This is a genomic window from Sphingobium sp. TomTYG74, from assembly GCF_055393875.1.
In genome coordinates this window covers 2,483,862-2,540,239 of the sequence record NZ_AP027341.1, presented here as the reverse complement: position 1 = coordinate 2,540,239, position 56,378 = coordinate 2,483,862, and the positions used below count along the sequence as shown (strand labels likewise).

Here is a 56,378-nt window from a genome sequence, read left to right as displayed (position 1 = left end):
CCATGGGAGGCGGCGAAATCGCGCGATACCTGTCGCGCCATGGGTCGGCGAAGGTGGACAGGGTAGCGCTGATCAGCTCTGTCGTGCCGTATCTTCTGAAGGACGACAGCAATCCCGACGGTGTCGATGAATCGGCACTGGACCAGATGCAGGCGCAGGTGCGCGAAGACCGTTTCGCTTTTCTCCAGACCTTCGCCAAAACCTTCTACGGCATCGGCCTTGTTTCCAAGCCCGTCAGCAGCGCGCTGCTCGACTGGACGTTCATGCTGGCGATCATGGCAAGCCCCAAGGCAACGATCGATTGCATCCACGCCTTTGGCCGAACTGACTTCCGGCCCGACCTTGGCGCCTTCACTATCCCCACGCTCATCATCCACGGGACGAGCGATAAGACAGTGCCGATCGATTCGACCGGGCGCGCGGCGGCCGCTGCGATACCGGGGGCGCAGCTGATCGAATATGATGACGAACCGCATGGCCTGTTCGCGACCGCGCCGGATCGGTTGAACGCCGATCTGCTGAGCTTCCTCGCGCAATAAGTGCAGCGCGCCGTCATGCAGAAGACGAACCCGTTCAGCCTTTTCATGGACAGCTGGCAACTGGGACTGGAAGCCTGGACGGTGATCGGCCTCAGGATACCCAGGCTGCTGGCAGGCAACCCGGCCGCAGCGCGGGAAACGCATCTCATGATCGCCGAAAAGATCGAAGCGATAGGCGTGCTGCAATGGAGGGCGATGACCGGCGATCTGGGCACCAGCCCCGATGCCGCGATGCGCGGTTCGATCGCCCATTATCGTAAAGCCGTTGGCCGCAATCGGCGACGTCTCGCCCGGCGGAGAAAATGACGCAGCCCCCGACACCGGCTCGCAGCGTTTCCTATCGGCGAGATGTGCAGGAAGACCCCATATCGGCCCGCTCTCGTTCAAGTAATCACCCTAATACTGATCCCTGTTAGGCATTTTTGAGGGAACGCGGCGCTCTCCCCCGAATTGAACAGGGGTACAATCAGGAGAGTATTTTCCGTGGCTACCCGTTTCGTCGCACCCGCGTGCGCATCGCAATTTCTTCAACAAGGCTTTCAAGAACGCCTCAGTCATTGGAACCGGCAACGTCTCGCCCCATCCTATCCCGAGGATTGGGAAAGCCGGTTCCGCCAGGATGAAGCCATGCTGCGGCTGGAACATGGTTTCATGGAAGAACTACGCGCGATGGTGCGCGACCGCGCGGCGCAGGCGCCAACCGATCCCGAAGGCTTCATCCAATGGTTCGAAGCGCTGGAGCAGACCGGCCCCGGCCAGCATGACGCGCTGTTTCCCTGGCTCGCCGACCATGCGTCGCGGGACGAAATCCGCTGGTTCCTGACGCAGGAAGCGGCGGGCGAAGCTGGCTTTGACGATCTCGTCGCGCTGACACAGGTCAAGCTGCCCGATTCTGCGAAGCTGGAACTTGCCCGCAACTATTGGGACGAGATGGGGCGCGGCCAGGAAAAGGGCATGCATGGCCCCATGCTGGCGCAGTTGGTCACAACGCTGGAACTGAAGCCGACGATCGAGACCACAGTCTGGGAAAGCCTGGCGCTCGCCAACGCCATGACTGCGATGGCGACGCAGCGCTGCTATGCCTGGCACAGCGTCGGCGCGTTGGGCGCGATCGAACTGACCGCGCCGGGCCGATCGGCGCACACCGCGCGAGCCTTGCGACACATCGGGCTCAGCCAGTCGGAGCGACGATATTTCGATCTGCATGCGGTGCTCGACGTCAAGCATAGTCGCGACTGGAATGAGCTGGCGATCAAGCCGCTGGTCGCCGAAGACCCGCGCCGGGCCACCGCGATCGCCGAAGGCGCGTTGATCCGCCTCAGTTGCGGCGAACGCTGCTTCAATCGCTACCGCAGCCATTTCGGGCTGGAGCAAGAGTGATGGCGCGATCCAATGGCCGCATCCTGATTGTCGAGGATGACCCGCTGCTGGCAGGCATGATGGTCAATCTGCTGCTGGCGGAGGATTATGAAGTCGATGGCCCCCACGCCAGCATCAGCGACGGCATGGCCGCGCTAGCCATCCATATGCCCGATGGCGCGGTGGTTGATCTGCATCATCCCAGCCGGAGCGTAAGCCTCTTGAAGGACGATCTTGAGACCTATGCCATCCCTTTGCTGGAAGGAGAGGATAGCGACGTGCGGGACCTTCAGCGACGCTTGCTACCTTGGCTTCGACACATGCGGCATTGAGGACGCGAGGGATAAGCAACTCTTGTCCCGCGCCATATCGCGGCTATGACCCTGCATCGTGATCGAAGCAGGAGACGGCATGGGCCGCATCATCGGGAAAGTCTTTCGCGGAGCGGGCATCGGGCTGCTGTTCCTGATAATCGCGCTGTGCCTTGCGATCACGATCATCCCCCCCTTTCTCGACCGCGTCTATTATGACGGGCCGGTCAGCCGCCATTATGACGGCGAGCACTTTTTCAATCCCGATGGCGAAATCGAGTTTTCAAGTCCCCCAGGAACAAGCCGCCGGGGCTTTCTCCTTCGCTGGCTGATGGGGCAGGATGAGCGCCCTGCATGGCCCACAACAGTCGCAGTGAAGCCCACCCGCCCGCCAGCCTTCGCAGCGCCGAAAGGCATGGTAGCGACATGGGTCGGTCATGCCACGGTGCTGGTGCAGGCCGCGGGGATCAACATCCTGACCGACCCCATCTGGTCCGACTATGCGAGCCCCCTGCCACCGCTGGGTCCCAAACGGGTAGCCGAGCCTGGCATCCGGTTCGACGACTTGCCGAAGATCGACCTCATCATCGTCAGCCACAATCATTATGACCATATGGATATCCCCACGCTCAAGAAACTGTGGGAGCGGGATCGGCCCAAGATCATCGTCAGCCTGGGCAATGAGCGCATCCTGAAGGACAAGGGCATTCCGGCGATCGCGCTGGATTGGGGCCAGTCGGTGACGGGCGCCGCCCTCAATAATCTGGGGACTCAAACGGTCATCCAGTGCGAAAATTACGAACATTGCCCCGACTATCGCGTCCATGTGGTGCGCAATCATCATTGGAGCAGCCGTTGGGGCACTGACCGCAACCGCGCATTATGGTCGAGCTTCCTGATCGAAACGCGCGCGGGCAACATCTTCTTCGCGGGCGACACGGGGGCTGGCGACATGGCATGGCCCACGGAAGCCGCACGGCTCGGTCCGGTCCGCCTCGCCATCATCCCGATTGGCGCCTTCCGCTTCTGGCCGGGGCAGATGGAGGCGGACTCCCACATCGGGCCGCAGCGCGCCGTCGAGGTGTTCGACAAGCTCAAGGCATCGACCGCGATCCCGATCCATTGGGGCACGTTCCGGCTGTCCTATGAAAAATGGAGCACCCCGCCGCGCATGCTGGAGCTTTTCCTGAAATGCGAAGGCATAGAGCGGCAGCGCTTTGCGCCATTGCGCGTCGGCCAGTCCATTCAGGTTCCCGCCTATTCCGCCGTGCCGCGTGGCCCAAGACGCTGCGACCAACGCGCCATCCGGGCATTGCAATAGGTCAGGCGGGAGGGCCTGCTTCCAGCATCGCGCGCCAATTGTCTGTCGTCATCGCCGTCAGATATTCTGCCTGCATCTCGGCGGTCAGCATCTCCACCATCTGCCGCCCTTCGATCCACAATTCGATCACGCCGAACACGCCGCCACGCTTGCGATATTTGGCGGGCCAGCCTTCGCGCTGCGCGATTGCCATGATCTCTGCGCGGGACAGGGGCGTGGCCAGCGCGGCATGTGTCGCGGTATAGCGGGTTTCGCCAGTCCGCTCCCCGAAGCTATCGGCGTCGCCTTCCTCCTCGCGCAAGACGGTGTCGATCGGATAGACCTCTACGGCGGTGCCCCGGTCATCGCCAGCCAGGGCGATCCAGCTGCCCGGCGTCACGGGCGGGAAATAGAGCGCCTCGCCGCGCCACATTTCAGCGATAACCTCCGCAACATGCTTTGGATCATGCGCGGCAATCGAAAGATGAAAGAGCATGTCTCGACTCTCCGACATTCTGATGGATGCCGAGCGCGACAATGGCACAGAATCCCGCCACCAGCATTGGAGATTCCGGACAGGAAGCCCTCCGCTGGCAGGCAGCGGAGGGTTTCTTAAGACAGGCCGTTCAGGCCTTGCTGCACTCTCCGGTGCGTCTACCAGTCACGTCATGGGTGGTGCGCAATACGGGGCTACCTGCGGCGGTCTTCGTCATGGTGCTACCCAGCGTCAGCGTATCGGCGGTGTAATTGCCCTCCAGCACGATTTCCGATGTCGCTCCACCGGACTTGCAGGACAGGGTCGCGATCAACCGCCCCTTGCGCAGCAGCTTGTCCTTATAGGTGCAATCCTTGCCCTCATCCCCTGCCAGAGCATCGGCATCGGGTGTCCCCTTGGCATCGACGGCAACGCACAGCTTTTCCTCGTCAACCTGTTTCAGCGCGGCCTGATATTGTTCGGGCGTGACAGTCGGCGTGTTGTAGCCGGTAGTCTTGCGGGTGATCGTCCATTCGCCCCCCTTCATCACGATCGGCGCTTCAACGGCTTCGGGTGCAGGCGCCTCATTGCCGCATCCGGCCAAGCCAAGCGTCATCGCAAGCGGCAACGCCGCTATTATCGTCTTTCGCATATCCTCTTCCCCTGTTCTCTTACGGAACGGGCGGAGGCTCGCTTGCCAAGCGCCCAAGCGCAAGAGCAAAAGTGACGCTAGCGTTTCCTGTAGGTGGGCGCGTGAAAGTCGGGCGGCTTGGCCGCGACCCAGCCGAGAAAGCGGGCGATACCGGGATGCGTGCGGAGGGCAGCGGCATCACCCTGCGTGCGGGCAAGCTCGACATTGCTCATCTGCGCATGGATGGCCCGATGACAGATTGGATGGACGGGCACCGTTCCGCACCCGCCTCGGCTTTTCGGCACCGGATGATGCCATTCGACCCGTTTGCCTAAGGCGCGCGCACAGAGCCAGCAAAAGCCCCCCGCGCTCTCCATCATATCAGGATGCGACGCACTCCGCGCCGACCCATTTGCCCGTGGTCTTCGCCTTCATGCTCATGTTCATGCCATTGGGCGCGCCGCTCATCTTCATGTCCATGTGCATTTCATAGCTTTCCGGCCCGTAGTCGCCAGACATGACGGCATTCATCGTTCCCTGTTCCGACTTGCAGGCGATCTCGCCCTTTACCGATCCGCTGCTGACGTCGAAGCCCTTGTAGATGCAATCCTTGTTTTCCTGACCCGAGAACATCTTGCCGCTGGGGTTCGCCGCTTCTTCGGGAGAGACGCAATATTTGATCGAAGTGCGGCTCATCATCTTCTTCATCTGCTCTTTCATCTGATCGCCACCGCCGGGCATGTTCGGCATGTCGATATCCTCGAGCGTATAGGCGCCTTCCCACTGGCCGGGCTTCAGCTGCACCTTCTGAACTTGGGCTTTCACTTCCTCGCGCGTCTGCGGTTCGCCGGAAGGCTTGTCGCCGCAGCTGGCGAGCAACAGCGTGGCAGGAATAATGACGGCCAAGGCTTTAAGCATGATCTTCCCCCGTTGATGCCGGAATGACCCGGCCTGTCTAACCATCAGCATATCAGGACAGGCATAGAATGAAAAATGATCCTGCGCGCTATTGGGCCAGCGCCGCAGCTTCCTGCGCGCAATCAGGTGCGGTTTCGGCGGGTTTGCTGCGCAACGCAGCGACTTCCTTGCGCGCAGCGGCAAGATCGGCAGCGAAGGCGGGATCGGCATTGAGGCGCATCACGGTGGCGGAGGCAATGACCCGTCCTTCCTCGATATCGCTCAGCCAGTGCACATTGCAGATGCGGCGGCTGTCGCCGAAGGCACGGCCGCGCGCCACCAGCCTTGCCGCGCGGTCAGGCATTAATTCCGCAAGGATGAGGCCATAGCCATAACCGATGGCGCTGTGGCCCGAGGGATAGGAGCCGTCGCGGCGCAGGAACTTCTCCCAATCCGGCGTGCAGCTGGGCTTGCCATTTTCCATGAACGGACGCTGCCGCATATAGCGTTTCTTTACGTCGGCCGTTGATAGGCCGAGATCTCCCATCGTGCGGGTCAGAAGGCGGGTCAGCGCGGGCGCATGGGCCTGATCGATCGGGAAGCCCGCCGTGCAAGAGAACGCGGCGGCAGCCTGGGCGGGGCGTAGGTCGGCATCGGCCTTGGCGAGATCCCAGCGTGCGCTACCCTGCATCGCGACGGCGGCGACCGCCCCTTCCCTGTCGCGCGCCTCGGCCACCGATCCTGCCGCCGGGGGCGGCGGAGAGAGCAACAGGCTGTCAGGAAGCGCACCGCCGCCAAGATAACCGCCGCCCAGCGGGTTCTTTCCCTGCATGGCCGATGGCGGCATCTGCGCCGATCGGGTTTCTGCCGTCGTCGTGGCGCATGCCTGCAACATGGCCAAGGACGCGAGCAGAAAAATAGCTTTGCGCATACAGTCCCTTCCTCCCGTTCGTGGGATATTCGCTCCCACATTGCTGTGGTGCGGGACCATGCCCATATTGGCCCGCATGTCCATTCAGATTCGCACCACGCTGGACGAGCCCCAGACCGGCGAAGGCTTCGTCCCCCACCGTCCCGCGCGCCCGGAAAAGAGCGAGGGCGGCAGGCCGTTCAAGCTGGTTTCCGACTATGAGCCCTCGGGCGACCAGCCCACCGCCATCGCCGAACTGGTGGAACAGGCAAGGGCGGGTGAGAAGGATCAGGTGCTGCTAGGCGTCACCGGCTCCGGCAAGACCTTCACGATGGCGAAGGTGATCGAGGCGATGCAACGGCCCGCGCTGATCCTTGCTCCCAACAAGATTCTCGCAGCGCAGCTTTACGGAGAGTTCAAGAGCTTCTTCCCGGAGAACGCCGTCGAATATTTCGTCAGCTATTATGACTATTACCAGCCCGAAGCCTATGTGGCGCGATCCGACACCTATATCGAGAAGGAGTCGAGCGTGAACGAGGCGATCGACCGGATGCGCCACTCCGCCACCCGTGCGCTGCTGGAGCGGGACGATGTGATCATTGTCGCGTCGGTGTCCTGTCTTTATGGCATCGGCTCGGTCGAGACCTATTCGGCCATGACCTTTTCGATGAAGAAGGGCGGGATCGAGGATCAGCGGGAGATCATCCGCAAGCTGGTGGCGCTACAGTACAAGCGCAACGATGCCGCCTTCGCGCGCGGCAATTTCCGGGTGAAGGGGGACAATCTGGAGATTTTCCCGTCCCACTATGAGGACACCGCCTGGCGCGTTTCCTTCTTCGGCAACGAGATCGAGGAGATTGTCGAATTCGATCCGCTGACGGGAAAGAAGATCGCGACCCTCGAATATGTGAAGGTCTTTCCCAACAGCCACCACGTCACGCCGGGACCAACGCTCAAGCAGGCGATGGAGGCGATCCGCTTTGAACTGACCGAACGGCTGAAAGAGTTGCAGGCCGAGGGCAAGCTGCTGGAGGCGCAGCGGCTGGAGCAGCGCACGAACTTCGACCTCGAAATGATCGCGGCGACCGGCAGCTGCGCGGGGATCGAGAATTACTCCCGCTTCCTGACCGGCCGCCTGCCCGGCGAGCCGCCGCCCACCCTGTTCGAATATCTCCCCGAAAACGCCCTGCTGTTCGTGGACGAAAGCCACCAGACCGTGCCGCAAATCGGCGCGATGGCGCGGGGCGACCATCGGCGCAAGATCACGCTCGCCGAATATGGCTTCCGCCTGCCGAGCTGCATCGACAACCGGCCGCTGCGCTTCAACGAGTGGGACGCGATGCGGCCGCAGACGGTCAGCGTGTCCGCCACGCCGGGGCCGTGGGAAATGGAGCAGACCGGCGGCGCCTTCTCCGAACAGGTCATTCGCCCCACCGGCCTCATCGACCCGCCGGTCGAGATCAAGCCGGTGGAGGATCAGGTGGACGACCTGATCAACGAATGCCGCAAGGTCGCGGCGCAGGGCTATCGCACCCTCGTCACCACGCTGACCAAGCGCATGGCGGAGGATTTGACCGAATTCATGCATGAAGCGGGGATCAAGGTCCGCTACATGCACAGCGACGTCGAGACGCTGGAACGTATCGAATTGATCCGCGACCTGCGGCTGGGTGTCTATGACGTGCTGATCGGCATCAACCTGCTGCGCGAGGGTCTCGACATTCCGGAATGTGGCTTGGTCGCGATCCTCGACGCGGACAAGGAAGGCTTCCTGCGATCGGAAACATCGCTGATCCAGACCATCGGCCGCGCCGCGCGCAACGTGGAAGGACGGGTCATCCTCTATGCCGATCGCATCACCGGCAGCATGGAGCGGGCGCTTAACGAAACCAGCCGCCGCCGCGAGAAGCAGCAGGCCTATAATCTGGAGCATGGCATCACGCCGACCACGATCAAGCGTAACATCGGCGACATCATCGCCCATGTCGCGAGCAAGGATCAGGTCACGGTCGATACCGGGCTGGACGACCGCCCGCACCTCGTCGGCCATAACCTCCGCGCCTATATCGAGGATCTGGAAAAGAAGATGCGCGCCGCCGCCGCCGACCTGGAATTCGAGGAAGCAGGCCGCATCCGCGACGAAATCCGCAAGCTGGAGGCGGAGGAGCTGGGCCTGCCCGCCAACGAGCAGGTCGCCGCGCCGCGCGGGCGGGCGACCGAAGGCAAGCCGGGCACGCGCAAGCTGCGCTACGGCAAGACCCAGCGGAAGTTCGGGCGTTGACGCAAGTTCAGCATGACGAAAGGTTCGGGGCCGTTTAAGCGAGCATCATGAAGAACTTGCCTCTCGCCCGCGCTATCGCTCTTGCAGTGCCATTGCTGCTGCTGGGCGGTGCTTACGCTTCGCAATATGTGGGCGGTTTGCATCCGTGCGAGATGTGCTGGTGGCAACGCTATCCGCATATGGCGGCGATTCCGCTCGCGCTGATCGCCTATGCGGCGAAAAAGCGGCCCTGCATCAGTGCGCTGTTCGCGGGATTGGCGGGCTTGGCGATTGGCATCAGCGGCGCGATCGGCCTGTTCCATGCAGGCGTCGAATATGGCTGGTGGCAGGGACTGACGGCCTGCTCCACCTCTACGGCAGGGGGCAACCCGGCCGACATATTGAACCAGATCATGGCGACCCCGATCACCCGCTGCGATGTCGCGCCCTGGACGCTGCTCGGCATTTCGCTCGCAGGCTTCAACGGGCTCTTGTCCGGAGCGAGCGCGCTCGCCATCTTGGCCTTGCTGATCAAGTCGAGGAAACAGGCATGAACGCGCCCAGGGAGTTCCCCCGCCCCGGCCGGAAGGTGACGGCCGATGATCGCGCGGCGATGCTGCGCGTGGATCAGGCGGGCGAATTCGGCGCGACGCGCATCTATGCCGGGCAGCTTGCCGTGCTTGGCGATCGCCACCCCGACGCCCGCGTCATCGCAGGCATGGCGGCGCAGGAAGAGCGGCACCGCAAGATATTCGACGCGATGATCACCCGGCGCGGTGTAAGACCGACCGCGCTTCGGCCGATCTGGAACGTCGCGGGCTTTGCGCTGGGCGCAGTAACCGCCGCGATCGGCCCGCGCGCCGCCATGGCCTGCACCGCCGCGATCGAGACGGAGATCGACCGTCATTATGGCCAGCAGTTGGCGGAATTGGCAGGCGACGACCCGGAACTCGCCGCCACCATCACGGATTTTCAGGCGGAAGAAGTTGAACATCGCGAAACCGCGATCGCCCGTGGAGCGGAACAGGCGCCCGCCTATCCACTGCTGTCGGGCGTCATTCGTTTAGGATGCCGGGCTGCAATCGCGCTGTCGAAGCGGATCTGAGGAGATAAGGACGATGATGAAGACCGCGACAGCCGCCATGCTGCTGATGGCTGCGAGCACCCTGCCCGCCATGGCGCAGCAGCAGAGCGGGCCCGTGCAGGAGCAGGCCCCCACCGCCGCTGCCGGTACAACGGGATCGGAGCGCGTCAATCTTGTCATCGTCTATGGCGATGACGCCTGCCCGCAAAGCGCTGGCACCGACATCGTCGTTTGCGCGCGCAAGGGTGAGGAAGAACGCTTCCGCATCCCTGAACCGCTGCGTGGCGATCCCAACAAGCCGAGCAATCAGGCATGGGGCGAGCGCGTGCGGTCGATGGAATATGTCGGCCGTACCGGCACGGAAAGCTGCTCAGCCACTGGCCCCGGCGGCTTCACGGGCTGCTTCAACCAGTTGGCAAGGCTTGCCAAGGCGGAACGGCAGGCGGCGGACAATGCCAGCTGGAAGGATCTGGTCGAAGCCGAACGAGCACGGCGGCTTTCCACCATCGACGCGGATAGCAAGGCGATCGAGGCACGAGCCGTGGCGGAGGAGAAGGCGCAGGCCAGCCAACCGCAGCAGACTGCACCCACGCAGCCCTGACGGTTGCTCCGGGCGCTTGGCGTCTGGGTAAGGCTGGCGGAATGGGGCACTCCGCCGGTGGACAGGGGCGAAAAGAGGATAAAACCTATGCGCTTCCCGGTTCATGCCTTCCTTGCAGTGGCGGCGCTTGTTCCCATCGCCTTACTCGCCCCAGCCAAGGCCGAGCCGCCACAGCGCGTGTTCAACCTGATCGTCTATGGGAACGACCCCTGTCCCAAGGGCGAAGGCGACGAAATCGTCGTTTGCGCGCGCAAGCCCGAGTCCGAACGCTACCGCATCCCCAAGAAATTGCGCGAAAAGCCCGCCCCGTCCGGCGGGCCGGGTTGGGGGAGTCAGGTGGCGACGATGGAAGAGGTACAGCGCCAGAATCTCCCCGGCAGCTGCTCGGCAATCGGCAGCAACGGCTTCACCGGCTGCACCGCCAAGATGCTGGAACAATGGTTTGCCGAACGGCGGATGCAGGAGTCCAAGGGAGAGCCTTGAGCTTTTGATGCTCGACGGTCGCCCATCCCCCTTCACCATCTGAATTTCAGATTGCGAAACTATCCGTGGCGCGGATCAGGGCGTCGAGGATGCCGGGTTCATTATAGGCGTGCCCAGCGCCCTCGATCATCTCGAACCGCGCTTCAGGCCATGCCTTGTGCAGCGCCCAGGCGGTCTCGGCGGGACAGGCCATGTCGTAGCGACCCTGAACGATCACGCCGGGAATGTCGCGGAGCTTGCCCGCATCGTGGATGAGCTGGCCTTCCTCCAGCCAGCCGCGATGCACGAAATAATGATTTTCGATCCGCGCGAAGGCGAGTGCGAACGCATCATCCTCATGCGTGGCTGACAGTGCAGCGTCTGGCAGCAGACGGATGGTTTCACCTTCCCAAACGCTCCACGCCTTGGCCGCCGCGACCTGCGCCAAGCGATCTTCGCTCGTCAGGATGCGGTGATAGGCATGAAGCAAGTCGCCGCGATCCTTCTCCGCTATGGGAGCAAGGAAGCGTTCCCACTTATCTGGATAGATGCGGCTGGCACCTTCCTGATAATACCAGTCGACCTCCTGCTGGCGGAGCGTGAAGATGCCGCGCAGGATCAATTCGCTGACATTGGCGGGATGGCTCTGTGCATAGGCAAGCGCCAGCGCCGATCCCCAGCTGCCGCCGAACACAAGCCATTGATCAACACCCATCAATTCCCGCAACCGCTCTATGTCCGCCACGAGATGCCAGGTCGTGTTCGCTTCCAGCGAAGCATGCGGCGTCGAACGGCCGCAACCGCGCTGGTCGAAGAGTAAAAGATCGTAGCGAGTCGGATCGAACAGGCGACGGTGATCGGGCGAGATGCCGCCGCCCGGCCCGCCGTGGAGGAAGACCGCAGGCTTTGCCCCCGGCGTGCCGACGCGCTCCCAATAGACGGAATGGCCGTCACACACATCAAGATGGCCGACAGCATAGGGATCGATTGCAGGGTATGGGGTGCGCATACCGGAAGTCTAAGCGAGCCAATGGGCAAAGGGAACCAGCGACAAGATCAGCCTATCCACAGATTGGATGACAGTATCCGCAGTGCGTGAGGGCATCTGCTACAATTTGCGACAAATTCGCCTTGGCCTTGCCAAGATTTTGAGACAGTTCGCCCCTAGTGACGTACCATCAAAGGTTCGCTTTTTCCAAAAGGGGTATGTTCGTGCGCCGACCGGCTTCGCTGATGCTGTTTTTCATGATGGGCGCATCGCCCGCTGCGCTGATGGCGCAGACCTCAGCCCAGGAGCCGCCTGCGCAGATGGACGAAGGCGACGAAATCATCGTCACGGGCCAGCCGCAGCGGGGCGCTGTGCTGGGCAATATCAAGCCCGAACAACAGCTTTCCTCCGCCGATATTCGGGCCTTGGGTGTCACTTCCATTTCGGAAATGATCACCGAATTGTCCGCGCAGACGAACGGCACCCCGGTCGTGCTGCTGAACGGCAAGCGCATTTCCAGCTTTTCCGAAATCCAGGACATCCCGTCCGAGGCCGTGGCACGTGTCGACATCCTGCCGGAACAGGTCGCCCTATCCTATGGCTATGCACCAACGCAGAAGGTGGCGAACATCGTCCTGCGCCAGCGTTTCCGGGCGGAGCTGGCCGATCTACGGGCGGCCACGACGACCGATGGCGGACGGGAAAGCGGGTCGGCCGAGGCAGGCCTGCTGCGCATCCGGGGTGACAATCGCTTTACGTTGAACGTCAAATATAATGCCGCTGCTGCCCTGCTGGAAAGCGAACGCGGGATCGATCGGACGGCGATCAGTCCGGCGTTGATCGACATCACCCGTTTCCGCACGTTGAGCCCGGCGACCGAGAGCGTGTCCGCGAACGCCACCTATGCGCGCGCGCTGGGCGGCGTATCGATGACCGTCAACGGCCGGGTGGAGCTGTCGGACAATGACTCGCTTCAGGGGCTGTCTGCCGCCGCACTTGCCGCGCCGGTCGGCAACGGGCCGCTCTATGCCGAATTTCTGCGCGACAACCGGCTTGACCAGCAGATTCGCGGAACGACCGGCCATCTCGGCCTGACCTTTAACGGGCTGCTCGGCAAGGGGTGGCAATGGTCCTTCACCGGCAATGGCGACCTGTCGGACACCCGCACGCGAACCGACCGATCGGCATCGACCGACCGGGCGAGCGCGCGGTCGCAGGCCGTGACGGGCGACCTGCTGCTGTCAGGCCCTGTGTTCGAGTTGCCTGCGGGCTCCGTCACAAGCTCCGTCCGGGTGGGGGCGTCGACCAATGGATTTGAGGGCTGGTCGATCCGCAACGGGTTCGAGCAGGACATCGACTATGACCGGCAGATCGCCAGCGGGCAGGTCACTCTGGACTTGCCAATCACCAGCAAGACAAGAGGCGTGCTGGGCGCGGTTGGCGACATCGGCATCAATGTGAATGCGGCGGCGCAGGAGCTTTCGGACTTCGGCACGCTCTCCACCCTTGGTTATGGCCTGCGCTGGCGGCCGATCCCTGCGGTGCAACTGCTGGTGTCCGCGAACCAGGACCGGGCCGCGCCGACGGGAAACCAATTAAGCGATCCCGAAGTCAGGACGGAGAATGTACCCGTCTTTGATTATCAAAGCGGCCAGACCGTCTTCGTCACGCGGGTGACGGGGGGCAACGCGCAGTTGAAGGAAAGCGTGCGCGACCAGTTCCGGCTGAGCGCAACGGTGAAGGCTTTCGACAAGCCCAACCTGACCCTGACCGCGACCTACCTCAACAGCCGGACAAGCAATCCGATCGCGGCATTCCCCGAGCCGACTCCTGCAATTGAGGATGCCTTCGGTGGCCGCTTCACCCGCGTTGGCGGCTTGCTGACCGAAATCGATGCGACGCCGATCAATTATCTGCGCTCGCAAAGCGAACAGCTGCGTTGGGGCTTCGACCTCTCCTTCCCGCTAAAATCGCGCATCCAGAAGTTGGCAGAGGCTTGGCGCGCCGCCGGTGCAAAGCCGGAAGATCGTCCCCAGGAGCTGCAGGATATGCGCGCGCTCTTCGGCAATCGCGGCGGACGGGGCGGACAGCGTGGCGCGCAAGGAGGCCAGGATGGCACGCCGCCGCCCCACGGACAGGAGGGCGGCGATCGACCGCACGGCGAAGGTGGCTTTGGCGGCCCCGGAGGCGGCGGACGGCCGGGCGGCGGTTTTGGCGGGCCGGGCGGCATGGGTGGCGGACGTGGAGGCGGAGGCGGGCGCCTCAGCTTCAGCCTCTACCACACATGGCATTTTACCGAGAGCATCCTGATCGCGCCGGGCGTGCCGGAACTCGATCTGTTGAATGGCGATGCGACGGGATCATCAGGCGGGCAGCCACGGCATGAGGTGGAGGCACGCGTCGGCTACACCAACAATGGCCTTGGCGCACGGCTCAGCGTCAATTGGGAAAGCGGCACCCATGTCGATGGAGCACTGGGCGGCACTTCGCGGCTCGATTTCGGAAGTCTGGCGACCGCTAACCTGCGACTGTTCGCCAATCTGGGGCAGATGCCTTCGCTTGTGAAGAATCATCCCTTTCTGCGGGGATCGCGGGTATCGATCGGGATCAACAACATCTTCAACACGCGACGCGATGTGACGGACGCGACCGGAGGAACCCCGCTGCGCTACCAGCAGGGCTATCTCGATCCGCTAGGCCGCACGATCAGCATTTCCTTCCGCAAGCTGTTCTTCTGACTCTTGCCTAAAACTCTCCATTTTCCATCCGTTATGACCTTTGAAAACAAGGGTCGGAGGAATGCATGGCAAAGCCGATACGGATCGTGGTGGTCGATGACTCGCTGACCATTCGCGCCATGATCGAAACGCTGCTGGAACGCGATTGCCGGTTCGATGTCGTGGGCATCGCCCGCAATGGCGAAGAAGCGATCGACCTCATCCGCATGGAAAAGCCCGATGTGGTGACGATGGACGTTGCCATGCCGGGGCGCGACGGTTTGAGCATCCTGGACGAGGTTATGGACATCGATCCCTGCCCGGTCATCATGCTGTCCAGCCTGATGCGCGACGGAGCGCCGATCATGGCCGAAGCGCTGGACCGGGGTGCTGCTGCCTGCTTCAACAAGGCGATGATCGCACGGGAAGCCGGACGTTTCATCGCATTGGTCAAGGATGTCGCGCGCGGACTTGTTCAGGCCGAACAGGTAGCGATCGCCGCCTGAAACATCCGGCACGTCCAACAAAAGGAGCTGTCATTGGCAGCTCCTTTTTTATGCGCTTGCGGGCGTCGCCGCGCAGACCTGCTCTGGTCAGGATGCCAATGAGCGAGGCAGGGCGCAGGCAGCGGCGATGTCGATGGGGCTGGTGAATTCCACACCCACCCGATCCTCGCGCGACCAACGAACCACAGCGCTCACATTCTGGCTGTCACTGAACTCGATCGACAATTGGGTGCCGGGGGGCACATGCCACAGCCCCTCGATCATCGCGCCGGTCGAGGAGATATTGCGGATGCGCCCCGTATAGGCATGGCCATCGGCATGCACCGCGATCGTCCGCAGCATCGTCTTGCGTTCCGGGCGGCTGGACTGGAAGCCCTCCACCAGCGCCACCGTGCCATGCGCGCGATGCCGGGCCAGCACGTCGCTGGCAACAAGCGGGCGCCCATAGACATAGCCCTGTATATGGCTGCACCCCAGGTCACGGATCAGCGCCAGTTCGTCCTGCGTCTCCGCACCTTCCGCCGTGGTGTCCATGCCCAGCGCCTCGGCCAGGCTGACGATCGCCTTGATGATCGCGCTGTTGCGGCTGCCGGTCATCACCGCGCCGCGCACGAAACTCTGGTCGATCTTGATCTTGTCGAATGGTGCCTTCTTCAAATAGCCGAGCGAGGAGTAGCCGGTGCCGAAATCGTCGAGCGCCAGACGGACGCCAATCCCTTTAAGCCGGGCGAACATCGCATCCGTTCCATCACTGTCATTCAGGAACACGCTTTCGGTGATCTCCAGCTCCAGCCGCTGGGGCGAGAGTTGGGAGGCGGCAAGCGCACTCATGACCGTGGCGGGCAATCCGGGGTTGGCGAACTGGATCGGCGAGACATTCACAGCGACGCGAATATCGTCGCCCCACTCCGAAGCATCGCGGCAGGCAGTCCGGAGTACCCAGTCACCTATCGGGCCGATAAGCCCTGTCTCCTCGGCGATGGGCACAAAAATGGATGGCGAAATCTCACCACGTACGGGATGGGTCCAGCGAAGCAGCGCCTCATAGCCAGTGACTCTCTCCGTCTTGGAAGACACGACCGGCTGATAGACAAGGTGCAGCCCGTCCGAAGCCAGCGCGTGGCGAAGATCCTCCTCCAACTGCCGACGCCCCTCTGCATCGGCGTGCATTTCGGACGAATAGAAACGATGGACGCCACGCCCGTCGCCCTTTGCAGCATAGAGCGCGAGATCAGCGTTGCGGATCAGCGCATCCGCCGTTTCGCCATCATGTGGGCAACAGGAAATCCCGATGGACACGCCGATGACGACCGCCTTCCCCTCGACCATGTACGGTTGCGAAAGCGTGTTGATGATCATCGTCGCCAGTTGGGACAGCAGCGCACGATCATGTCTGCCGGGCAGCAGCACCTTGAATTCGTCGCCGCCCTGCCGCCCTACAAGCCCGCGATCGCCCGCGACACGCTGAAGGCGCTGGCTCACCTGCCGCAGCAGCGCGTCCCCGGCCGGGTGGCCAAGTGTATCGTTGACGGTCTTGAAGCGATCCAGATCCAGCATCAGCAGAGCGCAATCGCCAGACTTTCCGGGCGCACCGGCCACAGCATCTTCCAGCGACCGCAGCATCTGTACGCGATTGGCGAGCCCGGTGAGCGAATCGAACTGGGCAAGGCGCTTTACCTCGGCCTGGCTCCGGCGCATTTCGGTAAGGTCGGTGCCACTCCCGCGAAAGCCGTGGAACTGGCCAAATTCGTTGAAAACCGGCTGGCCGGATATCGACCACCAGCGCTCGTCACGCGTTGCGGCCGCGCGAACATGAATGTCCGAAAAGCCGGTGCGCGTCGAGAAATGGAAGCCGAGGGTGCGCTCACCCCCGCCATTTTGATGATCACCCGCCGAGACAATGGCGGAGATAGGGCGCCCGACAAGTTCGTCCTCGGCAATATCCAGTGTTCGCGCGAGCGTTTCGGATAGGTAGGTGAGGCAGCCCTGGCGGTCGGTTTCCCAGAACCAGCCCTGCCCCGACTGCTCATATTCCTGCAACAGGCGGTCGGATCGTTGCGCGCGAAGGTCCTGTTGATGTTGCGCGATGGCCCGTTCGAAATCAGACGTTGCCTGGCGCACTGCGGCAATCATCATGACCGCGATGCAACTCACCAACAGACCCAGTTGCGCAACACCGGCTTCCTGAAACGCCGAAACGATCAACGTGCCCAGAAAATAGCTGACGCCCAGCAACCGCCGGTCGCCGAATATCGACACGGCGATCAACGCCATCGCGACTTCTGCCGCGAGAGAAATCGACAATGGCCCTGCAAATTGCGCCGGACCCAGCAACATGCTGAAACTCATGCTCGACAGCAGCGCCATCGGCAACATCAGCCATTTCTGCACATGCGGCCGTAGATTCTGAAATCGTTCCGCACGCGGAGCGGCGATCAGCATGCCATCTATCAGCAACATCGTCACGAATGTGATGAAGTGGAGAATGTTACCAAAGGTGAACAGCGGCACATGGAGCAGGGTGATGGTGCACAGCTTGCCCAGCAGCACCAGCGGCCAGAGGCGGGCGATATGGGCGAACGCTCCGGATATCCAGAAGGCTGACGCCTGCGTCCCACCCTCGGCCAGACCCAGCGCGACCGCGAGATCGGCAGGTCGATATGATGTATCGCTTAGCTTGGTGCGCGACGGGGCCATATGCCGTGCGTAACGCACAGATGTTGAAAGAAACTTACCCGACTGGCTGGCAAGGTATGACGGGAGAGGGAACGCCCCTCTCGCGACGCGAATAGTGCCTCAGCGTCCGCTCAACAGAGTCCAAAACCAACTGAGCAGGATGAGGCAAGCGGTCCCGCACGACCGCTTACCCCGTTTCCGACTATACGCGCATCGGCATCAGGACATAGAGCGCAGGGCTGCGATCATTTTCCCGAATGAGCGTCGGCGCTGCCGCGTCGGCGAGGTGCAGTTCGACCGTCTCACTGTCGATCTGACCCAGAATGTCGAGCAGATAGCGGGCGTTGAAGCCGATATCGAAGCCCTCGCCCTGAAACGCACCCGGCACTTCTTCGGCCGCCGTGCCGTTTTCAGGGCTGGTTACTGACAGGGTGATCTTGTCGCGATCGAGCGTCATCTTGACCGCCCGAGTCTTTTCCGTCGCGATCGTAGCAACACGGTCGACGCCTTCCTCGAAGCTGCGCGGGTCGATCTTGAGCAGCTTGTCGTTCGCGGTCGGGATGACGCGGCTGTAATCGGGGAAGGTCCCGTCGATCAGCTTGCTGGTCAAGATCGCGCTGCCGAGACCGAAGCGGATCTTGCTGGCCGACAAGGTGATCTGGACCGAACCTTCGACTTCGTCGAGCAGCTTGCGCAGTTCGCCGATGCACTTGCGCGGGATGATGATGCCCGGCATGCCCTCGGCGCCATCGGGGCGCGGCACGGTGACGCGAGCAAGGCGGTGCCCGTCGGTCGCCGCTGCCTTCAATACCGGCTGGCCATCATCCGACACGTGGAAATAAATGCCGTTCAGATAATAGCGCGTTTCTTCGGTCGAGATGGCGAAGCGCGTCTTGTCGATGATCTGCTTCAGCGTCTCTGCGGGCAGTTCGAAGCTGGTCGGCAGGTCGCCTTCCGCGATCACCGGGAAGTCATCGCGCGGGAGGGTCGACAGGTTGAAGCGGGCGCGGCCCGCCTGGATCAGCATCTTGCCTTCCGCCGCTTGCAGCGACACCTGCGACCCTTCGGGCAGCTTGCGAGCGATGTCGAACAGAGTGTGCGCCGAAATGGTCGTCGCGCCGGGCTGCTCCACCTGCGCGGAGATACTTTCGACAATCTGGAGGTCGAGGTCGGTCGCCATCAGCTTGATGGCGCCATCGGCTGACGCTTCGATCAGCACGTTGGACAGGATCGGAATCGTATTGCGCCGCTCGACCACCGACTGGACGTGGCTGAGGCTCTTGAGGAGCGTGGCGCGTTCGATGGTGGCCTTCATGTCCCTGTTTGTCCGTTTCTTTTCTGCGCAAAGCCCGGATGCGGTCGAATCCGGGCGACAATGATGGATGATCCTTCATAACCACTGTTGCGGCGGCGGCAAGCACCTGCTGATCGTTTCGTGAAGGCAAGGGTTGCAAAAGAGGACATGATGGGCTTTGCCAGCGTCATGAAGCGCGCCTGGTTCCTGCTCCTGCTGATCGCAACGCCAGCATTCGCACGTGATTCTCTGGGGATGTTCGAGGCTTGGGGGGCGTTCCGTGACCCGGCGGCACCGCGTTGCTATGCCATCTCCAAACCTGTGAGCCGCGCTGGCAATGGTTTCGCCGCCGTTGGGAACTGGCCGCGCCAGCGCGTACGCGGACAGGTGCATTTCCGGCTGAGCCGGGTGCGGGTGGATGGTTCTCCCGTTATCCTGAATGTTGGGGACAGGCGCTTCCCGCTGGTTGCGGGGCAGGTTGATGCCTGGGCGCCCGACCCGCGCGCGGACGCGGCCATCATTGCCGCCATGCGATCGGCAGGCAGCATGAGCGTGCAGACGCAGGGCGCAAACGGGCGCGGTTTCGCGGACACCTACACGCTGCGCGGCGCCGCAACAGCGATCGACGCGGCGGCTTTGGGCTGCGCACGGCTGCGGTAAATCTTGACTTTTTAGCTTGGGACAGCTATCTGCGCGCTATCCCGTCCCCGGTTTGCCGTCTTGAGGCGCTCGCAAGAGCAGATATCAACTCAAGGCCGCTCCCGGGGACAATTTTTTAGAGCTTCATTCATAATGGCTACCGCGATTCTGATCGATGGCGCTTTCTTTTTGCGCCGCTTCAAACACGCTTTCCCCGATCATGATCGCAAGGATCCGGCCAGTGTAGCCCATGGGCTTGGGATGCTTGCTTATTGGCATCTTGTCCAGAGAATCGGCCCCTTGAATGTCCAGGACCAGATTGCTCGCAATGAGCTTCTGGCCGAGTCACGCGAGTTTTACCGGCTCTTCTTTTATGATTGCCCGCCTCTGACCAAACGGATGCATACGCCTCTGGTCAAGAAGTCCGTGGATTTCAGCAAGTCCGAAGACGCAAAATTTCGCCTCGCCTTGCACCATGAGGTCGGGAAGTTGAGGAAAGTAGCGATCCGCTTAGGGCGACTGAATGACACTTCTCATTGGCGCCTTAGCGAAAAGGCAACCGTCCGCCTGATTGCTGACCCTAAAAATTTCGAGCCGACCGATGATGATTTCGAGATCGACACCAAGCAGAAGGGCGTTGACATGCGTCTGGGGCTCGACGTCGCATCCCTTGCCTTCAAGGGGCAGGTAGACCAGATCGTTATCGTAGCAGCGGATGCCGATTTCGTTCCCGCAGCGAAGCTAGCGCGGCGCGAAGGGATAGATGTCATCCTTGATCGCATGGGCGACCATCGCGCCGCTCAGGATTTGATCGCACATGTTGACGGCATTCGGGATTGCCACCTTCCCAAACCAAAAGGACCCGGCATATGACCATGCCTATCCCCGGCATCATTGACCCTGTGCCCGTGCCGCGCGCGGTGACGCCCCGTGAAGATGGGCGCACCGACCTGATGGGCCTGTCGCGCCCACAGATCAAAAGCGCGCTGGAGGAAGCAGGCCTCGACGCCAAGCAGGCAAAGCTGCGGTCGAAGCAGCTGTTCCATTGGCTCTATCATCGCGGCGAAACCGATTTCGATGCGATGACCGACCTTGCCAAGCCGATGCGCGGCTGGATGGCAGAGCGCTTCATCGTGGGGCGTCCCGAGGTCGTCGAAGCGCAGGTGTCGAACGATGGCACCCGCAAATGGCTGCTCCGGTCGGATGACGGGCAGGACTATGAGATGGTGTTCATCCCGGACGCCGATCGCGGAACGCTCTGCGTATCGAGCCAGGTCGGCTGCACGCTCAACTGCCGTTTCTGCCACACGGGCACGATGCGCCTCGTACGCAACCTGACGCCGGGCGAAATCGTCGGGCAGGTCATGCTGGCCCGCGACGCGCTAGGCGAATGGCCCAAGGGCAGCATGGCCTCCGCCAATGATGACGAGGCGGACGACAGCTCGCAATATAGCCCCGACGGCCGCATGCTGACCAACATCGTGATGATGGGCATGGGCGAGCCGCTCTATAATTTCGATCATGTGCGCGACGCGCTGAAGGTCGTCATGGACGGCGATGGCCTCGCTCTGTCGAAGCGTAGGATCACGCTCTCCACCTCCGGCGTGGTGCCGATGATGGCGCGCGCGGGGGAAGAGATCGGCGTCAATCTCGCCGTGTCGCTCCATGCCGTGACGAAGGACGTGCGCGACGAACTGGTGCCGCTCAATAAGAAATTCGGTATCGAACAGCTGCTGCAAGCTTGCGCCGACTATCCGAACGCGAATAATGCGCGCCGCATCACGTTCGAATATGTGATGATCAAGGACAAGAATGACAGCGACGAGGACGCGCGCGAACTGGTTCGCCTGCTGCGTCACTACAAGCTGCCTGCCAAGGTCAACCTGATCCCCTTCAACCCATGGCCGGGCACCGACTATGAATGTTCGACGCCCGAGCGGATCAAGCGCTTTTCCGAGATCGTGTTCGAAGGCGGCATCTCCGCCCCGGTGCGCACACCGCGCGGACGGGACATCATGGCCGCCTGCGGGCAACTAAAATCGGCGAGCGAGAAGAAGAGCCGGGCGGAGCTCGACCGGCTGGCGGCGGAAAAGCAGGCGGCGCTGGGGTAAGCCCCCGCCTCAGCGCGGCGAGCCGGGTTCGCTGATCTTCTCTTCCGCATCCCGCTCATTCTCCTCGGGCTTCAGCGGCGCCATGACCCAGAAAGTCAGCAGCGTGAAGCCGGTGAGAACCACCGCCACATCATATGTGCCAAGCCCCGCTGCAACGCCAATCGCCCCCGTGATCCACAGGCTCGCGGCGGTCGCGGTGCCCTTGACGGCATGTCTCTGTTGCAGGATCGCACCACCGCCCAGAAATCCGATGCCCGCGATCACGCCTTCCAGCACACGGGCAAGCGCTGACGGGTCCTGCGCCATCATACCTTCCACCGTCTGCACAAAGCCACAGCTGGCGACAGCGACCAGCGGAAAGGTGCGCAGGCCAGCACTGCGTTCCGCCCGCTCCCGGTTCCAGCCGATAGGCAGAGCCAGGCAATAGGCGATGACGATAGGGACCAGATGTGGCAGCACCGAAAAATTGTCGCTCATCCACCCGAAACGCACAAAGATGAATTCGGATGCGGAACGACGCAGTTAACTGTTACCGGGCTCTTCCAGCAGACCGGGAATCAGCGGCAGCAATTCGCGCGCCAGAAATCCGACAGGCCCCATGGCGCGGGCGAGTTCGCGCCCTGCCCGGCCGTGCAGCCAGCTGCCCCAGGCGGCCGCCCGCAACGGGTCCGCACCGCGCGCCGCCAAACCGCCGACGATCCCGGCCAGCACATCGCCCGAACCGCCGGTAGCCAGGCCGACGCAACCGCCCTCATGCAACAGGCAGGCGCCGTCCGGAGCCGCGACCACGCTGCGGTCGCCCTTCAGGATGACCACCGCCTGAAATTCCCGCGCCACTTGCAGCGCGATCTTCGTTGGATCGGCGGAAACGGCTTCGACGCTTTGCCGGGTCAGGATGGCCATTTCACCATGATGAGGTGTCAGGATGATATGCCCCTCATGCCCGGCGACGGCGGATCGCAACTCGCGCGCGGAGGTCAGCGCCGCAGCGTCGAGGACGATGGTGACCGGCGGATCTGTGGCGGCCAATATGGCAGCGACCAGTTCATCCGTCTGGGAACTCACGCTCATCCCCGGCCCCAGAACCAGCGCGTCACAGCGGGCGAGCTGCGGCGCCAGACGCTCAGCCGCTCCGGCGGCGATCTCGCCATTTTCTTCCGCAGGCAGCGCCGTCATCGCGGCCTCGGGAACCAACACGCCCAGCGACATGGCAGCCGAACGCACCGTCGCCATCTGCAATTTGCCGGCGCCCGCGCGCAATGCCGCCTCGCCCGTCAAGCGCAGCGCGCCCGGCACGAATTCCGCGCCGCCAACCACCAACACACGACCTCGCCCATTCTTGTCGGAGTCATGGTCGGGGATCGGCAGGGGGTGCGCGCGCAACCATTCTCTATCGAGAGACTCTGGCGTCATCCCCGCGCTCCGGCGATGGCATCGGGTTCGCGTGTGACAGGTGTCGCCTCCTCCTCCATCGGCGCGGTCACATTGTAACGGCGCAGCACCAATCCGCCATTGCGCCCGTGGGAAGGGTCATAAACATAGTCGCTGATCGCGCAGTTCGCGACATCGCCAGCCCGGTCGATCGCCAGTATTTCTGCTTCATTCAACCCTTCGATAATATAGCGAAGGCACAGCACCACGACCTGATGCGTGAAGATCATGACGCGCCGTCCGGCGTAATGCAGCGATATGGTGTCCATCACCGACCGGAGCCGCAGGATGATGTCGCACCAGCTCTCTCCGCCCGGCGGCCGGTGATAGAATTTTCCGAGCATCTGGCGAAATTCATACTGGTCGGCCTCCAGATTGCGGATGCCCGTCGTCGTCAGCCCGTCCAAAATGCCGAATTCCTTTTCGCGCAGCCGTTCATCGAAGCAGATCGGTTCCTCGGCGGCGGCTCCGCCCACCTCGCGGAAAATCTGCGCGGTTTGAAATGCGCGTAAATAGGGGGACGACAACAGGACCTCGGGCCTCTGATCTTCCGCCTCGCTGCCGAACCAATGGCCTAGTGCCTGCGCCTGCTCACGGCCCAATCCACTTAACGGAACGTCCGCATCACGCACGGACAAGGCTATGCGATCGGACTGGGCTTCAGTTGCGGCGTCGCGCGCCACATTTCCGGCGCTCTGGCCATGACGTACGATGATAAGCTGGCTCGGCCAATGAAGTGACGCCACGAGTCCTGCTGCCTTCCATGCCGGTTGCTAAGGCATGAAGAACGGCCGCGCTGCCGGTTCGATCCCGGCAGGAAACTGCTTATGATGAAGGCTACGCTTCGAAAATGGTGACCCCTACGGGAGCAATCCCGTAAGAAGCCCAAAAGGTAGAAAACCTAAGAAGGCTTGCGAATCCGCCGTTTCTGGGGCCTCTGGCTGTGAGATTTTTGTGTGACTCACGGTTTGGAGGAAGTGAACGGTGGCAGCGGTCGTCCGGTATGTCCGGGAACGCGATGGCGTATTTCAATATGAACGTAGGGTTCCGCTGGTGGTGCAGCGGAACGTGCATCGCTATGCGGCCTTGTTCGGATCACGGCCTCTGTTCCGGCGCTCTTTGAGGACGAAAGACCGGGGGACGATGCTTGCCGCCGCTGCCGCTATCCACGGTGAGTTTGAGGCCCGTCTGGCACAGGCTATGAACAGACCGGCACTTGCTCACGCTTCGCCGATGCCGGGCCACCAGCAGCTTACAGAGGCGGAACTGGACAGCATCGCCAGCCGCTATCGCAATCTTACCTCAGGACCGTTCGAAAGGCTGACCCTTTTAGCGGATACCAATGCCGGTGCCGCCGCCGAACTGGATCATGCCTGTTATGAACTCGATCTTCATGCTGAACAGATTTATAGCGCCGTACATGACAAGGGGCGCAAGGATGATGCCATTATCCTGACCCCCTTGGACGAAGCCCCGCATGTTATAAGAGAACGGGGGCTAAAAGTGGTTCCGGGCAGTCCTGAGTTCGGTTCGGTTGTCGGTGCCATCCGTGCGGGCATGGTGCAGGGTTATGACCGTATCCACGCTTTGAGGGCGGGCCTTGCTACCCCTAAACCTGCTCTGGCGAGAACGACAGCGAACGAAAAACCGGCAACCGAAACGGCGCGCATCAGGGCCGTGATGAACGACTATATCACGTTCAAGGAACTGCCGGTTAAACAGAAGACGGAAGCCGAACATGCGCTACGTCAGTTTGAAGAGGTCGCGGGAAACAAGCCTCTAGATCAGATTACCAAGCATGACATAATCGCCTTCATCGAACACCTGACCAAACAAACCGTAGGCGGAAAGTGGAAGGGCAGTATCGTTCGTCCCCTTGGTGGCGGTACGATCATCAAGCGCCTGCGCTACATCAAGGCAGCTATCCAGACGGCGAAGGATCGGGGCCGTTATGACGGTACCCATCCGGCAGAAGGCGTGAACGTCAATGCGTTCATCAAGAAGACTGACAAACGAATCATGCCCGATAAGAGGCGGTTCAGAGTTGAGGAACTCAACGCCATCTTTCGGCATCCTTGGTTTACAGGATGCGAAGGGCCGACCGCACGGTTCAAGCCCGGTCAGCATCGTCTTACGGGTAGCGAATATTGGGCCTTTGTAATGGCGCTTTACACTGGATGCCGTGCGGCTGAGTTGGGCGGGTTGAAGCTGGATGAGGTCGATCTGGACAGCCCTACGCCCTACATACGTATCCGTCCGAATGAATATCGTTCGGTGAAGAACAATGAGGCTCGTTGCGTACCCGTCCTCAACGCCCTGTTGGACTTAGGCTTCAAGGAATATGTGGAAAAGGTGAAGCGCAGCGGCGCGGACCGAGTCTTTCCAGACTGGAAGGCTACGAAGCCAAAGGGGGCTGGACCGAAGGACTATCCGGCATGGTCGAACTCGCGGCTGATCCGAACTTTCAATGAGTCAGTGGTGCCCGCTACGCTGGGCGACCGCATGCTTAAAGGCGCACGAAGAGAAGTAACCTTCCATGGATTCCGGGGTGCCTTTAAAGCAATGTTGATTTTAAATAAGGTGCCGTCGGCGGTATACAATGACGTTGTAGGACATTCTAAAGGTGAAATGGACGATATTTACATCTCGGACATGTCTATCGATGAGACCTATCCTAATGTTAGCTGCTGTGATTTTAAAGGATTGGTCATTCCTCGATTGTGTACTTCATCCAATCATTAGATATTTGCCTTCCAAGTGCCGCAGGAGGCGCGTAAAGGAATTTGGCTACTCAGGTAGCCTTGCCTCTTAAATCGCGCTCTACGGGGCCTCTGCGGGCAAAATAGAGCATGTTGGCTGTCGAGTTCGGCAATGATCAGCATGGCGACCAACATTCCTACCGGCAACCGCATGCTCATCACCGCGAACAGGCTGAATTGAGCCTGTTTTCGGGGCGGGCATGTATCTCGGTGACGCCACCTGCCGTTGTCAGCAAAACCGTGGAGCCGTATACCAACGGGCGGCTCGCGATCATCTGGTGGTGGGCGACGTTGGTGTGTTAAGATCAGAGGGATTATGAGCTTCAAAATGATAGGCGCGGCCCTGCTGATGGTGGTCGCCGTACCGGCTGCATCGCAGAGTGTGGACGCGAAGAAGTATGAAGTGCCGGTTTACAGCGGACAGCGTGCTCGACCGAACTTTGCCGGTGATGGTGAAAAGTATCTGCGTTTTAAAACGGCTATCACAAACGGCTTCCGATCCAACCCCATTGCGATGGGGCACTACACTATCATTACCGTTGGCTGCGGAACGTCATGCACATTTAGCTGGGTTGGCGATGTGCGGACGGGCAAGATCATAACCTTTCCCCTTGGTGGGGAGGATTACCCCGAACTCCAAATTCTAACTCGACCAAATAATAGGCTGATACTCACGCTGTGGGGCAGCTATTCGGGCGAAAGCTGTACTGGTCGCCTTTATGCGTTCGACGGCGATAAATTCGTTCCGGCAAGTGCAGAAAGAAAGAGTCCAAATAGCTGCTCGGATTTGATCGCTTCTAAGCGGTTTTAGCTGATGCACAGCTTCCGACAGTGAGTTTCGGTATTTTTACCGCGATCACTGATCCACCAGTCGTTCAAACCATCCAGATTGTATTTCAAGCCCAGCATTTCCGTCAGCGGCAAGTCATTGATGTGTTAATTTATTACTGCATCTTAACGTGCATCGAGCGGAATTTAATACAAAATCGCGTTATTCCATAAAGAACCCTGTAAGTTAAATAAACTTACGAATAAAGTAATCAATTTAAGCGCAGGTATAAAAACATCTAATAACCCAGTTAGGTCTTCATATAACAACAAAGTTACTAACGGTTGTGTCTCGATAAGATCGCCTTATCCCGGCGTTCGTACTCAGTATGAATGCGAGGAATACACATGGATTTTATACAACTGCGCTTCGATTTCATGGATGAGGGCGATCCTCTCCCTAAAGCCTCAAATGACAACCCGCCTGCCGATGTAGGGCCATCCGATGACCGGGAGGTGGAGTCTGCCGTCCTGATCCTTGATGCACCGGAGCAAGCGCCCTTTCGTGAAGAGGGACAACCTGTCCATCATAGTGCGACTGCGTCCATCGAAAGCGCTTCACGTTTGTATTATAAATTTAAACCGGTTTGAATATGTCTTCCATACAACCTAATTATACAAATTTCATCACCTATAAATCCTTCAAGAAATACATACATAAGGTTCTATCTATAGATGAATCTATGGATAAGGCTTCCCATCTATCTTTCCTATTGAAACCTATTTCTGTTGAAGCAAAAGCTCTTGTAGGAGTCCTTGTTGAATCCTGTAAGCCAGACATGGGAAGGCGGAAAAAGCTTCCTGATGAATTTATCAACGCCATGGAAATGACGATTCCCATGCTGATTAAGGCGGCAGGGGAGGAAGAAGGGGGCTTTCTGTACCGTTCTATGGCTACCGGGAGCTTCAAGGTAGGAGCATTTGGAAATGATACCGCGTCCGGCACATCCGTAGGTCATCGTGCCTTTACGAACGTGGTCGATGGTCTGCGGCGGGAAGGATTCTTGGAGGTCATCACCGGCTATATTGAATGTACGACATTGGCTTTGACGTGACCCCCGCCTTTCATCCAGCTGCAACCAGAGACCGACCGTTGTTGTCGCGCAGGAGCGCGGTTGAAGCAATGGGCGGGTTTAAACCCGCCCATTGCTTTTCGAGTTCGGCGGCGAACGCCGCCGGTGTGGCATAGCCGAGCGAAGAGTGCGGCCGCTCGGTGTTGTAGTCATCGACCCAGTTGGCGAGGATCGAGCGGGCCTGACGAACCGTGAAGAACAGCGTTTCGTTGAGAAGCTCGTCGCGCATGCGGCCATTGAAACTCTCGACGAACCCGTTCTGCGTCGGCTTGCCCGGCGCGATATAGTGCCACTCGATGCCGACATCGCCCGACCAGGCGAGCACCGCGTTCGATGTCAGTTCGGTCCCGTTGTCGCTGACGATCATCTTGGGCGCGCCGCGCTCGGCGATGAGATCGCCCAGTTCGCGCGCCACCCGCTTGCCCGAGATCGAAGTGTCGAGCACCGCCCGCAAGCATTCACGCGTCACATCATCGACGATGTTGAGGATACGGAACCGGCGGCCGGTGGCGAGTTGATCGTGAACGAAGTCCAGGCTCCAGCGCTGGTTGGGAAGCGCCAGCACCGGAGCCGGCACCCGCGCCCCAACGGCGCGCCTTCTGCCCCGCCGCCGCCGAACCGTCAGCCCCTCCTCGCGGTAGAGCCGCTGGGTCTTCTTGCGGTTGATCATAATGCCATCCCGGCGGAGCAGGATGTGCAAGCGCCGGTAGCCGAACCGCCGACGCTGCTGCGCCAACTCGCGCAACCGCGACCGCAAATCGGCATCATCGGGGCGGCACGAGCGATAGCGCATGCTCTTGCGATCCGCTGAAATCACCCGGCACGCGCGCCGCTCGCTCATCCCCAACGTGATCTGGAGATGCACAACCGCCTCGCGCTGTGCAGCGGGCGTCACCACTTTTTTGACAGCAGGTCTTTCAACCCCGCATTGTCCAGCATCGTGTCCGCGAGCAACCGTTTGAGCTTGGAGTTCTCCTCCTCCAGCGCCCGCAGTCGCTTCGCGTCCGACACCTCCAAACCGCCATACTTGGCCTTCCACGCATAATAGGTCGCGCTCGACATGCCGTGCTTGCGGCATAATTCCGTGACCACCGCACCCGCCTCGGCTTCCTTCAAAATGCCGATAATCTGCTCTTCCGAAAACTGCTTCCGCTTCATTCCGTCCGTCCCTTCGTTGGATCGGACTCTAGCGCTAACTGGAGGAAAAATCGGGGGTCACGTCAGCTTTCGGCAGAGGGGTGGCAACCCGGTTCCGGGCCACTGATAAGCTGATCGACCTTGCGAAAGAGCATCACATATTCCCGGAGCTATGGTCTGCTCATTTCGCGGCTGCACCAAGGCCGGTGAGGGTTGCCGATCCCATCATGCTGAAGGGAGCAAGCCGGAAGGATCAGAAAGGCAGGAAGCATAAGGGTGAAGCCCTGCCGGTCGATTATAGTCTGCCGCGTGTCGCGGCCTATGGTGAAGAGGTCAACGACCTAAACGCCTATTTCGTCGGACAGGATATTCAGCCCGCCCATCTCCATCATCGCTTCGTCCGCGTGTTCGGTGAGGGCGACAAGGATGGTGCCGATTTCAGCAAGGGAGGTCGCCTTTACAGCCATGGCATCGGTAAAGGGTATCAGAACGTCAGAAAGCATATCCGTAGGGCCATGATGATCAGCGGCGAAGCCATTGCGGAGGTCGATCTACGGGCCAGCTACTTAACAATATTGCATCAGCGTATGGGTGTGCCGCTACCTGCCGATGATCCCTATGACATGCCGGACGTACCGCGTGGCATCGTAAAAATGTGGGTGTCGATCACCCTTGGCAATGGCGGTTTTCATAAGAAGTGGCCCCCAGAGTCTAAGGACCGATACGCAGATGACGAGGAAACAAAGGGCCGCGATCTACAGGCGGATCACCCCTTCGGTAAGACCCAGCGGAAGATATTGGAACACCTGCCACTTTTGGAGGAATGGGCCAAGAACCCCATAGGCTGGGGCGAATTGCAGTTTATCGAAAGTACCGCTGTCATTGCCGCTGTGAAGACGCTGGCGCTCGACCATGATATTCCTGCCCTACCGCTTCATGACGCTTTGATGGTCCCGGAATCCAAGGCGGACATTGCGGCCCGATGCCTGTTCGAAAATTTTTTCAAGCATGTGGGTATCTGCCCTCATATCACGGTCAGTACCCATAGGAAGGTTGCTGAACATACGGTGCATTGAAGGGGTGTGAGCTTCCCTAATAATCGGGGTCTGCTGTGAATAGGGAATATCATGGCCAAAGCTGTAGCAGCTAAGAGGTATACCCCCTCCATGTTATGGAAGAAGCCCGCTACGGCGAAGATTATAATCCCGGTTAATAGCTTCTATTTCTCTTTTATTTTCTTGATCTATTTCCCATGCCCTAAATTCATAATCTTTGTATTCAGGGCTATCCCGATAGGTATTAGTTCTTGTAGTTTCCCTAGGCTTGTAAAGGCCATCACATGCTCTGCCTTTGCCTTGCGCAACGCATTGTGCCCAAGGCCAGTTAGGGTCACTACTATCTTGCGCCTGTGCTGTACCGGCAATCATCAACGAAGCGGCGACGAGCAGCATCGTGTTTCGCATAATTAGTTCCTTTCGGATCATAGCAGCGGCTGCGTTGCGGTGGCCGTGGAGCCATCCGAATAGGTGGTCAGAAGCTTGACCGAGCGTCCCGCTACCGTGAACGTCAGCACTTCATCGGCAGGGTCATTCCGCCATCGACCGGGACCGGAGCCGGGGCTAATATCGAAGCCGCGCCACATGATGCGGTTGCCTTGTACCTGGCAGTCGTTCCTGAACAGCTTACCGTCATAAGGACGTTTGTAAGATATACGAACGATGCCGCCCCCTTGCGGTGCGGCCTTCATAATCTTGGGCGAATGACCGAATAGTTCTGCGATCCCCGCCTTGCAGATGGACGCGACCTCACCGGCGGTAAGGGACTTTGACGGTTCTGTCTTGGTAGGGACACTCCCCATGTCGGCATCAGCTTTAGCAATGTCCGTAGCGGAAGGACGGGCATCTTCGGTGCGGGGCTGTGGCGCAGAACCCGAACATGCAGACAGCGTACAGGGTAGTGCAATCACCCCTATGGTGGAAACGATCCTGCTCATCATGGCCCGGCCTCACTGATGAAGGTTCGGATAGCGGTCGCAGAATAGGCTTACGACCTGCGAATCTTCACTTTCAGGATCGGCATCACCGATCTCTACTACCTTTGCGAGAGTATCGGGCCTGCCCTTTTTAATCTCTGTCGCAAAGCCAACGGCGAATTCAGCATCGCCAGCGTAGCCGCCCAAGCTGTTCTTCGCGTTAACGTACCCGCAATAGAACATACCAGCATCACCGGCAGGGATATTAATTTTAGGATGGCGAAAGCGAGCGGAGGCCGGGTCTTTAAGCTTTGCCTTGACTGCTGTTTCTACGGCATTTTGTTCTGCCAGGGTCATAGGTCTGGCTTGTGCATCACCAAAGGCTGCCAAAGCGGCAACCGTCATCAACAAACGACGCATCTATTCATCCTGTGCCCCACCGCACCACCCCGCCAGTCGGGACGGTTGATCGACGCGAACACAGGAACACGCCTCCCGCGTATTTCCCGAAGGTATTATATTCCGCAGGCCGCCCGACCGTATGGCCGAGAGCCTGTGTTCGCCGCCGATTGCGGGCTTCCTCTTCCGATCAAAGTCGAGGAAGCAACGCCGCTAATATGTGATCGAAGCTGATGAGTCTATTACGCTTTCGATCCGGTTACATCGCTTCCACCCCATATGTGGCCGATGCGCGCCGTGGCGGGCCTGTCTCTTTCGTCTTGGCGTCCGTAGTCGTTGTGAAGCGGCCTGTTACAACGCAGCCTTGTTGATGGCGGGTGCGGTGGCCTGCCATGCCTTGGACGGGAATTATCTGGCGACGGCAATCTGGTGCCCCCGCCATCGATATAAGACGGTGACTACCGATGAGGAATGTGATGACGAAGTGGGAAGCAATCTACGGCATGTGGTCAACGACGCCTTCTTGGCGCGCTGTTATCGGCTTAGTTGCCTTGGCCTTTATCGTCGCTCTCCCAGCAGTCGCCACCATATTGTTCGCGCTCGCCACAATGTGAGTGCGGCGGTGGTGAGTTGTTATGCGGCGCGCTTTTCCACCCTTTGGATTGCAGCCCGCGACACATCATATTCCTTCGCCAAAGCCCCAAGGGAAATACCCTGCTTCCGCTTCTCTATAATGGTACGCTGCTGATCATCCGTAAGGGTCTGTGGGCGTCCTAGGGACTTGCCAGACGCCTTCGCTCTAGCGAGTCCCGCCTGTGTACGTTCGATAAGCAGGTCGCGTTCAAACTCAGCAACAGCGGCGATAACAGCCATGGTCATCTTCCCCGCCGCGCTGGTGAGGTCCACGCCGCCTAAGGCAAGGCAATGAACCTTCACCCCTTCCGCCGCTAGCCGTTCGACCGTAGCCCGAAGGTCCATTGCGTTGCGACCGAGGCGGTCCAACTTCGTCACTATTAATATGTCGCCAGTTTCAAGGCGATCTACCAGCTTAGCAAAGCCCTTCCGCTCCATGGCGGCAACGGAACCGGAAACCGTCTCTGTAACAACCCGCTTCGGATCGACCGTGAAGCCTGCCGATGCAATTTCCTGAATCTGGTTGTCGGTGGTCTGGTCGTTGGTGCTTACCCGGCAATAGGCAAAGGTACGGCTCATATTGTCACTTCCTGTATCGATTCGGTGTAACGATATTAGAAGTGTATCTTATATATGTGGAGTCTAATTTTAGATACTGCCTCGGAGAATGTACCGGAAAGGAACGATTGCGAGCCTCCGTTTGTCACGCGATGGCGGGCCACGAATGAAATGCCCTCCGTCGATCGACTTCCCGGTATAGAGTGCATATAGGTCCGCAAGATCGCCGTGAGCGATAGGGGTAAGTGGGAAGGGCTTCAACGTCAGATGGTTGCAGGGAGCATACCTTACATGGGCACGAAGCGGGAATTGGCCCGCGAAGTCTCTCGCGTGATTGCCTCTGCTCAGCCCGGAATTTTACTGGATGCGTTTGCTGGTATGGGGGCAGTAGCGCAAGCAGTAGGGAGTAGCCGAAACGTTTGGTTGAACGACGCGCAGCGTTTCGCGCAGTTGACTGCTAAGTGTAATTTCACGGCGGCCAAAGGGCCGCCGCCTCCAAAAGCCGTTGACGCGGCTTGGAAAGCTTCGTTCAATCGCAACATAGACCGCATCGTCGCAATGAATTCAGAACTGATAGAGCAGGACGCTGCCGTGCGCGGCTCATCAGAGTGGATTCAGTTTTCAAAGGGATATGAAAAGCTTTTAGAAATCCAAGCTGTTGAAACCGACTACTCCTGTTTTCTCACGCGGTACGGACGCGGTTTTTTCTCGGTCTATCAAGCTGCTGAGATAGACTCGATTAGGTGCGCGATCGACGATGCAAAGAAGCGGGGAGATATAGGCGATGACCAGTGGGGGTGGTCTATAGTATCACTGGGGCGGGCCTGTTTGAAGGCCGCCAACACGCCGGGCCATTTTGCCCAGTACCTCAGCCCGAGCGAACGAAACTATAAAAGGGTGAGGAAGCAGTGGAATAGAAGTATTTGGCAAGAATGGCTTGATGGATTAAATAATTTATCTCCAACAGGAACTGCCAAATGGCGGAAAAGTAATATTGTAACTAATAAGGATTGTTTGGAACTTCTGGATGATCCTTTTTGCAAAAATGCTAAGGTTGTCTATTGTGATCCGCCGTATACCAACGATCACTATTCTAGATACTATCATGTGTGGGAAACACTGGTCGACTATGATTATCCTGAGGTGACTGGCGCAGGTAGGTATCGCCCAGACCGTTTCGCCACGCCCTTCTCTTTGAAGACGCAGGTGGTCAACGCAATGGATTCTCTTATTAAAAAGATCAGTTTAAACGGGGCGGACATGGTTTTGAGCTACCCGTCTAATGGTCTGATCTATGAGACTGGCAACGATCCTATTGATCTTCTTGTAAAGTATTTTTCAAAAGTAAGTGTTGAATGTGACATTGATCATAACCATTCAACATTTGGAGCATCGAAGGGATCAGCTAAATCGGCAGTTCGTGAGAGAATTTATCTTGCTTCAAATAGCTAAGCGCCTGCCCTTAGATATCGCGGGAACAAGCCCCGCCAATGGGGTTCGTTGACATGCAGAATAGGAAGGGAGTTGTTGGGCGTCTTGTGGCTCAGTACAAATAGCAGTCCACTCTTTCCATAGCCTTCTGGCCACTTCGTATCCGCTTTTTCTCCGTACTTGATCAATGCGCCTTTCTCGTCAGCATCGAAGACGGAGCAACTAGGAGCCAACACGTTCGCATCTTCGTTAAGATAGATGCTGGCGTGTAAATTAAGCTGGGTGCGCTCAGTTATGGCTCTTGCAGCAGTATCCGTTACTGCGGACAAAATGAGGTGACAGGTAGCCTCGGAAGCAACCAATTCGGAAATAATAGGCCAGCGCTTGCAGACCTGTCTTCCGGTACCAGAGAAGTCATCGATGAACACGACGGTATCAAGGGCTGTTAACTTTAGGCTAGGCAAATCTGACAGGTCGCAAAAGAGATGATCGAATCGAGCCAGCGCTAAGTCATTCGCTTCTCGGAATATTCGCACCATCGCAGGTCCGCTTTCCCCTGTTCGGCCAAAGCCTACGAAACGCCACCGACCAGCATCTTCTGGTTGGCGCTCTGTCCATCCGGGTAAAGCGGCAAGAGCGGCTGAGTAGCCCTGCTGAATTTCGCGCTCGGAAACAACTACGACATGGTCAAGAACTTTTCGGGCAAGTTCCTCATCGTCGCCTTCAAATAGGCTGATCCAATTTGCGATCGCAGCCATGTCTGGCGGATCACGGTAATACCGAAACCGGTCCAACCAGCCTTGTTCGCGTGAGGGCTGCTCAGTCGCCTCTGACACTTTCATTGCGCCCGGCGATCCGCTTGGCTCAGCTTTTCTCGAACCAATTCTGCAAGGCTTTCTAGCTCCTTCCACAAATCTTCTTCGCCGAAATAGCTCTCTGAATCAATATTTCTTAACTCATTCATGAGCTTTGATACAGTCCGAACTAATATAGATGCCGTACGATGAACTTTTGCAGTATCGATCTCTAGATCATCAATTTCAACATTATCGTCTGTGATCAGTCGATATAGTCTTTTGACGACTTCCTCTTCATGTCCCGCCATACGTGCAACGGTAATATGCTGCTTAACTTTTCTAAAATCAGTGATGGCCTTGAAGCCGGACAATCTATCCTGATATTTTCTGAGGAAATTTTCGATTATAAGCCCTCTATCGTACCAATCGGCTTTGAGAACAGATCGATCGTTAACGATAGGGTAAAGCTCGATGAAGAAGTCTGCTTTGATACGATCTTCTGGATCAGCATAAAGCATCATCTCTTGATAACGCTTTTCATAGGAGAGCAGCTTTTTACAACGGGTGACAACCGCCGTATCTAAACCGGTCAAATCTGCCAGTTGTGCATCTCGCCGCTCATCCATTTCATCCATTAGCACTCCCAGCTTGAGAGCGGTCGGCATCAATTCCCAGTCTTTGCGTAGCTTATGTATTTGAAACATGGTGACGATATTTTGAGCTACAGTAGGCTCTGCCACCTGATTAATTGGCACCTCAGCAAGAGGAATTCTTTGCGCGCAAATCCACCGGCGTTGACCATCCAAGATAGTGAATTTTGTCGAACCAGTGGCTTGGAACACGGTTATAGGTACTAGAACGCCAACGCGGCGAATTGAATCTTCCAGCGTCCTAAGAGGCAACTCGTCAAAGAGCATCCGTGGATTATGCGGATTAGCGATCAGCGAGTCGGTGGGAACGCTACGCGGTCCCAACGCTGGGCCATTCGCATCGTTCGCAGTTTTTACGGTCATTTCAGGTAGTTCCCCCAGTTCGGTCAGACGCTAACCGCTGCCGAATTAAAAGCCAACTCTCATCTGTTCGTAGCTAGCGATGCGATTTGGACCAGGAGATGCGGAGAGACGCTCCCCTATGTCATGTTGGGCAGTGGGCTTTTTCAGGCTGGGTTGGCTTGGCGGAGTCTTCTGCCGCAGGAGTCGTATGCTCAGACATAATCTGTTCACTGCCGATTGATGTGCGCGTTGATAAGGTACGAAAATTCACCGATGCTATCGGCGTCAATTAATATGACGCCAGTGCTTTGGGATAGCTCCTGCGCAGACGGCGTGAAGCCCCCTGTCCCAATCACGCATGCTGCGCTGGCACGGTAATGCACCATGCCCGCATACGCCTCTTGAACGGCCTTGTTGCCTATAGGCTGCGTATATCGCTTGCATTGAATCGCGACTGATTTGCCGTCTTTCATAGCTTCAATGTCAACACCTTGGTCGCCACTGGCTTTGCTAACGCGAACCGCCCAACCTTGCTCTTCAAGGCAGGCCGCACACCAATATTCAAAGTCGATGCCATCAAGCGGAATAGCCCCTGTAGCAGGGGCATCTTGGAGCCAGCTTTCCAGATAGGTGACAGCGTAAACCAGCGGATAGCGGTTGAAATAGAATGGCAGCGCACCCTGCGGAAAATAGTAGGTCAGGAATTCGCTTAGCTCGTTCAGATATTCGCCGTAATCGACCTCGCCATATTTGTTTTTGCCGCGTGCAATCGCGCGGAGTAACAAAGGTTTGAGATAGTTTTTCCGCTCTTCCAGCTTGGCGATGACTCGATCAAGATCAGCCTGCCTACGGCTTATGGTAGTACGCTCAAGAAAGCCGAGCGCGTCGAAGCCAATGCGGTCGCAAAGAGCCGCAAAGCCGCGTTGATTTACTGCTGCCTTCCACGCGAGCAGGCACTCACGATGTTCAAGGTTGGTGTCGTTCCTATGACCGAACACTATCATATCGAACACATCAGAGCCGCATACGAAATCAACCTCGTCAGTCAGACGGTCGATGGCATAGCGACGGCCTGTTTCGGTGAAGTTCGGCTCCGCCTCAATGATCGTACTGAAATCCTGAGTGGTATCTGGCTTAATGACGTTCTGTAGGTGCCCACTGAGGTTCGCGTAATAGAGCGAGAAATGCGCGCCTTCGCCTTTGTAGGCTAGAAGAGCCTGTTCCATTTGCTCTTGGGTAAACGCCACCGGCACCTGCTCAACTTTTGCTTTTGAGAACGGCCACATTTCCCTGCCCCCCGACTAGGTCGTTGCAATGTCCCATAGCTTAACGAGCGAACGGGCAGACGCACAAGATGGTTGATTGCCGGGAAGCAGGCACAGGATATCGGCTTCAAAGCGAACGAGTGCCACCAAATTATTGTGAGATAAAACTGTGAGATTCTGAGGACCGCTATCGCGCTAAGTCCTTGAAAAGTAATAAATGGTGACCCCTACGGGAATCGAACCCGTGTTTCAGCCGTGAAAGGGCCGCGTCCTAACCGCTAGACGAAGGGGCCACATGCAGAACCGCTTGGGCGGCGCTGCGAAGCGAGGGCGGCTTTAGGGGGGGAGCTTGCGGCGGTCAACCCCTTTGGGGCAGGAAAACGACCACTTCTTTCAATCGGCCCAGGCGGCATCTTCCAGATGCAGTTCAGCGGCGGGTCGGCTGCCCCAATCGTCGATCTTTGCACGGCCCGCGACCCACAGGCGGCGGTCGCGCGGTGCGCCAAGGATAGCTTGCCCCAACTCGCTCTCCGCCTGGCGGAAGGCGATGGTCTTGATGGAGCGGCCATCGTCCCCCGCCATGACGGCGCGCAGATGACCATTGCCGACGACATCGGCCTTGATGACGCGCATCGGTCCAGCCGCGATGAGCGGGGATGGCCAGCCAGCACCATAGGGGCCGCCTGCCTCGATCGCAGCTACGAAGTCCGGATTGACGCCCGCCGGGGCAAGCACCGCGTCGATCAACAATGCGCGGTCATCGCGGGCGCGGGCGACGGCGGCAGCAAGCCTTTCGTCCAGGAAATCAGCCAGCGCGTCCAGCTTGTCAGCCGCGACGGTCAGCCCTGCCGCCATAGCGTGGCCGCCACCGGCAACCAGCAAACCGCTATCCTTGGCCGCCAGCACGGCCGCGCCAAGATCAACGCCAGAGATCGAACGGCCGGAGCCCTTGCCCGTACCGGCATCGTCAATCGCCACAACGATCGCGGGACGCCCTGCCTTTTCCTTGATGCGTCCGGCGACGATGCCGATCACGCCGGGATGCCAGCCAGCCCCGGCGATAAGCGCCACGGCCCGGTTGCCCTGCGCCGCGAGCAATTCTTCCGCCTCAGCCTGTACCGCCGCCTCGATAACGCGACGTTCCTCGTTGAACTGGTCCAACTCGGCAGCGATGCTCGCGGCCTCGATCGGGTCTTCCGTCGTCAGCAAACGCACGCCCAGATCAGCCTTGCCTACCCGCCCGCCAGCATTGATGCGGGGACCGAGCGCAAATCCCAGATCATGGCATAATGGCGCACGGCTGAGGCGGCTCGCGTCGATCAGCGCGGAGATGCCGATGTTGCGGCGCTTTGCCATGACCTTAAGGCCCTGTGCGACAAAGGCGCGATTGAGCCCCTTTAGCTGTGCCACGTCCGCCACGGTGCCGAGCGCCACGATGTCGAGCAATTCCATCAGGGCAGGCTCGGCACGCTGCGCGAACCATCCCCGCTTGCGCAACAGGCGGATCAGCGCGGCGCCCAACAGGAAGGCCACGCCTACCGCCGCCAGATGGCCGTGAGCGGCCGCCTCCTCAACCTCGTCAAGCCGATTGGGGTTCACCAGTGCAAAGGCTTCGGGAAGCGCGGCGGCGCATTTATGGTGATCGACGACCACGACATCGACGCCCACAGCCTTAGCCATGGCAAGCGCCTCGAACGCCTGCGCGCCGCAGTCGACGGTGACGATCAGCGTCGCTCCTTCCCCTGCCAGCCGCACCAATGCCTCGCCAGACGGCCCATAGCCTTCCATCAACCGATCGGGGATGTAGGGCCGAGCGGACAGCCCAAGATCGCGCAGCAGACGGATCAGCAAAGCCGCGCTGGTTGCACCGTCCACGTCATAGTCGCCGAAGATACGGACATGCTCGCCGCTCTGCACCGCATCCGCCAGCCGCTCGGCAGCGCTGTCCATGTCGCGGAACAAGCTGGGATCGGGCATGAAGTGGCGAATGGTCGGATTACGATGCGCCTCCACGGCTTCGCGCGGACAGCCACGGGCCAGCAGCAACTGCGTGACCAGGTCGTCGGGCAGATAGCCCGGCTCGCGCGCATCCGCGCCTGCGCCCCGCCAGCGCCACGGTTGTCCAAGGATAGAGCGGGATACATTCAGCGCAATGGTCATTTCTGATCCCTAAACCGGGCCGACGCCCGAGGGAAGCGGTTCGCGGCCGACGGCGGAACCGAAACAAGCCCTTGCGCGTATTCGTCTTCCCCGCGTGCACGGCGGACGGAAAGGGGCAGCTGTATTTACATGGGTTTCAGGCAGGCGAAACGCGCCCGGCGTGCCTTGGGCGTTCTGATGATCGCTGCGTCACCCTTGCCGCTGCAAGCCCAGACATCTGCTGGCACGGTTGCTGCCGGGCAGGAGCCGCCAATCCTGCCCGACGAGGAATTTGAAGCGCGATTGCCCAAGGCTGGCGAGAGTGATCCCGCCAACCCTTCCGATCCGCTACCGTCGATAGACAGCTGGATCGATCAGCAAATGCCGCAGGCCAGTGCGCCCGCCGAACTACCGCCCGCCACCGAACCAGCGGCGGAAGCGGAACTGGTGCAGCCCTTGGCGCCGCTCGACAGCGTAACCGTGCCGACTGAGGTGGCAAGCGACAGCCCGCACGAAAAGACGCCCGAGATCCGCTATGCGGTCGAAATCGAAGGCTTCGGCAAGACCGGACTTGAAGATGAGTTCCGGGGCGAGTCAGCGCTGGTCGATGGCAAGGGACGCGCCGAAACCGCCGCCATGGTGCAGGCGCGCGCGCATGAGGATGAAGCGCTCGCCGTGCGGCTGCTCTATTCGGAAGGCTATTATGACGCGACCGCCCTCGCCTCACTCGACCAGACGGGCGATGGCACGCTGAAGGCGGTGCTCTCCGTCACGCCGGGCAAGCGGTACAAGATCGGCGAGATCGTCATCAACGCGGGGCCAACCGTGCCGCCCGGCCTCGTTCGCGACAGCCTGCCGCTCAAGACCGGCGACTATATCGTGGCCGCCGATGTGGAAAGCGCGGAGGCCAATGTCGGGGTGAAGTTGCCCGAAAATGGCTATCCCTTCGCCAAGGTTGGGGAACGGGACATATTGCTCGATCCGGCGACCATCACGGGCGACTATACGCTGCCCGTCGATGTCGGCCCACGCGGGTCGTTCCGGGGGATCACCACCTCCGGCCGCAAGCAAGCCTTTGGCGCTGATCATATGAAGGTCATCAGCCGCTTCAAGCCCGGCGAGCTTTACGACAGCCGCAAGGTCGATGACCTGCGCCGCGCCCTTGTCGCGACGGGCCTCTTCTCCAGCGTCGCGGTCGACCCGGTGCGCACGAACGAGCCCGGCCCCGATGGCACCGAATATGTCGACCTGCACGTCGATCAGGAAGCAGGACCGCCGCGCACCTTGGCTGGCGAGCTTGGCTATGGCACGGGACAGGGTTTCCGGGCCGAGGGCACATGGACGCACCGGAACCTCTTCCCACCTGAAGGCGCGGTGATTGCGAGGGTCATTGCGGGTACGCAGGAACAGGGCGTTTCCGGCACATTCCGCCGCTCCAACGCAGGCAAGCGGGACAAGACCTTCCAGGCTGGCGCCCTGCTCAACCATCAGAATTATGATGCCTATGAAGCCTTCACGGCGGGACTCAACGTCAGCTGGTCGCGGCAATCGACGCCGATCTTCCAGAAGCGCTGGACCTATACCTATGGCGCGGAAATCCTGCTGTCGAACGAGCAGACGACGATCGACCCGGCAACGGCGGAAAAGCGGCGGCTGACTTATTTCATCGGCGCGTTGCCGGTGCAACTTGGCTATGATCGGTCGAACGACCTGCTCAATCCGACCAAGGGCTTCCGCGCCAATCTGCGCCTGTCGCCCGAAGCATCGCTACAGGGCAATCTGTCACCCTATGTGCGCGGGACCTTTGATCTCAGCGGCTATTATCCCGTTTCCGATGCGCTGGTGATCGCGGCTCGGACGCGGCTTGGCACGATCAGCGGTGCAGCCCGTGACCAGATCGCGCCATCGCGCCGCGTCTATGCAGGCGGCGGCGGGTCGGTGCGCGGCTTTGGCTATCAGGAATTGGGACCAAAGGATGTCAATGACGACCCGATCGGCGGCCGGTCCGTCAACGAATTCGCCGTGGAGGGCCGCTACCGCTTCGGCAATTACGGCGTCGTCGCCTTTGTCGATGCGGGTCAGGTCTATGAAAGCGCCATCCCGAAATTCTCCGACATCCGCTACGGCGTAGGCTTGGGCGGACGTTTCTATACCAACTTCGGTCCCTTCCGCGCGGACATAGCCATGCCGATCAACCGGCAGCCGGGTGAGTCCAAATTCACCCTCTATATCGGCATTGGGCAGGCTTTCTGATGGCCGAAGACGCGCCTCCACCCGCTCCCGAAAGCCGGACCATCGTTATCCGGGAAGGACGGCCGCTCTGGCAAAAGATCGTGCTGGGCGTTGCGGCCTTGATCCTCGGCCTGGTCGTGCTTGCCGCCGGATTACTGCTTTCCCTGAACACCCAGCCGGGCAAGAAATTCCTGATACGCCAGATCGCGGCGCTGAAGCTGGAATCCGGCATGGCGATCGAGGTCGGGCGGATCGAAGGGTCGATCTATAGTGACATGGTCATCCATGACCTTGTCCTGCGCGACCCCAAAGGCCCGTTCGCGGCGTCCCCACGCGTCCATGTCGTGTGGAGCCCCTTCCGCTACCTCAACAACCATATCTCTGTGCGGCTGCTGGAAAGCCCGCTGGTGGTGCTTGCGCGTAGTCCACAATTTAACGTCACGAAAAGCGACCCCAACGCGCCGATCCTCCCCGATCTCGACATCGACGTCGATCGGCTGAAGATCGCCAAGTTCGTGCTGGCCAAGCCGGTGATCGGCCAAAAGCGCGAAATAGCCATCGATGGCGTCACCCACATCGCCGACGGCCGCGCGCAGCTTAGCGCCAACGCCGTCGTCGATAGCGGCGACCGGCTTCAGGCTTGGCTCGATGCCGTGCCTAGCCAGAATCGCCTCGCCATGAAAGGCACGCTGACCGCGCCCAAGGGCGGCGTGATCGCAAAGATGAGCGGCCTTACCGATGGCCTGACCGCAACGCTCGACGGGCGGGGCACTTGGCAGGCATGGAATGGCCGGATCATCGCCAACTCGCCCAAAGGCGAGCTTGCGAACATCGCCCTTGCCGCACGCGACGGCAACTTCACGGCCAAGGGTCCGGTGCGCCCGGGCATCATCTTTGCCGGAACCGTCGACCGGCTGACCGCGCCCGCCCTTGATGTCGATCTCTTCGCCGGGCTTAACGAGCGGCGCGTGAACCTGAAGGGCACGCTGCGCTCCACCGCGCTCGCCGCAACAGCGCAGGGCCTCATCGACCTCGGCAAAAGCCAGTTCAGCGGCCTCAAGATCGACGCCGCGCTGCTGACGCCCGGCGCGATCATGGAAAAGGTGCGCGGCAAGGATGTGCGCGCTTCGATCATCCTCGATGGCCCGATGGCGACGCCCTTCATCGATTATGATCTGAGCGCCGCGATGCTCGCCTTCGACCAGGCCGGCATCGAGGGCCTTAAGGCCAGCGGTCGGGCAGTGATCAACGCCGACCGCATCCGCATCCCCGTCAATGCAACCGCGCGGCGGGTCACCGGCCTTAACGCCGCAGCGGGCGGGCTCCTTCAAAACCTGCGGGTCAAGGGCGACTTCGCCTATTCATCGGGCAAGCTGATCAGCGACAACCTCAAGATCGACAGCGACCGTGTGGATGCCACCGCCATTGTCCTCGCCGACCTCGACAAGGCCATCTACCGGGGCGCGCTCAAAGGGCGAGTGAATGATTACAAGATCGACGGCGTCGGCATCGTCAACCTCAACACCGATGTGAAGCTGGTGCCCGGCCCCAAGGGCGGCTGGGGCCTCGCAGGCAAGTTCGGCGTCCGCACGGCCCGCTGGGAAAACACCTCCGTGCGCGACTTCCTTGGCGGCAATGCCGTCGCTTCAGGCCGCATCGGCATGACGCCGGAGGGCAAGTTCACCCTTGCCGACCTCAAGGGCGCGGCACCCAATTTCCGCATCCATTCCGGATCAGGCAGCTACGACGCTAATGGCGCGGTCACCTTCGACGCCTCCGCCACGTCAAACCAATATGGCCCGCTGGCGCTCAGCGTTCGCGGAACAATGGAGCGGCCCCAAGCAGTCCTGCGCGCCGCACGCCCCAATGTCGGGGTGCAGCTGTCCGATGTCGTCGCAAAGCTGAATGGCGAGGCGGGCGGCTACCGGCTGGAGGCGACCGGTGGTTCCGCCTATGGCCCCTTCTTCGCCAATGTGCTGATCCGCACGGCCAAGGGTCCACTCACCATCGACATCACACGCGCGCGTTTCGCGGGCGTAGACATGAACGGCCGTCTCCAGCAGACCGCCGCCGGGCCTTTCGCCGGACAGCTCGCCATGAACGGGTCCGGCATCACCGGCGCCGCGCGGCTTGCCGCAGTAGGCAAGGCGCAAGGCATCACAGTGAACGCCGCAGCGAGCAACGCCCGGCTGCCGGGCGAAGCCGATGTGGTGATCGGCCGAGCGATCGCGACGGCGGACATCTTACTCACCGACCAGCCCCGCATCACCGCCGACGTCCAGATGGCGAACGCCGCCTATGGCGACTATGTCGTGCGCAAGACTCGCGCCCGGATCAATTATCAGGGCGGTCGTGGACGCGCGCAGTTAGTCGCGGACGGCTCGACCGGCGTACCCTTCTCCATCGCCGTCAATGCAGCGCTTCGCCCCAACCTCTACGCCGTGGCGCTCGAAGGCAAGGCGAGCAACATCCCCTTCCGCTTCGCCCAGCCCGCGATTATCCGCATCGAACCGCAGGGCTACCGGCTTGAACCAGCAACCCTCGTCCTGCCTCAAGGACGGGTCGATCTCGCCGGGCGCTTCGGGGGTCAGACAGCCCTCCAGGCGCGATTCAAGGATTTCGATCTCGCCATCATGAACATCGCCAGCCCCGGCCTCGGCATCAGTGGCAAGGCGACCGGCGCGATCGATTTCAACCAGAGTGGCAACGCCTTCCCCGCCGCCACGACCCGCTTAGCGATCAACGATTTCCGCCGCTCCAGCCTGTCCGCCGTGTCCGATCCGGTCTCGATGGCAGTCGAAGGCCGTCTCTCGGCCCGTGGCGGCGACCTGCGCGGGCTCATCCGGCGCAGTAATGCGTCGCTCGGCCGCTTCACTGCCACCCTCGCGCCTCCGGGTCCCGGCGCGAGCTGGACAGAGCAGCTTCAGAACGCCCCGCTGGGCGGCGGCATCCGCTATGCCGGGCCTGCCGATGTGCTCTTCTCCTTCGCCGGGCTTGCCGATCAGCAACTGACCGGCCCCATAGCGGTAGCGGCGGACTTCAGCGGTCGCTTGACCGCCCTGCGCCTCAACGGCCTCGTCCGCGCCAATGCGCTGACCTATGAAAATGAGACATTCGGCACGCGCCTGACGCAAATGCGCCTCGATGGCCGCTTTACCAATGACCGGCTCGAGATACGCGACTTTTCCGGCCGGGCTGGCGACGGCACGGTGCAGGCCAACGGCTCCGTCGGGCTCGCGGCTGAAAGCGGCTACCCGATGAACATCGCCGTCAAGCTGGACCGCGCCCGCATCGCCCGCAGCGAAGCCATCACCAGCGTCGTGACCGGCACGATCAACGTCACGAACAGCACGGCCAATGGCGGTCTGATCAAGGGCGACCTGTGGCTCCCCGAAACCCGCTATCGCATCGCGTGGCAGGGTGGCGCCGACATCCGGCAGCTCCAAGGCGTCCGGCGCAAGGGCGAAGGCACCGACCTGCTGGACCAGCGCATCGCGTCCCGGCAAGCAGCGGCCAAACCCGCCGACTGGAAGCTCGACATCCGGGTGCGCGCCGATAATGAGATCTACCTGACCGGCATGGGCCTCGATTCCGAATGGAAGACCAACATGCGCGTCACCGGCACCACAAAGGCCCCGCGCGTCGTCGGCAAGATCGAGGTGATACGCGGCCGCTACAGCTTCTCGGGCCATCAGTTCGACCTTGAACAGGGGATCATCACCTTCAATGGACCGATGATGAACCCGGTGCTGGCGATCCGCGCCGAAACCCGCATCAACACGGTAACGGCTGGCATCGCGGTCGGCGGCACGGCGCAGAAGCCGGACATCAGCTTCATCTCGACGCCCACCCTGCCGCAGGACGAGATATTGGCCCGCATCCTGTTCGGCGACAATGTCGCGAACCTGTCCGCCACCCAGGCGATCCAGCTTGCCGCTGCGCTCAACGGCCTGCGCGGCGGTGGCGGCGGGCTCAATCCGATGGGCAAGTTGCAGAATGCGTCCGGCGTCGATCGCATCGGCGTCGTCAGCGGCGACAAGGAAACCGGGCGCGGCGCATCGCTGGCAGTGGGTCAGCACATCTCCAACAATATCTATGTGGAGGTAATCACCGATCCTAAGGGCTTCACCGCCACCCAGCTGGAAATCTCCCTGTCCAAGACGCTCAGCCTGCTGTCGAAGACGGGCACCAACGCCGGATCATCGGCAAACCTGCGCTATTCAAAGGATTATTGAAGCCGCTCGGCGCGATAGCGGGCGATCAGCCCTTCATATTCATCCATAGCGGGGAAGCGTTCGAAGCTGACCACCGCGCCTGTCTGCGCCCAAGGCAGCTTTTCCGCCGTCTGCGTCTCCATCCACGGCGCGAACCAGCTGGCATCGTCCAGCATCGTTGCCCGCACATTGACGAAGCCCATGTCGGCGGCAGGCTTGGTAAAGACCCAGCTCTTGCACCAGTCGCAATGATGATGGCGCACATCCTCGCCGTGCAGCCCGCCCATTACCGTGTCGCCCGCAATCAGTTCAAAGCCGCCCGAAGGCATGATGATCGTGGTGGAAAAGGCGCTGCCCGTCATCTTCTGGCAGCCGGTACAATGACAAGCCGCCTCACTCCAAGGCGCCTCGCTCAACCGAAAACGCACACGCCCGCACCGGCAACCGCCTTCGATGGGGAGATCGGGAATGGACATGGGATTCTCCTTGGGTTCGGGATGAAAGTTTATCCTCCCCATCGACAGATGGGGAGGGGGACCAGCCGCAGGCTGGTGGAGGGGAGCGCCCGCAGGGCGCCGCAGGTCGTGCCAGTTCCCCCTCCACCACCGCTGCGCGGCGGTCCCCCTCCCCACGCTCTGCGCAGGGAGGATTTTCCAATCCTTCAATGAAAGTCCCGAGACCTCGGCAATATCCGCACATTACGCGGATGACTGGACGTGCGCGGATGCTGAGGATGCACAAACTCATCCGCCCGCGACAAGGTGATCTGCGGCTTATGCGTATCCGACAGGCGCGACAATTCAGCCGTACGATCATGCACCCGGCTCGCCATCAGGTGGACGACACCTTCCTTGCTCCGCTGCACCTCGCCTTCAACCAGCATCAGCCGCGACGCCATCACCGGCCGCCGCTGCATTTCGAACAGCCGCGCCCACAGCAGGATGTTGGTAATCCCCGTCTCATCCTCAATCGTGATGAAGACGGCATTGCCCTTGCCCGGCCGCTGCCGCACCAGCACCACACCCGCCGTCCGCACCTTCGTCCCGTTTTTCGCAGCCGATGTCTGCGCGCAGCTCAACACCCCCTCAGCGGCAAAGACGGGCCGCAGGAACTGCATCGGATGCCCTTTGAGCGACAGGCGCGTCATCTGGTAATCAGCCGCGACCTGTTCGGCGAGCGGCATGGTGGGCAGCATCGCATCCGGCTCCTGCCCCAATTCTCCCGCCGCCTTCTGGTCCCGCTTCCGAGCAGCAGCGAACAGCGGCAATTCATTGGACGGCGTCCGCCGCGCTTCCCACAATGCCTCTCGCCGGTCCTGTCCCAGCGACCGGCAAGCGTCGGCATCCGCCAACAAGCGCAGCGCCCGCGCAGGCAATCCAGCCCGCCGCGCCAGATCCTCCAGGCTGGTGAACAGCCCTCCGTTCCGCGCCTCGACAATCTGCGCAGCCCAAGCCTCGCGAAAACCATCAATCTGGCGAAAGCCCAGCCGCAGCGCCAACGCCCGTCCCTCCCCTTCGCCCCGCCGCCTGTTCCGCGACCGCAGCAGCGGTTCGAGCGCATTGTCCCACCCGCTCATATTCAAATCCACATCATGCACAGCAACGCCATGCTCCCGCGCATCCCGCAAGATCTGCGCGGGCGCATAGAACCCCATCGGCTGAGAATTCAGCAGCGCACAGGCAAAGACGGCAGGCTGGTGGCACTTGATCCAGGCCGACACATAGACCAGCCGCGCAAAGGACAAAGCGTGGCTTTCAGGAAAGCCATAGCTGCCGAACCCCTCGATCTGGCTATAGCACCGCTCGGCGAAATCGCGTTCATACCCCCGCCGCACCATGCCGCCGATCATCTTCTCCTTGAACTTGTCCATGCCGCCCACTTGCCGGAAAGTCGCCATCGACCGCCGCAGTTGATTGGCTTCCGAAGGCGTAAATTCCGCCGCGACAATGGCGAGCTTCATCGCCTGTTCCTGGAACAGGGGGACGCCGTAGGTATCCTTCAGCAACTCCCGCAACTCATTGGGATTGTGGGGCGGACTAGGTGAAGGAAATTCCGGCTTTTCGATCCCTGCCCGCCGCCGCAAATAGGGATGCACCATGTCGCCTTCGATCGGCCCAGGACGGACGATCGCAACCTGCACCGTCAGGTCGTAAAGGTTCTTTGGTTTCAAGCGCGGCAGCATGTTGATCTGCGCCCGGCTTTCCACCTGAAACACGCCAATGCTGTCGCCCTTTTGCAGCATGGCGTAAACAGCAGGGTCTTCGGAATCGAGATCGACGGTCAGGTCATGATCGCCCAGACCATAACGCCGCATCAATTCATAAGCCCTGCGGATGCAGCTCAACATGCCGAGCGCGAGCACATCGACCTTCATCAGGCCCAGCGCATCGATGTCGTCCTTATCCCATTCGATGAAGCTACGATCAGGCATCGCGGCATTATGGATGGGCACCGTTTCATCCAGCCGGTTCTGGGTCAGCACAAAGCCGCCGACATGCTGGGACAGATGCCGGGCGAAAGGCGCTCGGATCAGCTGCTGAACCAGCGATCGCAACCGCAGTATCTCCGCATTGTCGAGAGAAAAGCCCGCGTCAATGAAGCGCCCATCGCCCAGGTCGCTTGAGTAGCTACCCCAGACGGTACTCGACAGGCGCGCCGCGATATCTTCGCTCAGGCCCAGCACCTTCGTCACTTCGCGCAGCGCGCTGCGGGACCGGTAATGGATGACAGTCGCGGCGATCCCCGCTCGTTCGCGCCCATAGCGACGGTAGATATATTGCATCACCTCCTCACGCCGCTCATGTTCGAAATCGACGTCGATGTCGGGCGGTTCGTTGCGCTCTTCCGACACGAAACGGGAAAAAAGCAGGTCGTGCTTCATAGGATCGACGGAAGTCACGCTCAGCAGGAAGCAGACGATGGAATTGGCGGCAGACCCCCGCCCTTGGCAGAGAATGGGAGGCTTCTGGGACCGTGCGAAACAAACAAGGTCGTGAACCGTCAAAAAATAATAGGCATAATTTTGCCTGCGAATGAGATGAAGCTCCTCATCGATCAGCTTTTCCACTTTCAGAGCCAATGGGTGGCCGTAGCGTTTCACCGCCGCTTTACGCACCAAATCTTCCAGCCAACCATCGGGTGACCAACCGGGCGGCACCGGCTCATGAGGATATTCATATTTTAGGTCGGTGAGGAGGAAGTCGATCTGATCGACGAACCGGATCGTTTCAGCCAGCGCTTGCGGGCAGTCGGCATAGAGCCGGGCCATTTCGAGGGGAGATTTGATATGACGCTCAGCATGCGCTTCCAGCCGCTGTCCTGCCTGCTTCAACGTCACGCCATCACGAATGCAGCTTAGCACATCCTGCAATGATCGGGATGATGCTTCGGCATACAGCACATCATTGGTCGCAATAACCGGCACGCCGACCTCTCGGGCGATCCTCTGAATAGCAATCGCATGCCGACGGTCACGCCCATTATAACGCCGTGTCAGGCCCAGCCACACACATCCCGGCGCTTTGTCATGCAACCGGCGCAATGCATCCTGCCATGTGGACGGAGACGCGGGCGGCACCAGTTTCAGGTGAGAGATGGACACCGCCTCATCCCCCGACGGATAGGCCGGGGGAGCCTTGTGCGCCTCTTGTGGCCGGGCCGTGGAAAGCGGCAGGACGATCAGCAGAAGATCGTCAAGATGGCTAAGCAAATCCCTGAAGGTAAGAATGCAGTCTCCCTTCACCGCCTCCATATTGCCCTTGGTCAACAGACGGGTGAGCCGTCCCCAGCCAAGGCGGCTTCTGGGATAGGCCAGAATGTCAGGCGTGCCATCGACAAAGACCAGGCGGGCGCCCACCACCAGACGCAGATCGGTGTGACAGGCCGCCTCTTCCTCGGCAGTCAGTTCAACTGTTTCACCTCTTTCCTTCTTCGCTTTGATCATCTCCGCACGCGCCTTGTCCGGCGCATCGCGCAGCGCGACATAGGCGCGCACCACGCCAGCCACGCTGTTCCTGTCAGCAATACCGATGGCGCGAAGCCCCAGTTCAATCGCCCGGCCGACAAGATCGGAAGGATGGGAAGCGCCGTGCAGGAAGCTGTAATTGGACATGGCGCCCAACTCGGCGAAGGCAGGCCCTTCCCTTAAGGACGGCGGTATTGCAGGCTTCCTCCCGTCCTTCTCCCTTCCCTCAATCATGTCCAACTCCCGCCGGTCAGGGGATTTAGGCTTGGACGGATCAGGTCCCTTGCCGCGTTTCATGCGAACAGGCCATGGATGTACCAGCCCGGATGCCGCGCCTCCGTGCCGTAAAGGCCGTGGCGGAATATCCAGTAGCGGCGGCCGCGCGCATCCTCGATCCGGTAATAGTCGCGCGTCATGCCCGCACCTTCGCCCGCCAGTGCGCCGTCCTTCGCCTTCCACCATTCGGGCGCGATCCGCTCCGGCCCTTCATAGCGGGTCACTTCATGGGCGCTGCGCCGCCAGCGGAAATGATGCGGCGGACCGTCTGGCACCTCCGCCACCACCTCGATTGGCTGGGGCGGGTCGAACAGGTGGATGGGGCGCATCGGCGGATCGCCGGGCTCTCCCTGACGCGGCCAGCTGGACGGCGCGCGGCTTTCGATCGCAGGCAGCGCAAGCTGCGCCTGTTCGGGAATATGGCTGTCGCGCGGTTCCAACCGCTGGATGCGATTACGACCGGCCCGGACGGACAGCTGATCGATCAGCGCCGCGACCGCTTCCTCGCGCCGCGCCTCTCCCCCTTCCAGCGCCAGCTGAGTAGCCGCCATCGGCTCGGTCTGTGGCACGGTAAGGCGCAGCATGTCGAAGCCGAAGCCGGGATCGACCGGATCGGACAGGCTGTCGATCCGCTCTTGCACCAGCCGCATGATCGCGGGCGCATCGCGCACCGGCAGGCCGGTTTCCACCCGCAGCGGAAAGGCTAGGCCATCTGTGCGGAAGAACAGCAATTCGAACCGCCGCCCGCCCTCGCCCCGCTCGGTCAGTCGCTCACCCGCTTCGGCGGCCATCTCCTCCACCCGCTGCAAGGCATAGGCGGTGCTGCCCACAGGCTCTGCGAAGCGGCGTTCGATCCGCAGGACAGGACGCGGACGGCGTGGCGCAAGTGGCCGATGGCCCAGACCCAGCAGGCGGTGCAGCGCGTCCACCGCATCCTCGCCAAAACGCGCAGCCAGCGTCGCGGCAGGACGCGCAGCAAGATCGCCGATGGTGCGCAACCCCGCCCGCCGCAACGCCACCCCGCTGTCCTGCTCCAGTTCCAGTGCCTCGACCGGCAGGCGGCGCAAGGCAGCCTCCTCATCGGGCGCTGGCCCTGCGGAAAAGCGGCACAGCGCATGCGCGCCCTCCGGCGTGCCTGCTATCGCATAACGCACCTCCATGCCGTGCCGCTCAAACCGCTCCACCGCCTCGCGCGCCAGCGCCTCCTCCCCGCCCCACAAATGCGCGCAGCCGGTGATGTCCAGCATCAACCCATGCGGCGGATCGATCGCGGCTGCAGGCGTATAGCGCGCGCAGCCATCGCATAGCCGTTCCAGCCAGTCCTGATCGGCATGATGATCGGCCTCGAAGCTGACCAGATCGGGCTCTTGCGCCCGCGCATCGGCCAGCGTCATGCCTGCGCTAAGGCCCAGCGCCAGCGCGTCGGCATCCGGCGTGACAAGGCGCATGGCCCCGCGCAGGGACTCCACGATGGCGACCGGCCCGGAACCGGCCTGCGCCTGCCACAGATCAGGCCGCGCGATGCGCAACCGATCGACCGCCAGGAAGGGGAACCACAGCGCCAGGTAGCGCCGCCTCGTCAGCGCGTCCTCCGCTTGCCCATCCATGCTCATGGCGTTCATCGCACTCTTCTCCAAAATCTCCCCGCTTCGCATTCCACACCATCCGCCACGTCATGCCGTCCGGCCCCGATCGGCGGCGCAACAGGTGGAGCGAAAAAGCGCTCATGCCCGGCGCATTGCCCGGCAACGGCACGGATGGCGCAGCCTCCACCCGCCACCGCGTCTCCGCCGCGCTCGGCACCGGATCACCGCCGATCCGCAGCACGAAAGCCGTAACCCCCGACGTCTCCGCCGCCAGCGCCAGACGGCGGCTGGCAGTCAGGTCCAGCAGCGGCGCGCGCCCGCGCAGTTCGATGACCAGCGCGCCCAGCGCCGGACACCGCAACGCATCGACCGCCGCGCGCAGCAGCAGCGCCTCATCCTTCATGACACCGATCAGCAAATGGGCTGGATCTATTCCAAGCGCGGCGAGCCCCGGGCCATAAGGTTGTCCCGCCGTTCCATTTGGAAGGCGCAGCCAGAACAAAGGGGCCTCACGCGCTGCAAGATGGGCAAGGATCAGGGAAAGACCGGCGGTGGCCCCCTCATCTTCAGCATTCCCGAAAAATTCATGTACCCGACCCCTGGCAAGGCCACCCTGCAATGCCTGATCAAAAGCCGCATGTCCGGTCGTGATACGCGCATCTGCTTTGACGGCCGGAAACCCTTCCAGTGATGCAATGTGCCGCCTGAGGGCTGCAAGCCTGTTCACCGAATCCACCATAGCATGTTCTCTATATGTTCTTTTCAGCGATAGCGCATCCCCTGTCAATCAACTTGGCTGCCATCAGAAAAAAGGGAGGATGGTTTCAGCTTCTTACACACATTGGCCATCATCCGGAAAAGTTTCACACCCGGCTTTCTGCCAAGCTAGTCTGTGTTGATGGACACGTCCCACATCGCTTCGCTGGCTCATGCGCCCTTCATTCTGGCGCGCCGTATCGCTTCGGCTCGCAGCCTGCGTCTTGTTTCCAGCGCTGCGACTGCGCTCCTTGCCTCCTACCCGAAGTCAGGCAGGACCTGGCTCAGGTTTATCCTGGCCCAATATTTCCTCGCGTCGCGTGCATATCCGCCCATTACGACCCAGAGCATGTTCACCTTTGCTCCCAATTTCGACTTGGATCCGGTGCGCGGCATACCGGCCTTTGTCCGCAGGTCGGAAGAGGCTTCTTTCCCCCTCATCCCTTCCACCCATCTGCGCTTCAAACCAACCCTCCCCGGTCGGCTTCCCATCATATTCCTCATCCGCGATCCGCGAGCCGTACTCATTTCCGACTATCACCATGTGACCCGGCACAAGATGTCGTTTCAAGGCAGCGTTGACGATTTTCTCATGGATGAGAATAGAGGCCTGCCTCACTATATCAAATATATGAACAGCTGGGCCAATGGCCTCGAACGGCATGATCATCACGTCATATATTATGAGGATCTACTGCTTCAAACGGAGGCAGAAGTTGAAAAGATGCTCAATTTCCTGGATGAGCCAGTCCACACCCATGCTCTTGGATATGCGGTGGAAAACTCATCCTTCGAAAAGCTCAAGGCACTGGAACTCGCCCAGGGCATTCCCGGCCATGAATATGACAGATCGGATTCAGATGCCCTGCGGATCAGAAAGGGGCAATCCGACAGTTTCCGGCAGGAACTGACGATCGAGCAACAAAAATTCATCGAGGATAGCTGTAAGTCTCAGTTGAACCGCCGGATGTTGGCCAAGCTGGATCGATACGGCTTTTCAGACCCGCCTTCGTCATCCGCCGTGAAACCGATAGGGATATCGCAATCCGCGGCGCCCGAAAGACAGGTGCATGATCCTGTAACCAAGCGCCGCCTTCCCTCTCTTGGTGTACAGCTCTTGAGCGAGGCGATGGTGATAATCGGCCTCGCCGCCATGCTCGTCGCCCCGACCATTCTGGCGATAGAAGTAGGCGAATGGCTTTTCCGGCGGGAATGGGATGGTCACTCGCTGGAAGATGGCCTCGCCTTGTTCGGGATCGACCGGGTGGGGCCTGTGGAAACACCCACCGAACGAATACTCGACGTCTTTCTCGCGCTGCCCCTCACCATCGCCTTGTTCATGAACGGCCTCCTCATATTCCTGGCTGCCGTACATTTCGGAGACTGGGGTCTTCAGGGCGTACGGCTCAAGAAAAAGCTCGCCGTCGAGCAGAGCAAAAGGCGCCAGCGGAGCAACGCCAAAAATCCGCCCTCTGACCTCAAACCGACAGGAATGGTGAGCCCCAGCCGCTGATCAATGTTCATTTAGAGCATCGTGCGCAAAAGTGGGAACCGGTTTTGCGCAACAAACGATGCGGCAACAAATAACTAGAGCGCGCGTCTTGCGTCCGATTTAACGCAGCGCGCTCTGGCCCTGTTGAGCAAGCCACGCCCAGTCGCGCTTTATAACGGTAAAAGGCCCGCCCGGCGAAAATGCACGGGCGGACCTTTTCAGTGCGTGAAACGAAAGGCGGGCAGAGCCGCGCGGCTGTCCTGCGGCTGATCCGGCCGCAGGCGTTAGCCGTGCTTATTCGCCATCATCCTCCGCTTCGGGTCCGGTCATCATTCCTTCGGCGACCTCTTCGGTCTTGCCCCGGATCACCTTTTCCAGGCGCTCCGCCATTTCGGGATTTTCCTTGAGGAAGGTCTTGGCATTTTCACGACCCTGGCCGATGCGAACGGAGTCGTAGGAGAACCAGGCGCCCGATTTTTCGACCACGCCAGCCTTGACGCCAAGGTCGAGTATCTCGCCGATCTTCGAAATCCCCTCGCCATACATGATGTCGAATTCGACCTGCTTGAAGGGCGGGGCCACCTTGTTCTTCACCACCTTCACGCGGGTCGCGTTGCCGACGATATCGTCACGATCCTTGATCTGGCCGGTGCGGCGAATGTCGAGGCGAACCGAAGCATAGAATTTGAGCGCGTTGCCGCCCGTCGTCGTTTCCGGATTGCCGTACATGACGCCAATCTTCATGCGGACCTGGTTGATGAAGATCACCAGACACTTGGAGCGCGAGATCGAGCCCGTAAGCTTGCGCAGAGCCTGGCTCATCAGGCGCGCCTGAAGGCCAACATGGCTATCGCCCATTTCGCCTTCGATTTCAGCGCGCGGCACCAGCGCGGCGACCGAGTCCACCACCAACACGTCGATGGCGTTCGACCGCACCAGCGTATCGACAATCTCCAGCGCCTGTTCGCCGGTATCCGGCTGCGACACGATGAGTTCGTCGATGTCGACGCCCAGCTTCTTGGCATAGGCCGGATCAAGCGCATGTTCCGCGTCGACAAAGGCCGCGATACCGCCGGTCTTCTGCGCCTCTGCAATGGCATGCAACGCCAGCGTGGTCTTGCCCGAGCTTTCAGGGCCATAGATTTCGATGATGCGGCCGCGCGGCAGGCCGCCGATACCCAGCGCGATGTCGAGCCCCAGCGATCCCGTCGAGATCGCCTCAATCTCGATCTTCTCGCGGCTGCCCAGCTTCATGGCCGAACCTTTACCGAAGGCGCGGTCAATCTGGGAAAGGGCCGCTTCCAATGCTTTCTGTCTGTCCATTGTCCCTGTCTTCTTGGAATCGATGAGTGAGAGCATTGCTGTCATCGGCCTATCCCCTGTCAAGCGGAAGCGCCGATTAAGTGGCGCCTTGGCCACCATGTATCCCCTTTGTTCCAAAAGAACAAGAGGGGAACGGAAATTTCCTATTTAGGCGGAAAGAACCTTCGTCAGCGCCCGCTCAACGGCGCCAATCGTATAAGGTTTTGCCAAAGTCGGCCGATCCGAATGCCCTGACGGCACATCATCAGCCATGCCGCCTGTCGCGAAAATAAAGGGGATGCCGCTTTGCGCCAGCAGGTCCGCGACCGGCCAGCTTTTCTCACCCTGCAGATTGCAGTCCACCAACGCGGCGTCGAAGCCGCCCTTGCGCGCATGGTCGCACGCCTCATCCACCGAAACGGCAATGGCATGCAGGCGATATCCCAATGTTTCGAGATAATCTTCCAGCATCATGCCGATCATCGCTTCATCCTCGACCACCAGGATGGTCTTGCCGTCCGACATGTGCGTCCCCTATTTCGTTGCGCTCGCTATCTTATCATCGGCGCGCGGACCAGCATAAACGCTTGATCGTTCAAGAAGTTCATTCCACCGCTGTACCCATTGCCAAGGCGTCCCGCGCCGCCTCCGCGAGCTGGCTGACGGAAAATGGTTTGGGTAGGAAGGCGACATTGGCAAGGTCGATCGACTTGCGCAGCTGCTCCTCGGCATAGCCGGACATGAACAGCACCGGCAGGTCGGGATGCGTATCCCGTGCCCGCGCGACCATGGACGGGCCATCCATATTGGGCATGACCACGTCGGAGATCAGCAGGTCGATCTTCTCACCGCTCGCCAGCACCTCCAGCCCCTGCTCGCCATCATTGGCGGTCAGCACCTTGTAGCCCTGGCGCGAAAGGGCGCGTTCGGCAACGGCGCGGACCATATCCTCGTCCTCGACCACCAGCACCGTGCCCGTGCCCCATGTCTCGCTGCGCTTGAGCGGCAGCTTGGCGGGAATCGCCTGCTCCATGTCCGCGCCCTGATAGACGGGCAGGTAGATGACGAAACTCGCCCCCCGGCCCAGTTCGGACTCGGCGAAGATATAGCCGCCCGACTGCTTGACGATGCCATAGACGGTGGAGAGGCCAAGCCCCGTGCCCTTGCCCAATTCCTTGGTCGTAAAGAAGGGCTCGAAGATCTTGGAAAGAATGTCGGGCGGGATGCCAAGGCCGGTGTCGGAAACCCGCAGCGCGGTATAATCGGCGGCGGGCAATATCTCCTGCCGCATCTCGCGCACCTTGCCAGCCGGAACCGCATAGGTCTGGATATTGAGGATGCCGCCTTCCGGCATCGCGTCGCGCGCATTGACCGCCAGGTTC

At 60.4% G+C, this 56,378-nt stretch carries 51 protein-coding genes and 1 tRNA gene (2 of these 52 cut by a window edge); 24 read left to right on the top strand and 28 right to left on the bottom strand.

What is annotated here, in order from left to right; genetic code table 11:
• From ACZ5TB_RS12840 to ACZ5TB_RS12820, 5 genes are all read left to right on the top strand, one after another.
• Positions 1 to 539, top strand: partial view of an alpha/beta fold hydrolase gene (locus ACZ5TB_RS12840; RefSeq protein WP_464791499.1) — the 3' portion only. It extends 280 nt beyond the left edge of the window; the window shows 539 of its 819 coding nt (coding positions 281-819); its start codon lies off the left edge, out of view; its stop codon occupies positions 537 to 539.
• Positions 540 to 845, top strand: coding sequence for a hypothetical protein (locus ACZ5TB_RS12835; protein WP_464791498.1), 306 nt, complete (start codon positions 540 to 542; stop codon positions 843 to 845).
• Positions 846 to 1,022: 177 nt separating this feature from the next.
• Positions 1,023 to 1,919, top strand: coding sequence for an iron-containing redox enzyme family protein (locus ACZ5TB_RS12830; protein ID WP_464791497.1), 897 nt, complete (start codon positions 1,023 to 1,025; stop codon positions 1,917 to 1,919).
• Positions 1,919 to 2,230: a response regulator gene (locus ACZ5TB_RS12825; RefSeq protein ID WP_464791496.1), complete on the top strand. Its 312-nt coding sequence runs from the start codon at positions 1,919 to 1,921 to the stop codon at positions 2,228 to 2,230. Before ACZ5TB_RS12830 ends, ACZ5TB_RS12825 begins: the two co-directional genes overlap by 1 nt.
• A gap of 79 nt (positions 2,231 to 2,309) precedes the next feature.
• Positions 2,310 to 3,530: an MBL fold metallo-hydrolase gene (locus tag ACZ5TB_RS12820; protein WP_464792563.1), complete on the top strand. Its 1,221-nt coding sequence runs from the start codon at positions 2,310 to 2,312 to the stop codon at positions 3,528 to 3,530.
• 1 nt (position 3,531) lies between these two features.
• On the opposite strand, the gene ACZ5TB_RS12815 is transcribed toward ACZ5TB_RS12820, so the two are convergent.
• From ACZ5TB_RS12815 to ACZ5TB_RS12795, 5 genes are all read right to left on the bottom strand, one after another.
• Positions 3,532 to 4,005, bottom strand: coding sequence for a hypothetical protein (locus ACZ5TB_RS12815; protein ID WP_464791495.1), 474 nt, complete (start codon positions 4,003 to 4,005; stop codon positions 3,532 to 3,534).
• Between the two features lie 130 nt (positions 4,006 to 4,135).
• Positions 4,136 to 4,636, bottom strand: a complete 501-nt coding sequence (locus ACZ5TB_RS12810; protein WP_464791494.1) for a DUF3617 domain-containing protein — start codon at positions 4,634 to 4,636, stop codon at positions 4,136 to 4,138.
• Positions 4,637 to 4,713: 77 nt separating this feature from the next.
• Positions 4,714 to 4,992 carry an HNH endonuclease gene (locus tag ACZ5TB_RS12805; protein WP_464792562.1) on the bottom strand — a complete coding sequence of 93 codons (279 nt, stop codon included), beginning with the start codon at positions 4,990 to 4,992 and terminating at the stop codon, positions 4,714 to 4,716.
• A gap of 4 nt (positions 4,993 to 4,996) precedes the next feature.
• A complete protein-coding gene (locus tag ACZ5TB_RS12800; protein WP_464791493.1) occupies positions 4,997 to 5,533 on the bottom strand; it encodes a DUF3617 domain-containing protein in 537 nt (178 codons plus the stop codon).
• An 88-nt stretch (positions 5,534 to 5,621) separates the two neighbouring features.
• Positions 5,622 to 6,443: an acid phosphatase gene (locus ACZ5TB_RS12795; protein WP_464791492.1), complete on the bottom strand. Its 822-nt coding sequence runs from the start codon at positions 6,441 to 6,443 to the stop codon at positions 5,622 to 5,624.
• Positions 6,444 to 6,519: 76 nt separating this feature from the next.
• Between ACZ5TB_RS12795 and uvrB the strand changes: the two genes are divergently transcribed.
• The 5 genes from uvrB to ACZ5TB_RS12770 all read left to right on the top strand — a co-directional run bounded on the left by uvrB (position 6,520) and on the right by ACZ5TB_RS12770 (position 10,850).
• On the top strand, positions 6,520 to 8,703 hold the full coding sequence (uvrB, locus tag ACZ5TB_RS12790) for an excinuclease ABC subunit UvrB (protein WP_464791491.1): 2,184 nt from the start codon (positions 6,520 to 6,522) through the stop codon (positions 8,701 to 8,703).
• Positions 8,704 to 8,750: 47 nt separating this feature from the next.
• Entirely contained in the window at positions 8,751 to 9,236 is a 486-nt protein-coding gene (locus tag ACZ5TB_RS12785) for a disulfide bond formation protein B (protein WP_464791490.1), read from the top strand.
• The gene (locus ACZ5TB_RS12780; RefSeq protein ID WP_464791489.1) at positions 9,233 to 9,787 is read left to right on the top strand and encodes a demethoxyubiquinone hydroxylase family protein; all 555 of its coding nucleotides are present in this window, start codon (positions 9,233 to 9,235) and stop codon (positions 9,785 to 9,787) included. The genes ACZ5TB_RS12785 and ACZ5TB_RS12780 overlap by 4 nt, the downstream gene beginning before the upstream one ends.
• Before the next feature lie 13 nt (positions 9,788 to 9,800).
• On the top strand, positions 9,801 to 10,367 hold the full coding sequence (locus ACZ5TB_RS12775) for a hypothetical protein (protein WP_464791488.1): 567 nt from the start codon (positions 9,801 to 9,803) through the stop codon (positions 10,365 to 10,367).
• Between the two features lie 87 nt (positions 10,368 to 10,454).
• Positions 10,455 to 10,850, top strand: coding sequence for a hypothetical protein (locus ACZ5TB_RS12770; protein ID WP_464791487.1), 396 nt, complete (start codon positions 10,455 to 10,457; stop codon positions 10,848 to 10,850).
• A 46-nt stretch (positions 10,851 to 10,896) separates the two neighbouring features.
• On the opposite strand, the gene pip is transcribed toward ACZ5TB_RS12770, so the two are convergent.
• The gene (pip, locus tag ACZ5TB_RS12765; RefSeq protein ID WP_464791486.1) at positions 10,897 to 11,838 is read right to left on the bottom strand and encodes a prolyl aminopeptidase; all 942 of its coding nucleotides are present in this window, start codon (positions 11,836 to 11,838) and stop codon (positions 10,897 to 10,899) included.
• Positions 11,839 to 12,035: 197 nt separating this feature from the next.
• Between pip and ACZ5TB_RS12760 the strand changes: the two genes are divergently transcribed.
• Together ACZ5TB_RS12760 and ACZ5TB_RS12755 are read left to right on the top strand one after the other, a co-directional pair.
• Complete coding sequence (locus tag ACZ5TB_RS12760) at positions 12,036 to 14,555, top strand: TonB-dependent receptor (RefSeq protein ID WP_464791485.1); 2,520 nt, start codon at positions 12,036 to 12,038, stop codon at positions 14,553 to 14,555.
• 65 nt (positions 14,556 to 14,620) lie between these two features.
• Positions 14,621 to 15,040, top strand: a complete 420-nt coding sequence (locus tag ACZ5TB_RS12755) for a response regulator (protein WP_464791484.1) — start codon at positions 14,621 to 14,623, stop codon at positions 15,038 to 15,040.
• A gap of 87 nt (positions 15,041 to 15,127) precedes the next feature.
• On the opposite strand, the gene ACZ5TB_RS12750 is transcribed toward ACZ5TB_RS12755, so the two are convergent.
• Together ACZ5TB_RS12750 and dnaN are read right to left on the bottom strand one after the other, a co-directional pair.
• Positions 15,128 to 17,737, bottom strand: coding sequence for an EAL domain-containing protein (locus ACZ5TB_RS12750; RefSeq protein WP_464792561.1), 2,610 nt, complete (start codon positions 17,735 to 17,737; stop codon positions 15,128 to 15,130).
• A gap of 181 nt (positions 17,738 to 17,918) precedes the next feature.
• Entirely contained in the window at positions 17,919 to 19,031 is a 1,113-nt protein-coding gene (gene dnaN / locus ACZ5TB_RS12745) for a DNA polymerase III subunit beta (protein WP_464778766.1), read from the bottom strand.
• 150 nt (positions 19,032 to 19,181) lie between these two features.
• Between dnaN and ACZ5TB_RS12740 the strand changes: the two genes are divergently transcribed.
• From ACZ5TB_RS12740 to rlmN, 3 genes are all read left to right on the top strand, one after another.
• Positions 19,182 to 19,670, top strand: coding sequence for a hypothetical protein (locus ACZ5TB_RS12740; protein ID WP_464792560.1), 489 nt, complete (start codon positions 19,182 to 19,184; stop codon positions 19,668 to 19,670).
• 132 nt (positions 19,671 to 19,802) lie between these two features.
• Positions 19,803 to 20,522, top strand: coding sequence for an NYN domain-containing protein (locus tag ACZ5TB_RS12735; RefSeq protein WP_464791483.1), 720 nt, complete (start codon positions 19,803 to 19,805; stop codon positions 20,520 to 20,522).
• Positions 20,519 to 21,760 (top strand): dual-specificity RNA methyltransferase RlmN, encoded by a 1,242-nt coding sequence (rlmN, locus tag ACZ5TB_RS12730; protein ID WP_464791482.1) that lies wholly within the window; start codon positions 20,519 to 20,521, stop codon positions 21,758 to 21,760. The genes ACZ5TB_RS12735 and rlmN overlap by 4 nt, the downstream gene beginning before the upstream one ends.
• A gap of 9 nt (positions 21,761 to 21,769) precedes the next feature.
• Here rlmN and ACZ5TB_RS12725 read toward each other — a convergent pair whose 3' ends face one another.
• From ACZ5TB_RS12725 to ACZ5TB_RS12715, 3 genes are read right to left on the bottom strand one after another with little or no spacing between them, the layout of a single operon-like run.
• Positions 21,770 to 22,237 (bottom strand): MgtC/SapB family protein, encoded by a 468-nt coding sequence (locus tag ACZ5TB_RS12725; protein ID WP_464791481.1) that lies wholly within the window; start codon positions 22,235 to 22,237, stop codon positions 21,770 to 21,772.
• Between the two features lie 45 nt (positions 22,238 to 22,282).
• Positions 22,283 to 23,173, bottom strand: coding sequence for an NAD(P)H-hydrate dehydratase (locus tag ACZ5TB_RS12720; RefSeq protein WP_464791480.1), 891 nt, complete (start codon positions 23,171 to 23,173; stop codon positions 22,283 to 22,285).
• Positions 23,170 to 23,937, bottom strand: a complete 768-nt coding sequence (locus tag ACZ5TB_RS12715) for a histidine phosphatase family protein (protein WP_464791479.1) — start codon at positions 23,935 to 23,937, stop codon at positions 23,170 to 23,172. The genes ACZ5TB_RS12720 and ACZ5TB_RS12715 overlap by 4 nt, the downstream gene beginning before the upstream one ends.
• A 238-nt stretch (positions 23,938 to 24,175) precedes the next feature.
• Here ACZ5TB_RS12715 and ACZ5TB_RS12710 point away from each other — a divergent pair, with 238 nt between their 5' ends.
• The 4 genes from ACZ5TB_RS12710 to ACZ5TB_RS12695 all read left to right on the top strand — a co-directional run bounded on the left by ACZ5TB_RS12710 (position 24,176) and on the right by ACZ5TB_RS12695 (position 27,833).
• Complete coding sequence (locus ACZ5TB_RS12710; protein ID WP_464791478.1) at positions 24,176 to 25,933, top strand: tyrosine-type recombinase/integrase; 1,758 nt, start codon at positions 24,176 to 24,178, stop codon at positions 25,931 to 25,933.
• Between the two features lie 333 nt (positions 25,934 to 26,266).
• The gene (locus ACZ5TB_RS12705) at positions 26,267 to 26,761 is read left to right on the top strand and encodes a hypothetical protein (RefSeq protein ID WP_464791477.1); all 495 of its coding nucleotides are present in this window, start codon (positions 26,267 to 26,269) and stop codon (positions 26,759 to 26,761) included.
• 365 nt (positions 26,762 to 27,126) lie between these two features.
• Positions 27,127 to 27,369, top strand: coding sequence for a hypothetical protein (locus ACZ5TB_RS12700; RefSeq protein WP_464791476.1), 243 nt, complete (start codon positions 27,127 to 27,129; stop codon positions 27,367 to 27,369).
• Between the two features lie 2 nt (positions 27,370 to 27,371).
• Positions 27,372 to 27,833, top strand: a complete 462-nt coding sequence (locus ACZ5TB_RS12695; protein WP_464791475.1) for a hypothetical protein — start codon at positions 27,372 to 27,374, stop codon at positions 27,831 to 27,833.
• Positions 27,834 to 27,843: 10 nt separating this feature from the next.
• Here ACZ5TB_RS12695 and ACZ5TB_RS12690 read toward each other — a convergent pair.
• Positions 27,844 to 29,009, bottom strand: a protein-coding gene (locus tag ACZ5TB_RS12690) for an IS3 family transposase (RefSeq protein ID WP_464791474.1) whose coding sequence is annotated in 2 segments (ribosomal slippage) — positions 27,844 to 28,748 and positions 28,748 to 29,009 — 1,167 coding nt in all. Because the reading frame shifts where the segments join, the coding sequence is not laid out codon by codon here.
• 206 nt (positions 29,010 to 29,215) lie between these two features.
• Between ACZ5TB_RS12690 and ACZ5TB_RS12685 the strand changes: the two genes are divergently transcribed.
• Complete coding sequence (locus tag ACZ5TB_RS12685; RefSeq protein ID WP_464791473.1) at positions 29,216 to 30,064, top strand: hypothetical protein; 849 nt, start codon at positions 29,216 to 29,218, stop codon at positions 30,062 to 30,064.
• Between the two features lie 93 nt (positions 30,065 to 30,157).
• Here the strand turns inward: ACZ5TB_RS12685 and ACZ5TB_RS12680 are convergent, their stop codons facing one another.
• From ACZ5TB_RS12680 to ACZ5TB_RS12665, 4 genes are all read right to left on the bottom strand, one after another.
• Positions 30,158 to 30,451, bottom strand: coding sequence for a hypothetical protein (locus ACZ5TB_RS12680; protein ID WP_464791472.1), 294 nt, complete (start codon positions 30,449 to 30,451; stop codon positions 30,158 to 30,160).
• 17 nt (positions 30,452 to 30,468) lie between these two features.
• On the bottom strand, positions 30,469 to 30,984 hold the full coding sequence (locus tag ACZ5TB_RS12675) for a hypothetical protein (protein ID WP_464791471.1): 516 nt from the start codon (positions 30,982 to 30,984) through the stop codon (positions 30,469 to 30,471).
• Positions 30,985 to 30,993: 9 nt separating this feature from the next.
• Entirely contained in the window at positions 30,994 to 31,380 is a 387-nt protein-coding gene (locus ACZ5TB_RS12670; RefSeq protein ID WP_464791470.1) for a hypothetical protein, read from the bottom strand.
• A gap of 612 nt (positions 31,381 to 31,992) precedes the next feature.
• Positions 31,993 to 32,571, bottom strand: coding sequence for a recombinase family protein (locus tag ACZ5TB_RS12665; protein WP_464791469.1), 579 nt, complete (start codon positions 32,569 to 32,571; stop codon positions 31,993 to 31,995).
• Between the two features lie 270 nt (positions 32,572 to 32,841).
• On the opposite strand from ACZ5TB_RS12665, the gene ACZ5TB_RS12660 reads away from it, so the two are divergent.
• Entirely contained in the window at positions 32,842 to 34,002 is a 1,161-nt protein-coding gene (locus tag ACZ5TB_RS12660; RefSeq protein WP_464791468.1) for a DNA adenine methylase, read from the top strand.
• On the opposite strand, the gene ACZ5TB_RS12655 is transcribed toward ACZ5TB_RS12660, so the two are convergent.
• The 5 genes from ACZ5TB_RS12655 to recJ form a co-directional block, all read right to left on the bottom strand.
• Positions 33,999 to 34,739: a phosphoribosyltransferase-like protein gene (locus tag ACZ5TB_RS12655; RefSeq protein ID WP_464791467.1), complete on the bottom strand. Its 741-nt coding sequence runs from the start codon at positions 34,737 to 34,739 to the stop codon at positions 33,999 to 34,001. The two genes, ACZ5TB_RS12660 and ACZ5TB_RS12655, sit on opposite strands and share 4 nt — an antisense overlap.
• Positions 34,740 to 34,819: 80 nt before the next feature.
• Positions 34,820 to 35,791 (bottom strand): ParB/RepB/Spo0J family partition protein, encoded by a 972-nt coding sequence (locus ACZ5TB_RS12650; protein ID WP_464791466.1) that lies wholly within the window; start codon positions 35,789 to 35,791, stop codon positions 34,820 to 34,822.
• A 206-nt stretch (positions 35,792 to 35,997) separates the two neighbouring features.
• Entirely contained in the window at positions 35,998 to 37,056 is a 1,059-nt protein-coding gene (locus ACZ5TB_RS12645) for a restriction endonuclease (RefSeq protein ID WP_464791465.1), read from the bottom strand.
• A 197-nt stretch (positions 37,057 to 37,253) separates the two neighbouring features.
• Positions 37,254 to 37,328 (bottom strand) — tRNA-Glu (locus ACZ5TB_RS12640).
• Between the two features lie 100 nt (positions 37,329 to 37,428).
• Complete coding sequence (recJ, locus tag ACZ5TB_RS12635; RefSeq protein WP_464791464.1) at positions 37,429 to 39,195, bottom strand: single-stranded-DNA-specific exonuclease RecJ; 1,767 nt, start codon at positions 39,193 to 39,195, stop codon at positions 37,429 to 37,431.
• A 129-nt stretch (positions 39,196 to 39,324) separates the two neighbouring features.
• Between recJ and ACZ5TB_RS12630 the strand changes: the two genes are divergently transcribed.
• A complete protein-coding gene (locus tag ACZ5TB_RS12630; RefSeq protein WP_464791463.1) occupies positions 39,325 to 41,427 on the top strand; it encodes an autotransporter assembly complex protein TamA in 2,103 nt (700 codons plus the stop codon).
• The gene (locus tag ACZ5TB_RS12625; protein ID WP_464791462.1) at positions 41,427 to 45,641 is read left to right on the top strand and encodes a translocation/assembly module TamB domain-containing protein; all 4,215 of its coding nucleotides are present in this window, start codon (positions 41,427 to 41,429) and stop codon (positions 45,639 to 45,641) included. The genes ACZ5TB_RS12630 and ACZ5TB_RS12625 overlap by 1 nt, the downstream gene beginning before the upstream one ends.
• Here ACZ5TB_RS12625 and ACZ5TB_RS12620 read toward each other — a convergent pair.
• The 4 genes from ACZ5TB_RS12620 to ACZ5TB_RS12605 all read right to left on the bottom strand — a co-directional run bounded on the left by ACZ5TB_RS12620 (position 45,635) and on the right by ACZ5TB_RS12605 (position 52,185).
• On the bottom strand, positions 45,635 to 46,096 hold the full coding sequence (locus ACZ5TB_RS12620; protein ID WP_464791461.1) for a GFA family protein: 462 nt from the start codon (positions 46,094 to 46,096) through the stop codon (positions 45,635 to 45,637). The two genes, ACZ5TB_RS12625 and ACZ5TB_RS12620, sit on opposite strands and share 7 nt — an antisense overlap.
• 185 nt (positions 46,097 to 46,281) lie before the next feature.
• The gene (locus ACZ5TB_RS12615; protein ID WP_464791460.1) at positions 46,282 to 49,881 is read right to left on the bottom strand and encodes an error-prone DNA polymerase; all 3,600 of its coding nucleotides are present in this window, start codon (positions 49,879 to 49,881) and stop codon (positions 46,282 to 46,284) included.
• Complete coding sequence (locus ACZ5TB_RS12610) at positions 49,878 to 51,473, bottom strand: Y-family DNA polymerase (protein WP_464792559.1); 1,596 nt, start codon at positions 51,471 to 51,473, stop codon at positions 49,878 to 49,880. Before ACZ5TB_RS12610 ends, ACZ5TB_RS12615 begins: the two co-directional genes overlap by 4 nt.
• Complete coding sequence (locus tag ACZ5TB_RS12605) at positions 51,370 to 52,185, bottom strand: ImuA family protein (RefSeq protein ID WP_464791459.1); 816 nt, start codon at positions 52,183 to 52,185, stop codon at positions 51,370 to 51,372. The genes ACZ5TB_RS12610 and ACZ5TB_RS12605 overlap by 104 nt, the downstream gene beginning before the upstream one ends.
• Positions 52,186 to 52,344: 159 nt before the next feature.
• Between ACZ5TB_RS12605 and ACZ5TB_RS12600 the strand changes: the two genes are divergently transcribed.
• Positions 52,345 to 53,715, top strand: coding sequence for a sulfotransferase domain-containing protein (locus tag ACZ5TB_RS12600; protein WP_464791458.1), 1,371 nt, complete (start codon positions 52,345 to 52,347; stop codon positions 53,713 to 53,715).
• 273 nt (positions 53,716 to 53,988) lie between these two features.
• Here ACZ5TB_RS12600 and recA read toward each other — a convergent pair whose 3' ends face one another.
• From recA to ACZ5TB_RS12585, 3 genes are all read right to left on the bottom strand, one after another.
• The gene (recA, locus tag ACZ5TB_RS12595; RefSeq protein ID WP_464778708.1) at positions 53,989 to 55,062 is read right to left on the bottom strand and encodes a recombinase RecA; all 1,074 of its coding nucleotides are present in this window, start codon (positions 55,060 to 55,062) and stop codon (positions 53,989 to 53,991) included.
• A 102-nt stretch (positions 55,063 to 55,164) separates the two neighbouring features.
• On the bottom strand, positions 55,165 to 55,521 hold the full coding sequence (locus tag ACZ5TB_RS12590; RefSeq protein WP_196225113.1) for a response regulator: 357 nt from the start codon (positions 55,519 to 55,521) through the stop codon (positions 55,165 to 55,167).
• A 79-nt stretch (positions 55,522 to 55,600) separates the two neighbouring features.
• A protein-coding gene (locus ACZ5TB_RS12585; RefSeq protein ID WP_464791457.1) for a hybrid sensor histidine kinase/response regulator crosses the window boundary here: on the bottom strand, positions 55,601 to 56,378 show its final stretch. Its footprint extends 1,646 nt past the window's final position; 778 of the gene's 2,424 nt are visible here — the last part of the coding sequence; its start codon lies beyond the right edge, outside the window; the stop codon is at positions 55,601 to 55,603.

Excerpts from the sequence above, each read along its gene's own strand:
- ACZ5TB_RS12825 (WP_464791496.1), top strand. The coding sequence starts at position 1,919 with ATGGCGCGATCCAATGGCCGCATCCTGATTGTCGAGGATGACCCGCTG.
- ACZ5TB_RS12820 (WP_464792563.1), top strand. The coding sequence starts at position 2,310 with ATGGGCCGCATCATCGGGAAAGTCTTTCGCGGAGCGGGCATCGGGCTG.
- ACZ5TB_RS12815 (WP_464791495.1), bottom strand. The coding sequence starts at position 4,005 with ATGCTCTTTCATCTTTCGATTGCCGCGCATGATCCAAAGCATGTTGCG.
- ACZ5TB_RS12810 (WP_464791494.1), bottom strand. The coding sequence starts at position 4,636 with ATGCGAAAGACGATAATAGCGGCGTTGCCGCTTGCGATGACGCTTGGC.
- ACZ5TB_RS12805 (WP_464792562.1), bottom strand. The coding sequence starts at position 4,992 with ATGGAGAGCGCGGGGGGCTTTTGCTGGCTCTGTGCGCGCGCCTTAGGC.
- ACZ5TB_RS12800 (WP_464791493.1), bottom strand. The coding sequence starts at position 5,533 with ATGCTTAAAGCCTTGGCCGTCATTATTCCTGCCACGCTGTTGCTCGCC.
- ACZ5TB_RS12795 (WP_464791492.1), bottom strand. The coding sequence starts at position 6,443 with ATGCGCAAAGCTATTTTTCTGCTCGCGTCCTTGGCCATGTTGCAGGCA.
- uvrB (WP_464791491.1), top strand. The coding sequence starts at position 6,520 with ATGTCCATTCAGATTCGCACCACGCTGGACGAGCCCCAGACCGGCGAA.
- ACZ5TB_RS12785 (WP_464791490.1), top strand. The coding sequence starts at position 8,751 with ATGAAGAACTTGCCTCTCGCCCGCGCTATCGCTCTTGCAGTGCCATTG.
- ACZ5TB_RS12780 (WP_464791489.1), top strand. The coding sequence starts at position 9,233 with ATGAACGCGCCCAGGGAGTTCCCCCGCCCCGGCCGGAAGGTGACGGCC.
- ACZ5TB_RS12775 (WP_464791488.1), top strand. The coding sequence starts at position 9,801 with ATGATGAAGACCGCGACAGCCGCCATGCTGCTGATGGCTGCGAGCACC.
- ACZ5TB_RS12770 (WP_464791487.1), top strand. The coding sequence starts at position 10,455 with ATGCGCTTCCCGGTTCATGCCTTCCTTGCAGTGGCGGCGCTTGTTCCC.
- pip (WP_464791486.1), bottom strand. The coding sequence starts at position 11,838 with ATGCGCACCCCATACCCTGCAATCGATCCCTATGCTGTCGGCCATCTT.
- ACZ5TB_RS12760 (WP_464791485.1), top strand. The coding sequence starts at position 12,036 with ATGTTCGTGCGCCGACCGGCTTCGCTGATGCTGTTTTTCATGATGGGC.
- ACZ5TB_RS12755 (WP_464791484.1), top strand. The coding sequence starts at position 14,621 with ATGGCAAAGCCGATACGGATCGTGGTGGTCGATGACTCGCTGACCATT.
- ACZ5TB_RS12750 (WP_464792561.1), bottom strand. The coding sequence starts at position 17,737 with ATGGCCCCGTCGCGCACCAAGCTAAGCGATACATCATATCGACCTGCC.
- dnaN (WP_464778766.1), bottom strand. The coding sequence starts at position 19,031 with ATGAAGGCCACCATCGAACGCGCCACGCTCCTCAAGAGCCTCAGCCAC.
- ACZ5TB_RS12740 (WP_464792560.1), top strand. The coding sequence starts at position 19,182 with ATGGGCTTTGCCAGCGTCATGAAGCGCGCCTGGTTCCTGCTCCTGCTG.
- ACZ5TB_RS12735 (WP_464791483.1), top strand. The coding sequence starts at position 19,803 with ATGGCTACCGCGATTCTGATCGATGGCGCTTTCTTTTTGCGCCGCTTC.
- rlmN (WP_464791482.1), top strand. The coding sequence starts at position 20,519 with ATGACCATGCCTATCCCCGGCATCATTGACCCTGTGCCCGTGCCGCGC.
- ACZ5TB_RS12725 (WP_464791481.1), bottom strand. The coding sequence starts at position 22,237 with ATGAGCGACAATTTTTCGGTGCTGCCACATCTGGTCCCTATCGTCATC.
- ACZ5TB_RS12720 (WP_464791480.1), bottom strand. The coding sequence starts at position 23,173 with ATGACGCCAGAGTCTCTCGATAGAGAATGGTTGCGCGCGCACCCCCTG.
- ACZ5TB_RS12705 (WP_464791477.1), top strand. The coding sequence starts at position 26,267 with ATGAGCTTCAAAATGATAGGCGCGGCCCTGCTGATGGTGGTCGCCGTA.
- ACZ5TB_RS12700 (WP_464791476.1), top strand. The coding sequence starts at position 27,127 with ATGGATTTTATACAACTGCGCTTCGATTTCATGGATGAGGGCGATCCT.
- ACZ5TB_RS12695 (WP_464791475.1), top strand. The coding sequence starts at position 27,372 with ATGTCTTCCATACAACCTAATTATACAAATTTCATCACCTATAAATCC.
- ACZ5TB_RS12685 (WP_464791473.1), top strand. The coding sequence starts at position 29,216 with ATGCTGAAGGGAGCAAGCCGGAAGGATCAGAAAGGCAGGAAGCATAAG.
- ACZ5TB_RS12680 (WP_464791472.1), bottom strand. The coding sequence starts at position 30,451 with ATGCGAAACACGATGCTGCTCGTCGCCGCTTCGTTGATGATTGCCGGT.
- ACZ5TB_RS12675 (WP_464791471.1), bottom strand. The coding sequence starts at position 30,984 with ATGATGAGCAGGATCGTTTCCACCATAGGGGTGATTGCACTACCCTGT.
- ACZ5TB_RS12670 (WP_464791470.1), bottom strand. The coding sequence starts at position 31,380 with ATGCGTCGTTTGTTGATGACGGTTGCCGCTTTGGCAGCCTTTGGTGAT.
- ACZ5TB_RS12665 (WP_464791469.1), bottom strand. The coding sequence starts at position 32,571 with ATGAGCCGTACCTTTGCCTATTGCCGGGTAAGCACCAACGACCAGACC.
- ACZ5TB_RS12660 (WP_464791468.1), top strand. The coding sequence starts at position 32,842 with ATGGGCACGAAGCGGGAATTGGCCCGCGAAGTCTCTCGCGTGATTGCC.
- ACZ5TB_RS12655 (WP_464791467.1), bottom strand. The coding sequence starts at position 34,739 with ATGGCTGCGATCGCAAATTGGATCAGCCTATTTGAAGGCGACGATGAG.
- ACZ5TB_RS12650 (WP_464791466.1), bottom strand. The coding sequence starts at position 35,791 with ATGACCGTAAAAACTGCGAACGATGCGAATGGCCCAGCGTTGGGACCG.
- ACZ5TB_RS12645 (WP_464791465.1), bottom strand. The coding sequence starts at position 37,056 with ATGTGGCCGTTCTCAAAAGCAAAAGTTGAGCAGGTGCCGGTGGCGTTT.
- recJ (WP_464791464.1), bottom strand. The coding sequence starts at position 39,195 with ATGACCATTGCGCTGAATGTATCCCGCTCTATCCTTGGACAACCGTGG.
- ACZ5TB_RS12630 (WP_464791463.1), top strand. The coding sequence starts at position 39,325 with ATGGGTTTCAGGCAGGCGAAACGCGCCCGGCGTGCCTTGGGCGTTCTG.
- ACZ5TB_RS12625 (WP_464791462.1), top strand. The coding sequence starts at position 41,427 with ATGGCCGAAGACGCGCCTCCACCCGCTCCCGAAAGCCGGACCATCGTT.
- ACZ5TB_RS12620 (WP_464791461.1), bottom strand. The coding sequence starts at position 46,096 with ATGTCCATTCCCGATCTCCCCATCGAAGGCGGTTGCCGGTGCGGGCGT.
- ACZ5TB_RS12615 (WP_464791460.1), bottom strand. The coding sequence starts at position 49,881 with ATGAAACGCGGCAAGGGACCTGATCCGTCCAAGCCTAAATCCCCTGAC.
- ACZ5TB_RS12610 (WP_464792559.1), bottom strand. The coding sequence starts at position 51,473 with ATGAGCATGGATGGGCAAGCGGAGGACGCGCTGACGAGGCGGCGCTAC.
- ACZ5TB_RS12605 (WP_464791459.1), bottom strand. The coding sequence starts at position 52,185 with ATGGTGGATTCGGTGAACAGGCTTGCAGCCCTCAGGCGGCACATTGCA.
- ACZ5TB_RS12600 (WP_464791458.1), top strand. The coding sequence starts at position 52,345 with ATGGACACGTCCCACATCGCTTCGCTGGCTCATGCGCCCTTCATTCTG.
- recA (WP_464778708.1), bottom strand. The coding sequence starts at position 55,062 with ATGACAGCAATGCTCTCACTCATCGATTCCAAGAAGACAGGGACAATG.
- ACZ5TB_RS12590 (WP_196225113.1), bottom strand. The coding sequence starts at position 55,521 with ATGTCGGACGGCAAGACCATCCTGGTGGTCGAGGATGAAGCGATGATC.